Genomic DNA, 57671 nt, shown 5'->3' with positions numbered 1-57671 from the left:
GATGTATGATTATTGCTAATTTTGTGGACTAAGATTTTCGGAGCAATATGGCTGATAACAATAAGAAAGCGCCCCGAGGGGCGAATAAATCCACAACAAGTAAGAAAAAAAATAGCGGGGGCTCACTCTTCAAGCGTCTACATCGTGGTACGGGAACAATATCCAAGAAAATCATGGATAATATGCGCAATGGCCGCCTGACCATAGTATTCGGCTTCTTGATTGGCTTCTTGACAATCAGTTCTCTGCTAGCGATGACCTCCTTCCTCTGGACTGGTGGTCAAGATCAGAACCTCATCAACGCAGCCATGGACGCAGAGGGGCTGGAGGTGAGTGGGCAGAAAGCCCGCAACGCACTAGGCATCATCGGGGCACGCTGGGCAGACACGCTCTTCAATGACCTATTCGGGTGGGGGACCTTCCTCCTAATGGGCTTCTTGCTATACTTAACTTACTTCCTACTATGGCATCATCGCAAGGGGGGGCTTCATCTGCTCAAGGTCTTCGTGCAGATGGGGTTCTGGACGGTATGGACCTCTATCTTCGCCGCTTCGCTACAGAAACTCTTCTCGTCCGACAGCTATCTACTATGGGGTGGCGAGCAGGGAGATATGCTTGTGCGTAGTATCCAGCGCAACTTCGACACCCTTGGTCTAGTTGTCGTACTCATCGTGAGCCTACTCGTAGGGCTGATACTGATGAGCGACCGAGTATTCGCCGCCGTCAAGGAGCCACGCCTACCAGATGTAGATGCTATACCAAGGCCGAAAAAAGAGTGGCTAGAGCGCTTAGCTTTCTGGAAAAGGCTTGACGAAGAGAGTAACCATGAAGAGGCGGACGAAGCTCTAGAAGAGATCACTGAGCACCCAGCACAGCAGCCTTCGTATACCGAACCCAATCACTTGGCCGAGGAAGTCGAGGAAAAACCTGTGGCCACTCCTATAAATAGGTCAGTGCCCCCTACCCCAACCCGTAGCGTCGAGAGCCCAAGCGGTCTAATCATCGAGGAGGCTCCCAAGGACGACCTCATCGAGGTGGCGCACCGGCCAGAGCATCTGGCTCCCGGGCTACAATACGAGCATTACCACCGCCCCAGCATCGAGATGCTCCGTGAACACGAGCAGGGTGCCAAGGCGCAGAGTGTGGACGAGATTGAGTACAACAAGCAGCGCATCATCGACACGCTAGCTAGCTTCAAGATGCGTGTGACGCCCTACAAGGCGACGATCGGCCCTACCGTAACCCTCTATGAAGTCATTCCCGATCAGGGCATCAAGGTATCTCGCATCAAAACGATGGAGGACGACATCGCTATGGGGCTCAAGAGCGAGGGCGTACGCATCATCGCCCCAATGCCGGGCAAGGGGACCGTCGGGATCGAGGTCCCCAACTCTACACCACAGACCGTGTCGATGCGCACGATCTTGGCCTCACGCAGATACAACGATCTGCTCGATGAAATGGCTCTACCCATCGGCATCGGTAAGACCATTACCAATGAGCCATTCGTCTTTGACCTCGCCAAGATGCCACACATGCTCATCGCTGGAGCCACAGGGCAGGGTAAGAGCGTCGGGCTAAATGCTATGATTACCTCACTGCTCTACAGCAGACGTCCCGAAGAGCTGAAGTTCGTACTCGTAGACCCCAAGATGCTCGAGTTTAGTGTGTACGCCCCTCTAGAGCGTCACTTTATGGCCAAGCTGCCCGATGCCCAAGATGCCATTATCACCGACATGAGCAAAGTGGTGCCTACACTCAACTCGCTCTGCGTAGAGATGGACAACCGCTACCGCTTGCTTACCCAAGCCAAGGTGCGCAACATCAAGGAGTACAATGCTCAAGTCAAGGCAAACATCAACGTCGCCCTACATCAAGGAGAGCTGATGCCCTACATTGTCTTGATCGTCGATGAGTTTGCCGACCTGATCATGACCTCGGGCAAGGAAGTCGAGCAGCCGATCGCTCGCCTAGCACAGAAAGCACGTGCGGCAGGTATCCACATGGTTATCGCCACACAGCGTCCGTCTACGGACGTCATCACGGGCTTGATTAAGGCAAACTTCCCTGCACGTATTGCTTTCAAGGTATTCTCCATGGTAGACTCACGTACCATTCTCGACTCACCGGGAGCCAATCAGCTCGTCGGTCGTGGGGATATGCTCTTCTATCAGGGCAAGGAGATGGTACGTATTCAGTGTGCTTTCCTCGACACGCCCGAGACAGAGCAGATTGTAGGCCACATATGCGCTCAGGAGGGGCCTGCCGCAGCCTATCAGCTACCCGAGTACGTACCCGAGGGTGAAGAGGGAGGCAAGAGCTTCGACCCGAACCAGAAGGACAGCCTATTCGACGAAGTTGCCAGACTGGTGGTCAATAGCCAAGTCGGCTCAACGAGCAATATCCAACGCAAGTTCAACATCGGCTACAATCGTGCGGGTCGCCTAATGGATCAGCTCGAGGGAGCGGGTATCGTTAGCCCACCCGATGGCAGCAAGCCTCGCGAGGTTTACATCAAGGATATCGCTTCTCTGGAGCATCTGCTCGAGCAACTTAGATAGGAAAGGCTCAAGACCAAGAGGAAATATCGAAGCACCCGAAAGCGTTAGATAGCTGGAAATATATCAAAACAGACGAACATGAATAAGATAAACAAGGGGCTACGCCGTGGCCTCGGCAGATATATAGCCCTAGGCGTGCTCCTATTGGCTACGGCCCTTGGGGCTTCGGCGCAGATAAAGCCTAGCGAACTGATGCAGCGTGCCGAGCGTGCGCTCTATGGTGTAGGCAGCAGCATGGCGGACTTCACCTCGGTCTACTACGACCACAAAGGACAGGAACAATCGTCGGTCAAGGGTCGTATAACCCTACAAGGGGAGAGCTTCCGCCTAGAGTATGGGGCCATCACGGCCGTCTATGCGAATGGCACACTCACATATTACAATGCCGAGGAGGCAACGCTTACCCTTAGCCAGCCAACTCAGGAGGAGCTGCTGCAAATTAATCCGCTCCACTTCCTACGTTCACGAGGCAAGGGCTACAAAGTGGAGACACTCCCTGCCAGCAAATCAACCGAGATCCTAGGCTTCACGCCCAAGACAAAGAGCGAGATGCAACGACTGGAGGTAAGCTTCCTGCGCAGTAGTTCCGTGCCTCACGAGGCTGTAGTGATCGGCAAAGATGGATCACGTCTAGTGGTACGCATCGCTGATCTGAAACACCAGAGCGCACAGCCTGCGGGCTACTTTGCTCTAACGGCAAAACAGTTCCCCGGCTGCGAAGTCGTGGACATGCGCTAGAGAGCACCTCTCGCTCCTTGGCCCTAGGGTAGGCTAACCAAGGAGCCTAAGACAACAACAATAGATGAATACAAGAATACAAGAAGTACTGAAGAAGTTTTGGTATCGACATGGTGTCGAAGGGGGGGCGTTTCGTGCGGCGTTTTTCGACATGGATGGTGTACTCTTCGACTCGATGCCTGCACACTGCCGTTCATGGCTCGAGACTGCTCACTCTGCTGGGCTAGAGATGAACGAGCGAGATGTCTATATGTTTGAAGGGCAAACTGGCGGATTTACGATCAATCTGCTCTTTCGCCGCACACATGGCAGAGAGGCGACAGAGGAGGAGCGCAAAACGATTTATCAAACGAAAAGCAATCTATTCGGCCGCTACAATAGTGGTGCCTCTATCCCCAATGCAGATGCCGTGGTTGCGGCCATGGGAGGCCTAGCACGTGTGCTGGTAACGGGCTCATCTCAGCCCTCTCTACTGGGCAAAGTACAGCAGGCCTTCCCAGATGCTTTCGCTCCCGAACGCATGGTCACGGGGTTAGATGTGCGCCTAGGCAAACCAAACCCAGAACCTTATCTGATGGCTCTTGCGAAGGCCGAGGTACAACCATGGGAGGCTCTTGTGATTGAGAACGCACCCATGGGCGTTCGTTCGGCACATGCCGCAGGCTGCTTCACCATAGCTGTGAACACGGGACCTCTACCCGATGACGAACTATGGGAGCAGGGAGCCGATCTCGTCCTACCCAATATGCAAGCATTGCTCGACTTACTACCAGAGCTTGGCATCAAGCAACCATAATCCCCCCAAAGAGCGGCCACAATCGCTCTGCAATAAAACATAAAAGGCGCATCGAGATTGTTCGATGCGCCTTTTATGTTTGGTCGATTACCGAAGTGCTTACTTCACTTGTACCTTATATACGGCTGATTTTACCTTAACGAGGTAAGCACCAGAGGCTACAGCGACCTTGTGCGATGCTCCTTGAGTAGTCACACTTGCCACTAGTTTACCTGCGAGGGTGTACACCTCAACCTGAGTACCTGCTTCAACACCTGCTACGATGACAGCACCTTCGCCAGCCAATACCTTAGCCTTAGCTACGTCTACGCCATCAACTGCGGTATTCTTGACGAATACAGCCTCAATCACATAGTCAGTATCTACGGGAACATTAAAAGATGTATGCTCAGGATCACCTGCAATTGCCAAGAAGTTAACCCCATTCATCAGCAGCTCTGACAGCTTGTATCCCTTTGCAGGTACACACTTGACAACGATAGTTTCATTGGCTTGCACCTTGCCACCTGACTTAACCTCAGAGCCGTCTGACTTATTCGTAATGCTGAGTGTACCTCCCTCATTGTTCTTGACACTATAGGTTACAGTATATGCCTTAGCAGCGGCTTCCTGAGCCTCTACTACGACAGTCGTATTCTCCGTAACAGTGACTGCGATCAAGTGATTTTCATCTAGATCCTTTAGGCGTTCTTTGTTGTTGACCTTGAGGCTTGTCAGCTCGAAACCCTCCTTGGCATTCACGAATAGATAAACCCTAGTACCACCTTCTACTCGGTTGCCCACGGGACTGTCATCATCTAGAGCAGTAACAACCTCTACTTTCGTATTATCGAACTGAATCTTGAATTCATAAGTCTTAGGAGCGAAGACCACCTTGATCTTTGTATCCTCCATAATATCGACTGAGATGAAATCCGTGTCCTCCATTTCGCCGATCTTCTCAACGTCATTAACGAGGATGGAGATTGGTTCATAGTTTTCTTTTGCCCTCACAATTACCCAAAGATCGGTGTCCTTAGCTATGGGCTTAGAAATATCAACCTTCTCGCCAGTTTCAACATCCTCAAACTCTACCTCTCCCTTGTTTGTGTCATACTCAACAGTTACCATAAACTCATCTGCTGGTACAGGAGGCGTTTCCTTGCTGTGAATGTTAATCATGAAGTCGCAGATAGTACCACGGTTAGCAGAAAGGCTGTTTGATCCATCAGCCGCTCCGGGATTACCGCAAGGATTGATGTTATCCCAGTCAGCTTTGAAGCGGACGTAAGTCAAACCAGTATTTGCACTCTCTGGAATTGTGAATACTGGTAGCTTACCACCATTAAATACATCTCCCTTAGGAATGGTTTCGCCTAAGCTATTCTTAAAATCTCCTGTACCATTCTTACGATAGTGTGTGTAAGACACAAGCTCTGTTTGTTCATCAAACACCCCGTCTTGGTTGTAGTCGATATAGAGATAGAAGTGCGTCCAGTGCAAGTTGTAGAAGGTTGGCGCAACATTCAGCTGATCCCCCTTGGTAGCCTGCAGGACAGAGGCAGTCTTATCGAAGTTGATTTTTGTCTGTGCAGTAGCATTTGCCCCCGCTACTTCCACGGTGAAAGTCTGAGCTTCGCCGCCCTTAGTAGCACCAGTTATTGGCAACGTACGTACAACGCGGTCTGTACCTCCACGCTTCTTCGCAACCTCATCCCACTTACAAAATGCTGAGTAGTCTGCCTGTGCGTTGGCTGGCAATGACATTGTACTAGCTCCCAAAAGAGCCATAGCCGCTAATAAGTAACGCTTCATAATCATTGATAATCGTTAAATAATTTATTAAATTAAGTTTATTCTGGGTCAAAGATATGAAAAATATCAGCCAAACATCATCTATATCCCCGAAAATTAAATTCAACCACCCCATCCATCAAGATATATTAAGGTTTAAGCACCCCTGATATCCACAAACATCTACTAAATACGAAAGCCAAGTCCGAGCTTATATTCGGACTTGGCCTTCGTAGAGCATTGTAGATCGCAATTCATTTCACCCACAATGCTCTTTAGGGAATATCGAAGAGCTTTATGCTCTACGGATTCTCGAGATGCGCTCGCTACCCTTTGAGGTCCTCAAGCAGGATATGTACGGCAGCTTCTAGCTGAGTGTCCGTACCCTCTAGTGCCTTTTTCGGATCGAGCGGAATGCGTACATCGGGTTCGAGCTGCTTATTCTCGAGATAATCTCCCTCGGCAGTACGATAGCCTACGGCAGGGATACCGAAGTAGAGGCTTGGGTCTTGCAGGGTCACCCAGTTCACACTCGTCATCGTGCCGGGTACTGGCATACCTACGACCTTACCAATCTTCAGCTTCTGATAGACCCAAGGTGTGCCGTGGGCATTGCTGTAGTCATCCTCGCAGACCAGCATAATGGAGGCATGGTTCCAGCGTCGGCTAGGCATCTCGCAGTAATCCTTGCCTCGGATCTCCTGCTGGAGGTATTTCTTACCCGTGAAGAACACCTCTATATCCTCGTGCAGACGCCCACCACCGTTGTGTCGAATGTCGATGACAATCCCCTTACGTCCGTAATAACGTCCGAGCACGTCGGCATAGGCAGTTCGGAAGCTAGGGTCGCCCATCGAGGGGATATGCACATAACCTAGCTGACCACCAGAGAGTCGCTCTACGATCTCGGCGCGCTGCTTGACCCAACGTTTGTAGAGCAGCCTCTGCAAGGCTCCCGAGCTGATGGGCTTGACGATCAGATCAAGTGTCTTGCCTGCCTCGGCAGAGCGATAGGTGATGAGCATACGTTTGCCCGCCTTGCCGTTGAGCAGGGGGAAGTAGTCCATACCAGCCTTAATCTCCACGCCGTCGATCGAGAGCAGGGTATCTCCCTTTTTCATACGGGACTCGGAGATGTCTAGCGGGCCACCTGCTACCACCTCGTCCACCACTAGACCGTCCTGACCTCTAAAGGGGGCGAAGAATAGGCCTAGCTCTGCCGTTGGCTTAGCGGCAGAAGAGCCTCGGTAACCCGATCCAGTGTGCGACACGTTAAGCTCGCCGAGCAGTTCGCTAAGCATCTCGGCGAAGTCGTGATTGTTGTTGATGTGTGGCAGATAGCGGCGGTAGTACTTGGTGAGTGCAGGCCAGTCCACACCGTGCATATCACTGCGGTAGAAGCGAAGCCCCTGCTCACGCTCCACTTCGTCGAACATGGCTACTCGCTCGTTTGCCCTATCTAGGTCTAGCTCTGCCGAGAGGCTGATGGCCTTGAAGCTATCGTCCTTGGGATTGAGCTTGCCCGACTGATCGCCAAGCACGAAGACAGACTTACCCTCCTTGTCGGTGGCGAAAGCAACGCTCCCAGCGTCCATCTTCTTGAGCAGTTTGGTCGTCTTCTTACGCAAGTCATGCACCCATAGGTCATACTTCTGCTCCACACTCGAGAAGTAATAGAGTTTCTTGCCGTCTGGGCTTAGGATAGCATCGCCTAGGTCCGAGGAGTTCGGGGTCAGGCGGACGTGTCTGTCCTCAATGTTGTCCCACTCGATCTCGATATTGGGGGTGCTGACCTTGGGCTTATCTTTTCCGCCTTTCTCCCCTTCTTTAGCTTTCGCTTCTTTGGGCTTATTCAGCTCATGCTCCTCCTCGGTCATCTTGTACTGCTCGTAAGCCTTACGGTTGAGGAAGACCATCATAACGTCGGCAAGCGAACCCCAAGAGGCATGGTTGCGCATACCATACATATCGGTACGATAGATAAGGGCATTGCCATCGGCAGACCAACGGGGGCTGTGAGCGAAGTAACCGCTGTTCGTTAGGTTGCGAACAGGGCTATCGCCATTGGCCGCTACGATCCCCACGTCATAGTAAGGGGCGTGCGCACGAGCTACGTAAGATAGAGCAATCCATTTGCTATCGGGCGACCACGCATACTCGATAGCTCCCGTACCGTCGTGCATCGTACGCTCGTCCGTCAGCTCTCGGAGCTTACCCGTGGCGAAGTTGTAGACGGCCAGCACCTTTCTATTGAGGACGAAAGCGATCTCTCTGCCGTCTGGGGAAAACTTAGGATAGGCCTTCTCTCCCTTGATGCTAGGCAATAGCTTCGTTTCCCTAACCAGAGTCGCATTGGCGAAGTCTGGATCTTGCTCACGCACTATCTCGGCCTTGTAGAGATCGAATAGCCCATCACGTGCGCTGGCATAGACTAGAGAGCGGCTATCCGAGCCGAAAGTCAGTCCACGCTCTACGGCAGGAGTGGTGGTGATGCGCTTAGTTGTCTTATGATCGGCGGAGGAAACAAATACCTCGCCTCGGAAGGTGAAAGCGATGAGTTTGCCGTCTGGCGATACCTCTGTATTTCGGATCTCTCGCCCAGCCTTGAGGCTGGCTAGCTCTGTGTCCTGAACATCGTTGATGATCCTGACGGACACAAGCTGTGGAGCTTGCCCCGGCATCATCGTATAGATCTGCCCCGCATAGCCGAAGCAGAGTTTGTCCTCTCGAGAGGCTGAGAGGAAACGTACTGGCTCTCCCGTGAAGTTGGTCAATGCCGTGGGCTGGGTGGACGAGAGACCAAGGCGATAGACATTCATCGTCTTACCCCCCTGCTCACTTAGGTAGTAGATATGCTTCTTGTCTGCACTGTAGACTGGATTGCGGTCTTCGCCTGCGTTGTGGGTGAGCTGACGGAAGGTCTGCCCCTTGGGGTCATACTCCATAATATCTCTAGCGATCGAGGAGGTATGGTGCTTGCGCCATTCGTTCTCCGCCCCCTTATGGTCGTGATAGAGTATTTTTCCCTCGGCCGTTACCGTTGCATATTCGGCAGGCATACCGAGTAGAAGCTCTGGCCGTCCGCCCGTCGTGGCTACTTGGTAGAGTTCTGTTCGCCCTTTGCTAGGGAATAGCGTAGACTTGGCATCGTCTTGAATTTGTGCTTTGAAGACGATGTGCTTGCCGTCTGGGGTAAAGGAATGGGGCGTTTCTGTCCCCGAGTGGGTCGTCAGCTGACGGGCTTGGCCACCCTGTGCATGCATCAGATAGATATTCACGCCGAGCTTATTACGATCGCTAACGAAAGCGATCTGCTTGCCGTCGGGCGACCAAATAGGACAGCTATCATAGGCCTCGTGGGCAGTTAGTCGCTTAGCCTCGCCTCCAGAGGCTGGCACGGTATAGATATCCCCCTTGTAAGTGAAAGCAATCTGCGTCCCGTCGGGCGAGATACTCGGATAGCGGAGCCACAGTGGCCCCTCGGCTGCCGTCGCTGTACCCAAGGCACTTGAAGCGATGATGCAGACCATCAGTTTCTTTAGATTCATAATGCTTCGTTGTAACTTAAAAATATCTGTACACAAAACTAGGAAGACTTTTTGGCTCCCTCTGCAGCCTGCGAGGATAATTAGCTACCGAAGCTCGGCATATAGCACAGAAGAAATTGCACTGGTATGGACAAATAGTTATTTCGGTATAGACAAAAAGTTGCCAACGCACCTACAAAAACTACAAACCAAGCCTTGAGATATACATTTCCAACCTTGAAATATATAAACCAAACCTTGAAATATATATCTCAAGGCTTGGTTTATAATTTTACTAGGCAGAGAAATAAGTTTTTCTATGTAGTAGCACAACTTTATTTGCCTACGCCACCAGATTTTCCCCCTAGGCAAAGTGCAACTTACACGTAAGGATCACGACAAGAAGCTCCTCAAATCCGTTAGACTCTTGCTGGCTCTGAAAGTCAGTCGGTAGTATAAAATAGCCAAATTCTGCACTATAACTGATGTTTTCCATCATTATCTGTGCAGAATTTGGCTGTTTAGTGGCTTGATGTAGGGAGTATCGGGGCGGATTTATGGGCTAGGGAAGCCTCAATCCGTAGAAAGTGATTAAACCTTTGAGGGCAAACCTTTTCTATCTTTGAAGTATTCCTAAGTATAGGAACATCATCATTCTGCATATATGATCCTCAACTTCGACTTCAACGGCGCATCAGCTTCGTCACTCAGTTCGGCAGAGCTAGAAACCCTTCGCTCGGCGTATCTAGAGAGCTTCCCCGCAGACGAACAGCGTCCGTGGGAGCAAATCCTTAACCCTATGGCCGAGGAGTTTCGCTTCGTGCCCATTTGCGACCAAGATGAGGCACTGGGCTTCGCAACGCTCTGGGTACTGGGTAAGGTCGTCTACGTAGAACATCTCGTCACGCTCCAGCAGAGCCGAGGCAGAGGCCTAGGGACTAGGGTCATTGAGAGCATACTTGAGTATTGTGGTGAGCGCACACTAGTGCTAGAGGTCGAGCATAAGGGAGCTAGTGATATGGCGAGCCGACGGATCGGCTTCTATCGTCGCCTTGGGCTAAGCATTCAACCCATCGACTACCTCCAACCGCCCTATACAAGCGAGGGGGCGGCCGTTCCGCTACATCTAATGTGTAGCAAAGACCTCCCCCTATCCGACCTTGAGCAAATCAAGGCCGATCTATATAGGTATGTATATCGAGCAGAAATAGACTAGAGCATCAGGCTCAACGTCGAGCCTACACGCCAGAGCGGATCGGAGAGAGCTATCACCCTCTGGCCAGCCACAATCCGCCAGCTTTTGGGGGCATACTGATAGGAGCCATAGAGGCTGAGGCTCATACGCTCGGCAAACTGCCAGCGTGGCGAGAGGCTAACCCCTAGCCCAACACCTCTACGACTCTCTAAGCTATACCCAATAGGCTCATCGAGCGTCTGTGGCGCCTTAAACGCAACAAACCCACCAGCATCGACAAACAACCGACGGGGCAGCAACTCCAGAGCTCTCCCCCAGCCCAAGCGCAGGCTCAAGGCTCGTGCTCGCAAGCCAACGTCCTTGCCAGCCTCGGCATCAGCAAGTGACCAATCGTGTACGTCTGCACCCAACTCAGCCTCCGCAAAGTACCCCCTAGGCGAATAGCCCCAGCGAGCACCTAGACCAAGCTGAGTAGTACGGTGCCGAGCTGTCAGCCCCTCTTGAGAGAATCGATCTGTACTATGCCCATATCTCAGGGGTATATAGAAGCTAATATCCGCTCCCTCAATCAACCCATCGTATGGAGCGCCATAGCTCCGCCTACGACCATAAACCACATCCGAGAGCCAATAACCGAACTTCCCACTTAGATAGCCTAGAGCAGCCCCAATGACTACATCACCAATCCAGTGTCGATTGTTGAGGATACGCCCTATACCCGTAGCAGAGGCGGCAGTATAGGAGAGCACAGAGAGCCACGGATAGCGTGCGCCATACTCCTGATGCAGTAGTGTCGCTGAGGTAAAAGCCATAGCCGTATGCCCCGAGGGGAAAGAATTGTGGCTAGAGCCATCGGGCCGAAGCACCCCAGTAGTCGTTTTGGTTGCATAGACAATAGTCAGCATAGAAGCCGTGGCTATGACATCGGCTAGCGCCATCTGACCTAGACTGTGGCTACTCCCCTCACCCCCCCAGAGGCGCATACCGATTTGGGCGGCAAGAGGCGCGAACTGCATATAGTCGTCGTAACGATTGTGGAAGGCTGGCACATGCGCCATACGCAAGTGGCGCACCTCGTGGTTGTAGAGATTATAGCCGACACCTATCGCTAAGGCAGGTAGAGCACGCCCCATAGAGCGCAAGAGCGGATGTGGCGCCGAGGGACTCAACCGTAGACTATCGGCAAGCATCTGGGTTGAGAGCCCAAGCCCCTCGGAAGACCGGCCAAGAGGCTCCAACAAAGGGAGTGACCCAACCTGCGGCATCACCTCAACTGCGCCAAGAGAAATAAGGCTTAGCCAAAGGCTACCAGCGACCGATAGCAAGCGTCTGCCAGTGATATTCATCAGTTATTGTATTGGGAAGATCGTGTGTGACCATTAGTATTGTACTATCCTTGGGAGCGAGCTCGGAGAGTAGCCCTCCGAAGAGCTCCTTATAGCTTCTATCCAAGAAGCTCATGGGCTCATCTAGCACGAGGAGCTCGGGACGAGCCGCCAAAGCACGAGCCAGCAAAATGCGCTGTAGCTGCCCACCACTAAGCCGCCCAATGGGTTCACGAGCATACTCAACTAGGTCAATCGCCTCAAGCAGCTCCGAGATACGGTCATTTCGCTCACTCTGCCCAAGCGTTGTCCCCTGCAGCCCCGAGGCAACGACCTCATAGGCATCTATCGGGAAGGCTCTATCAATGCGATTGATCTGTGGCAAATAGCCGATACTTGGCCGAGCAGCAGGACGGTCGTCGGAGCCATAGTACGAGAGCTGCCCACCTCTTATGGGGAGCAGCCCCAGCAGCGTCTTGACCAGAGTTGTCTTACCTGCCCCATTTGGTCCTACGATTGCCCAATGCTCTCCCCGAGCGACCTGCCAAGAGAAAGCATCAAGAACGGGCGTTTCGGGATAGCCAATACTGGCTCTATCAAACGAGAAGAGCAAACCGCCCTTAGCTCCTTGCAATACCTCCCTATTCATTGCTTAGAGCCGATGTAATCAGACGTAGCTGCTCTCCCCAATCTGCGCCAAGCGGATTGATCTCTACCTGCTTAGCCCCCAACTCCTCGGCTACACTCTTGGCCAACTTCTCCTCAAACTCCTTCTGGATAAACACAGTCCTCACGCCAAGCTCTCTCGCCGTCTGAATCAACGTCTGTAGCTGCATGGGGGTAGGCTCCTTGCCGTCTTGCTCGATGACAAGCTGACGCAGGCCAAATTCCTCCGCAAAATCTGAGAGAGAGGGGTGAAAAATAACGAACGCCCGTGAGGGAGCCATGGAGAGCCTCTGCCGGGTTTCCTGCTCAAGCGCAACAATCTGCTCCTGCAAGGCTAGATAACCTGCCCGATATACGCTATCGCCGACAGGATCGAGGCCACGCAGAGCCTCGTAGACCTGCTCCGACATCTGCCTAATACCACGTATGCCCGTCCAGTAGTGCGGATCATGGTGATGCTCATCTGCTGCGTGTAAACAAGCTCCCCGCAGCGAAATCAAGCTAAGCTCTGGGTACAACTCCCCTATACGACTGAGCCAGCTACGTTCAAAACCAAGATCTCCTACATAGAGATAAGCAGAAGCTCTGGCCAATGCAGCCAGATCCCGTGGCGTAGGCTCATAGCTCTCGGGGGTATTACCCTGAGGCAATAAGGTGATAACCTCTACCCGATCACCTGCAATCTCCTCGACTAGACTAGCCGTAGGGGCAATGGTAACCGCCAACCTAAACTTATCGGACTGATAACTCCCCCCTCCGACACAGCCGCCAAGAAAGAGAGCACCCAGAAAAAGCACCGTAATATAACGTATCATTGATTCGTCCATACCATTATTATTATGTAATATATTGGACAAAGATACTAATCATAGAGCAGTATCCACCGACTGCGAGCCCTTTTCTAACCCTCGAAGCGACAACACAGAGCTACGTTTCACGTGGAACGCGCCTAAAGCCTCCAAGAAACACACCCCCGCCCATCAAGCCTCACAACAAAAAAAGGGAGGATCAAGCCCCAAGACTCAACTCTCCCCTCAATGACACCCCATAGGCAGACTAAAACTCTCGGTCGTGACTATCCATAATAATCGTAACAGGGCCATCGTTTACCAACCCGACCTGCATATCCGCTCCAAAGACACCATATGAAATAGCCCGAGAGAGCAAACCCTCAACCTCTCTCCCGAGCGCCTCGTATAGAGGCACTGCAACTTCTGGACGAGAAGCCTTGATGTAGCTAGGGCGATTGCCCTTCTTTGTTGAAGCCATCAAAGTAAATTGGCTAACCAGCAGAATATCTCCACCAACCTCGACGACACTCCGATTCATCACCCCCTCCTCATCATCGAAGACCCGCAGGGCAGCTATTTTCTTCGCCAAATAACAAACATCCTCGCCCGTGTCCCTATCCTCTATCCCAACCAAGACAACTAAACCAAGACCAATACTAGACCTCAACTCTCCGTCAATATGTAGCTCCGCCTTGGAGCATCTCTGTACGACAATCCTCATATATCAATCGATTATTCATTGTTCCACGTGCAACGCCTCATAGATCAGCCGAGCTTTCTTAGCCCCCACAATCAGCGCAAGCTCACTCTCCGAGGCCTCCGATAGGCGTTTGACACTCTTAAACGAAGCCAAAAGCTGGTCCTTAGTCTTAGGCCCAATCCCCCGAACGTAATCCAGCTTTGATGCCACCTGCCCCCTACTCCTCACATCTCGGTGGAAGCTGATCGCAAAGCGGTGTACCTCCGATTGAATCTGCTCCAACAAACGGAAGGTTGGGCTCTGATGCCTAACTGGCACGGAGCGCATCGACAACCCACAGAGCAACTCACTCGTTTGGTGACGTTCGTCCTTAGCCAAGCCCGCCACCGGAATATCCAACCCCAACTCTTGGAGCACCTCCTGCACGACCCCCATCTGCCCCTTACCTCCATCGACAAGGATCAAATCGGGTATCCCCCCACCCTCCTGCTGCATCTTGCCGTATCGCCTTGAGGCAACCTCACGCATGGAGGCGTAGTCGTCCGCACCCTCGACAGAGCGAATGTGATATTTACGATAGTCCTTCTTACTCGGCACAGCACGTCTGAAGACAATACAGGCTGCCACTGGGCTACTACCTTGTATATTGGAGTTGTCGAAGCACTCTATATGTAGGGGCAATCGGTCGAGCGAGAGTAACTCCTTGAGCTCACCTAGGGTCTGCATCATGCGCTGATCAGGGTTGAGCCGCTCGGCTTGCTTATACTTATCCACTCGATACTGACGCACATTACGCTCCGAGAGCTCGAGCAGCCTCTTCTTATCCCCACGCTGTGGCACCGTGATGATTACACCAGAGAGCTCCCAGTCGAGCACAAACGGCAGAATAATCTCACGTGCTCGACTATCAAACCGCCTACGCAGCTCAAGAATCATCGATGCCAGTAGCTCCTCATCTGTTTCGTCTAGCTGTGCCTTGTACTCCACTGTCTGCGCCTTATTGACCATACCCTGAGAGATGTGCAGATAATTAACATAGATACTACGGTCATCACGATCGAAGCTAAAGACATCTACATTATGTATATGATGCGGCGCCACAGTATGCTTGACCTGATACTGCTCCAAGTGCTCTAGACGCTCCTTATAGACCTGAGCTTCCTCAAAACGAAGCTCCTCGGCCAAGCGCAACATCTCCTCCCGATATAGCTCAATAACCGTGGAGAGGTCACCACGCAGCAAACTAACAATCTCTCTAATATTGGCATCATAGTCGGCACGAGCCTGCGCTCCGATACAAGGAGCCTTGCATCGCTTGATGTGATACTGCAGACACTCTTTGTATCGCCCATCAAGAATTTTCTGTGGACTGAGATCTAGGCTACACGTACGTATCGGATAGATATCCTGTATCATCGCCAGCGTGGCACGCGCCATCTGCACACTCGGATATGGCCCGAAGCGCAGAGAGCCATCTCGACTGGCACGACGCTCCACCAAAACCCTAGGGAAAGGCTCATTCTTAACGATAATCTCGGGATAAGTCTTACCATCTTTAAGAAGGATATTATAGCGAGGCTGATGCTCTTTGATGAGTGCATTTTCCAAAATCAGAGCATCGGACTCGGTTTCTACCACGACATACTCAATCTGCTTAATCTGGCGAACGAGTAGCTTCGTCTTGGCATTGGGCAGATCTTTCTGGAAGTAACTACTGACTCGCTTGCGCAAATTTTTAGCCTTACCCACATAAATCACCCTACCCTCGTCATCGAGATACTTGTAGCACCCGGGGGACTCGGGCAGCGTCGGGAGTATTTGTTTGATTTCGTCTAGTGTCATAACTCGAGCGGATCATATCCTTCTACGACAAAGTTAGCCTTTTGCCACGAACTCCCCCCGTATCTCTCCCCTAAAGCATATATAATCGTCGCAACAAACAAGCCGCAAAAAACAGCAAGCCCACCGAGAGGCAAAATTTATATTTTAGATCACCTGTGAGCATATTGATGGGAAAACAAAGCCGCAGGAGAGAACAAAAGCGCAGCCCCCATATTTACCCCCTAGCAAGCCCCATATAGCACTCAGACCCATTTGAGCATCTCACATAGCTGTACGAAAAGATCTCCCCAAGCATAAAGAGAAAGTAAAACCCTATATACCAAGTACATAAAAGAACAGAAGCAAGAAATCCCACAAAATAGCGGTCATCTTTTACTATTTCTCCCCATCAATCTTTTGAAATTGGTGGACACATCTAAGAGGATTAATCCTTCAATCTCAACGAATCAGTCCTTCAAATTCTCAAGAAGCACCAACCAAGCTCACGAAAATTCCTCCAGATCACTCCAAAACCTACGCACAGAAAATCTACATATATTAACAGAAAAGATGAAACGCTCAATTTGCCAATCAAACAGAGAAACAAATACCAGCTACCGAGTGCTATCCCTCAATACAAAGGTCCGAAAACGCCCTTAGACAGCCGGCCAAATCCAACACACTTCGCTCAAGGCCCTTTCTAGGCGTTTTACGGGGCTTTATCAACCGCCTAATACTTCACTCCACAAGACCCGAGATAATCGATTCTAGAGCATATTTATATCTCGCTGATTTATAGGCACTAATAAAAATCCAAACAAAAAACCTTGTAGCTACCCCCATTCCTCGTTATTGCATCTTACTAAGCCTTCCCCAGAATAGAGTCATCTAAATAATTATGTACAGCCTCAGACTCAGAAAAGATAAACAAAACAAAAAAGCGAACAATAGACAAAAGAAAGTGAATAAAAGAACAGATGCAAATACCGAAATAAGCAAAAAGATCAGACACACCCCCAAGAGGAGCGCTATTTATAAACAAAAACCTATTTATCACAAATAAATCCTATTAAAATATAGATTAGCCAAATGCTAAAATAACCCCATACTTCTAATTAATTTATTTCATATAAATCTAACAATCAAATATATAACGGAAATAAATATTTTGAAGATCTTGCTTGCTATATGGCGTAAATGTCTACCTTTGGCACGAAATCAACTTAGGAAGTAACAGCAAATCTCATCAATGACGGAGAATGGATACTAGGGAAAGGCGTAAGACTAAAATCTAGGCTATCGGAGCAAGCGCCAGATAGTGCAAACATACTGAACGAATTCTGAAGCTCCGATCTATACCACCCTACTACCCCCCAAAACATACCAGCGTAGTCAGTTAAATAAATTCAATACTATAACAGCTAATTCTGGCAAATAATAATGAAGCAGAAAGTACAGCTATTATTATCCCCAGCCCTAGCACTGTCTTTGGCACTTGCGCCTATCTCACTACACTCAAGCGAAGGCATACGGACAGAAACACAACAGCAGCAGGGCAAAGGCAAGATCTATCGTGGACAGATTGTAGATGAAACAGGGGAAACACTTATCGGAGTCAATGTACGCATCAAAGGCACCTCGCAGGGCGTAGTGACAGACCTTGATGGCAACTTCAGCATCGGCACCTCAATGCCCAACCCCACCCTACTACTATCGTACATCGGCTATGCGCCCATGGAGGTGACTGCTACCGACGGAGTGATGAAAATCGTGATGAAGTCGGACACACAGACCATCGATGAGGTAGTCGTGACGGCACTAGGCATCAAGCGAGAGAAAAAAATGCTAGGCTATGCCTTCCAAGACGTCAAGAGTAGCGAGCTCAACAAAACTGGCAACCCCTCTGTCACCGGTGCACTACAAGGCAAGGTAGCAGGGCTACAAATGAACATATCTGGTACGGGACTAAGCGGATCAACCAAGATTACCCTACGAGGCAACTCATCTCTCACAGACAATAATCAGCCTCTCTGGATCGTCGATGGCGTCCCTTTCAATGACAACAGCAGCTCGGGAGCCTCGCTATTCGGGGGTGTAGACAGAGGCGGTGTAACCGCAGATATCAACCCCGAGGATATTGAGTCGATCTCTGTACTCAAAGGTCCTAACGCAGCAGCGCTGTATGGTTCGAGAGCTGGTAATGGTGTAATCCTCATCACAACGAAAAAGGGGAATAAGGGCGAGGGATTCGGCGTTACCTACAACGGCAACTTCACTTGGAGCCAAGTCGGAGCCTCTCTGGAGCAACAACGCACCTACGGGCAGGGCTCCAATGGCCAGTTTAACCCTAGTGTATCCGAGAGCTTCGGCCCCAAGCTAGACGGACACGAGTATGAGGCTTGGAATGGACAGAAACGCTCCTACGGGCTCAACGGCAATAAGCTCAGAGATTACTTCCAAACGGGGTTTGCCCAAACCCACAACATCTCCATAGGAGGCGTGACGGACAAGTCGGACTACCGTATCTCCTTCGGCGATACGCGTAGCACAGGTCTATTCGCTCGGGAAGAGATCAACAAGAACAATCTAGACCTCAAGGCTGGCATGACGATGAACAAGTACCTAAGCCTTGACACCAAGATTTCACTTTCTCGTTCTCAGGCAATGAATAGACCTACCTTCGGAATTGGGGGTGAGATCTACCCACTCATCTATATGCCGCACAACATCAATCTAGATGACCTCAAGACCTACAAGAACGATACACACAGGCATATCAACTATGTAGGGCCCTTCCCACAAGATCTCAACCCTTACTACATCAACAATCAGCGCGACAACGAAGACCAACGCTGGCGTGGCTTCGGCTACGCCTCAGCCAAGATCAACTTCACCGACTGGCTCTTCCTACAAACCAAGTATGCTTTCGACTACTACCACACCGATATAGAGGAAAAAGACCGTACAGACGGGATTGTAGAGCAGACCAATGAACAGTACCTCAGCAGAGAAGAGAACTTCTTCGAACAGAACGCAGAGGCAATACTCTTCGGGAACAACAACATCGGCGATCGCATCCGCATCAACTATACCGCTGGGGTGAGCGAGATGTCTCAGAAGACTCACTACCTGATGGGGGTATCGAAGAATATGCTCAACAACAACTACTGGAGCCATAACTCCGCACAAGGCTTCAACGCTGCAGGCAATGGCCTATCCCGACGGAAGACTCGCTCGGCTTTCGGCTCATTCCAGTTCGCTTGGGACGAGTACCTCTCTCTCGATCTCACGGCTCGCAATGACTGGTCCTCTACCCTACCGCTCAACAACAACTCATACTTCTATCCCTCGGCCAACCTCAGCTTCGTATTCTCGGAGCTGATGAAGCAAAAGAACGCTCGCCCTTCGTGGCTCTCCTTCGGCAAGGCTCGCCTCTCATGGGCGCAGGTCGGCAAGGACACGGAGCCATTCCGCCTTGTGAATACTGGATCTTGGAGGCAGGAGCCATCAGGCCCAGTCTTCACGCCACCTAGCGAGAAATACAACGAAGACCTCAAACCCGAGATCTCATCATCTATCGAGGCTGGTCTTGATATGAAGTTTTTTGACAATCGTCTTGGCTTTGACTTCACATACTATCATAGCACTACGACCAACCAGATCACACGTATCCCACAGCCTCGCTCCTCTGGATATAGCTGGAAGCTGGTAAATGCTGGCGAGATCGTCAATTCAGGCTTCGAGCTAATGCTCTACGGCACACCCGTCCGCACCAAGGACTTCGAGTGGACGATGACCCTTAACCTCTCGCACAACAATACGATCGTACGCAAGCTCGACCCAGAGAGCAAGTATATGAGCTTCAACTTCAGAGGGGACAACCTACTAGTCGATGTGGGAGCCTTCGAGGGCGGACGCCTCGGCGACATTCTCGGCACCAAGTCCTACAAGCGCAATGAAGCTGGTCAGGTTATTACACGCAATGGTATTCCCCTATTCGACACCGACAAGCCGAAAGTCATCGGCAACATACAGCCAGACTTTTTGGCTTCAATCAGCCCTACGCTTTCCTATAAGGGGCTATCACTCTCGGCTCTATTCGATGCTCGCTTCGGCGGACAAGTGGTATCTGTGTCCGAGTCTATCGCAGCAGCCAAGGGTATGGCCAAGCGCACAGAGCAGCGTGGCGAATTCGTTTTCGGTGGTATAGACGAAACAACTGGTCAGCCCAACACAACCGCTATCTCTGCCGAGAGTTTCTACCGAGCCGTAGGTGGTCTAAACGGAGTAGCCGAGGAGTTTATCTATAGTGCTTCGTTTATTCGCTTCAAAGAGCTCTCGCTCTCTTACTCATTGCCCAAGAAGTGGCTCAGATCCACTCCTCTCAGAGATATTAGACTATCGGTAGTAGGGCGCAATCTAGGCTACCTCCTCAGCCATACACCGGGTACTAGCCCAGAGGGAGGATTTGACATCAGCATGTTCTCACAGGCTATCGACTTCACGTCTGTACCTTACACCCGTACGCTTGGGTTCTCTCTCAATGTGCAATTCTAAAGCAAACAGCCAATCTCATGAATCAGATCAGTAAATACATCACGTCTAGCCTTGTCGCCTCGCTTCTGCTTGGCCTCATATCTTGCACCGATGGTTTTAGGGAACTGAATACCGACCCTACAACCCCTCCTTACATACACAAGCCAGAAGAGCCCAAACCGCAGCCAGAGCCAGAAGAGCCTAGCGAGGGCGACTACCAGAGTATTGCCCTTGCCAAGCAAATATCGGAGGAGGCTATGCAAGCACTCAAAGAGAGCGAGGGTACAATCGGGGCTAGCTTCCGCTCGCTCACATATCAGGGGCTAGTAGATGACTATCAGCGTACGACCAACCTCACGCACGACATCTACGCAGGCTACTTTGCACACAACAATCCAAACTTCAGTGCCAATTCACCCGTATATGTCTATACAGCCGACTGGTCCGATCGCCGCTGGAATCACTTCTACCAAGAGCGGACTTCGGAGTACCAGACTGTAGCCAAGGTAGCGTACTATATAGACAAGGAGAAGTATCACAATGCTTTCTATATGGCTCGTGTCTACTATGCCTTCCTCCTCTCTACGATGACAGATACTTACGGTGATATCCCCGTGACACCCATGATTAAGTGCCAGCCAGCACCAACTCATGCGACCTATCAGCCTCAGTCGGAGGTCTACGATAAAATCTTTCTACTCCTCGAGGAGGCAAGCAAACAGCTCGATCCTGCTCGCACTGGGTTCGTCTTCGACAAGCGTGATGACAGATGTTTCGAGGGCGATGTAGCCAAGTGGCAACGCTTTACCAATACACTTCGTCTACGCCTAGCCCTACGCATCAGCAACGTAGACCCAGTGAGAGCAAAAAAGGAGGGAGAAGCTGCTCTGGCTCATCCAGCAGGCTTGATGAAAAGCCAAGAAGATCGTATGCGTACCGTCCCCAAATATGCTCCAGTAGAGCTTGGAGGAGATGACGATAGTGGGAGCGAAAACGAAGTCGCCAACTGTAGCTATCGCTATCTAGACGCTGTGATGAGCAAAGACCTAGAGCTTGCCTACTACAATCTAAGTGCGGACATTGATCCACGTTGCCCTATCAGCTGGTTTAGACCAACGCCCAAGCGCTTCCTAGACCAAGGGGTAGACAACCCTAACATGAAGTTTACAGGCAGTGAGATTGGCAATATGAATGTGGACAGAACGCCCGACAAATACTCCGTGCTACGTGTGATGCATAAGGAAGGGAAGAAGCTCTCCGACACACATTGGTTCAGCTACAGCCGCGAATTTATTTGGTTTGGCTATGCCGAGTGTAAGTTCCTTCAAGCCGAGGCTGCCCTACGTGGCTGGGCTAATGCTGGCGGAAGCGCCGAGCAACTCTACCTAGAGGGTATCCGTGAGTCTATGCGCTACTACCACCTACCCGAGGACAAAACAGAGGCATACATCGCAGGCCTCAAGAACAATCCCTTCGATGGAGGCGATAGAGAGGCTCAGCTCGAGGCGATCATTACACAGAAGTGGCTAGCAGTCTTCCCCAATGGCAATGAGGCGTGGGCCGAGTATCGCCGTACGGATTACCCCAGACTGCGCAACCCTCTCAACAATCTATCGGCCGATGTCCCCGTAGGGAAATTCATCAAACGAGTGAGTTATCCTATCTCCGATATAGTAAATAATGAGAATGCTCCCAAAGATGCCAAGCAAGGAGACCGAGTTTGGTGGGATGTCGCCGACACCAATGGTGCACCCAATGAGCGAGCCATACCCAACAACTTCCGTTAAATCACCAATCAATTATACCTTAATTTAATTCAAAAAATTATGCGATTAAGAAAAATTGTGCCTGTACTTATGGCGTCTTGCACGCTTGGGCTGAGTGCAGTAGCCCAGCAACCTTTTGGAGGATGCTGGCATCCCGACGGGATCAAGAACTGGTCGATTGACAAGTATCCCGAGGCCAAGTTCAACAGAAGTACTATTCCTTTACAAAAACGCATCAAAGACGACGGGATCAAAGCCAATGCCGACCAGAAGTATCAAGGTAAGGTAGCAGCTTGCCTAACGATGAACCCCAACTGTAGCACTACACCTGCTCAGGGAGCCAACAACTTCATCGGCTACAACCCTAACCACTGGCAATATATGGACGTCGTAGTCTGGTGGGGTGGTTCGGCTGGCGAAGGGCTTATCACGGCTCCCTCTGCCCCAGCGATCGATATCGCACACCTACATGGCGTTCGCATCCTTGGCACACTCTTCTTCCCCGAGCTAGAGCATGGAGGCAATCCCAAGGAAGCAGACAAAATGTTTACTATGGAGAACGGCACATATCCCTACGCCATCAAGCTCTACGAGATCGCTCGTGACCTTGGTTTCGACGGATGGCTGCTCAACGACGAAGGTAGCTCTCGCCATATTAGCAATGAGCAATGGACTGGCTTCATGAAAGCTTTCCTAGACAAAGCCAAAAGCGAAGGTAAAGATATGGAGCTACAGTACTATGATGCTAACATCTACATTGGCAATGATCTCAAAAACTGGCTCAAATGGGAAGGAAATCCCGGAGTATCCTACTTCGTCAACTATGGCGGAGACGGAAGAGCATCGGCCAATAAAGCATCTTTGGTCAAAGAGCTTGGCGCAGATCGATACTTCGACAAGGTCTACTACGGGATCAATAATGCAACGTATGGTATCTATGGCGGTGGCTCCATCTTCAACAATCTTTTTCCAGCCAAACAAAACGAACACGTCGGCTCTATCCAACTCTTTAACCCAGAAGAGCAGATTTGGAAAAAGAAAGTAGAACGCCTACTTGGTACCCCAGAGGCTTCGGGACCTCAAGCTTACACGGCCATGAGCGAGGTCTTCAAAAATGCAAGCAAATTTTGGGTAAACAACTCTGTTGATCCATCTAAAACAAGGAGTAGTAATGGTTATTCTTGGCCCGGACTATCTGCTGGAATCCAAGAGCGCAGCGCCATTACATCCCTTCCATTCGTTACAAGCTTCGGTACAGGTCTCGGTAAATACAGATTCGTACAGGGTGAGAAGCGTGGCACAGGAGACTGGTACCACGTTGGGATGCAGGACGTACTGCCCACTTGGAGATGGTGGATTGAACCTAAAAACGGAGGTGTAAAAAGCAACATACACCTTGATTTCAACTGGGATGATGCCTACAACTCTGGTAGTAGCCTTGTTGTCTCTGGATCAATCAGAGCTAAGGCCGAATATCTAGTTCACTTGTACAAAACAAAGATTAACCTCAAGGGCAATGAAGTTGTAGAGCTAGTCTACAAGGGCGACACTGACAAAATCTTTGAGCTCGTTGTATCGACAGATATCAATGGAAAGGAAACTCAAGCAATTGAGTTCACAACTACAGAGCCTACACAAAACGGCTGGTCTATTGCCAAAGCATCGCTGAAGGCTCTCGCAGGTAAAGACCTCCGCATGCTATCCCTCAACTTCAAACCTCACAAGAGCATCAATAACTACAACCTCAAGCTCGGTCAGCTCTCAATTAAGGCAGAGGATTATACCCCTAAGAGTGGAGTCGTAACCAACCTCAAGAGCCAAAATCAACTGCAAGAGGCCGTCTCGGATATTCGTTTAATTTGGGATGCTGCCAAGAGCGATGATATTCACCACTACAACGTTTACTTCGAACGCTCAGGAGAGTCTAAAAAGCTTGTGGGACAGACACGTAATGAGGGCTTCTATATTGATAAGTTTACTCGTAAAGACGAATCAGAAAAGGAGGCTAAAGTGTATGTGAGAGCGGTAACCAAAGATATGAAGGAGTCTGCCACGGAGGCTACTCTAGTCCTAAAATATCCAGATCTTACTGCCCCAGAGGTACGCATCTCTGCAAGCAAAACACTCGCCACTGTAGGCTCCCAAATCGTCTTTACAGCTCATGCCAACAAGTTCCCTAAAAAGTATGAATGGGTAACACCCAAGGGAGCAAAGCTCGTCAGAGCGACAGAAAACAAGGCAACATTTAAGTTTGACCAAGCTGGTCTATACGCCATCACTGTCAAAGTAAGCAACGAAGCAGGTACTACGACTAAGACCGTAGAGGGCTTGGTTGAGATCAGCGATGAGAAGAATCTCCAAAACGTGGCAAGAAGCGGACAAATCAGCAATGTGAGTGGCTACACAAACGAAAAGGAACACCCACGCAACCTGCTCGATGGCATCACGGCTCCATCGGATATTAGCAAAAAATGGTGTGCTGGCGGTAGCTTCTCACACTGGGTAGTTATTGACCTGAAGAAGCCCTACAACCTGTATCGCTTCAAGTTCTACGACTGCCGTCCAATCGAAGGGTTCGAAAATGTCTCCAACTACAAGATTGAGCTTAGCAACAACAATGCGGATTGGATAGAAGTGCTTAATGAGCAAGATCTCCCACAGTCTATGAACCAGAAGGACGCTTGGATTAAGCCCACCACAGCACGCTATGTACGCTTCACGCCGTATGACAAAGAGCAGCCCATTACCATTCGTATTTGGGAATTTGAAGCCTATGGTCTCGAAAGCAAACAAAAAATTGAGCAAATTGCCAATCAATCTCTGAAATTCTCAGAGAAGCGTACTCTATCAATACCCTACTCTTTGGGAGGAGAACAACGTGCCTCGGACTTTGCAGTCTCAGCGACCGTTGACAACGATCTAGTAAAAGTAGTAGGAGCAGTGACGGCAGATGACAATAACATCAATCTAACTCTAGAGGCAAGTCGGAAAGTAGGAAACTCCAAAGTGAAGGTTAAGCTTACCAATGGCGGACAGACCATCTACTCTGAGTTTGAGGTCAAAGTAATCGACCCAGATCGCTTCAACATCTTGGTAGGGAAATCCGTTACAATGGAAGCCAGTCAGGCATTACTTGATCTAGGCATCGATACAGATCTCAAACTAACCAAAGATCCTAAGGTGCTTGCAGATGGCGATAAGAGCAACGTATGGTTTACACCCGGCATCAGCTTCTCCGACTTTAATCTAACGTTCAAGTATGACCTAGGCTCTCTGCATTTCCTGTCTTCTTTCCAAATGTTCGCTCTCAAGGATGGTGATATTTTCGCCAAATATCCCCAAAACTGCGAAGTATTGATATCCGAAACTACTCAAGAGGACAGTGCCTATAAGCGTGTGCTAAAGCTTAATGAAGGAGATGGCATCAGTAGCGCCGTATCCTTCAAGGATGGACTCAAGGCTAGATATATTAAGGTTGTCATCACGACATCTGCTCAAGCAAATACTATCATATCTGAGCTCGAGATACTGGGTGCTCCTATCAAAACTCCAACCCATGCTATCACTAGCAATGTGACTGGGCAAGGTAAGATTGAGTTCGTTGGTATCCAAGACCCCACGCAAGTAGTAGAGGGCACAGAGGTAACAGTCAAGGTAACACCAGATGCAGACTGGAAGCTCTCTAGCCTCAAAGCTAATGGCGAGGATATCACTAAGACCCTCAAGTTCACTGTTGGTGGACCAGTAACCGTAGAAGCTGTCTTCATTAAGAAGACTAGCCTAGAGGGCGTTGTAGACTCTAGCCTTCGTCTCTACCCCACCCTACTCAACCAAGGCGAACAGGCAACTCTGGAACTAGACCATGCAGGTAGCATCAGAGTACTGAGCCTCTCCGGCGTTACCCTCTGGCAGAGCGAAACCCTAGGCGGCAAGATCAATATCCCAACTGCCAGCCTATCATCAGGCACCTACATTATCGCCTTTACTTCGGCCAATGGTGTACAGAGCCTAAGGTTTATAGTGCGCTAATAAACTAATTTCAAACATCTTAAATAACTAGGGGCTGTGGCAAATCGAATTTTGCCACAGCCCCTAGTTATTTGGATCTGGATATAATACTCTAGAAACGGTAACCGATCGAGAGAGCCATTCGGAAGAAACCAAATGGCAAGCCTGTCGAAACCTTGGCGCCACGACCATTGATATCCACGAGTTTATCTTTGAGCTCGGGCAGATTCTCAGCCAAATCGTGCAAGTCTTCCCTAAACTTGCCCATCTCCTTCTGCGTCAGATCTGCAATTTCCCTAGGCAGCTTGCCCTCGAGGGTTAGCTTGGCCATACTTGCATGTATACCAAGGATAGACCAGTCTAGGACGATATTCTTTTTGGAGCCAAACTTCCCCTGAACACCCATAAGTAGACCTGCACCGAGGGCGCTGAGGTTACCGCTTAGTCTGAGCTTGGCAAGTCTAGCATACTCATCTTGCTCAGATCCTGTGGATAGATTTGGACTGACATTGAAGCCTGCAACAGTATGGCTCTCGTAGCGCATATAGGGGGCAATGTAGAAACCACTACCATAGCCCTTACCTAGATACAAACGTAGCTCTGGTGTAATAGACTTGGAGCCAATGGTCAGGTCTGCAACCTCGGGAAATCTAGAGGATAGCAGGCCGACGAAAGGCAGTGCCCCAGTAGGCATCACATTGACCCCTAGCTGGAAGCTAAGAGGCTTAGCGAGGATACGCTCGGCATAGAAGCCGAAGTTGCGTGTAGCAAGGCCGGTTAGATTCATCTTAACGATCGTCTTACCATCTAGCAGTGCTCCATCTTTGGGATCGAAAGCTCTAGTCTGAGCCGTAGCACTTAGACTTGCAGCAATGAGGCAAAGAACAGATAAAAATTTCTTCACGAGTTTTTTGTTTGAAATGAATGATACTATGATTTATAAATTGGCTGCTAAGATAGATAATTAATGAATACAATTACCTGTTTCATAATACTATATAAATCTTAACATACTTACGCAATTAAACCTATCCCATAGGTTCGCCCAAACGTGAGCCGAAGGCAGATGAGGAGCTCGGAAGAGATCAAATATCTGCCTGAGCATTTGCATCAAATAGCAATGAAAATTTTTTACATCTCTAGCGACGTTTGAGCATATATCTAGGCGAGTGACTAGAGAACCAAGCGAAAAGGCTACACCTCATATTTGGCCTCTAGAAGGCTCTATATCGTGCGCTTGCTCGTTTGGACACTTCGCCCCAGCCGAACGAAAACAACCGCCTAAAACGAGTCTTTCGTAAACAGCTAATAATCAGATGTATAAAATTCATCTCTCGCTAATTTTATGCTTTCGTGTCGCCTTTTTGAGGATTTCTTCCCATCAATCTTTTGGGATCAGTGGGCACAGCTCAGGGGATTAGCCCATAAATCGCCCAAAATCAGTCCTTCCATTTTGGGCAAAGCTCCATCAACCTTTATCAATATCCTTGTTATTCTCTCAAATTCTTCAGTAATACGTTTACACTCCTTAACCAAAAAGATGAAGATCGAGCGATAAAATACCTAGCCATACGAGCCTCTCCTCTCGTTTGGATAAGCATTTCATCATTTGATCAAAAAGCCTTTTCTTTGAGTATCACAATAAATAAGGACACCTATCTCGATGAAACCCTTCCTAGAGCAAGTAGCAGCTCACTACTGCGAGCGGCTAATACAGAACAGTCAGAGTCTAGCTCAGACGGACGCTCTACAATACCGCTTCGTCTTCCCCTCTCGCCGATCTCTACTATTCTTCCGGCACTATCTAGGGCGCATAGCCCCCTCGCCTATGTTTGCCCCCAAATGCCAGACCGTGGGGGAGTTTGTCCAAGGCCTTTTACCCGAGATACGTGTCCTAGACCGCACGGCTCTGCTATTCGAGCTCTATCGCTGCCGCCAAGAGGAGGCAAATGCGGAGGAGGTAGAGCCCTTCGAGGATTTCTTGTACTGGGGCAATATCATCATCAAAGACTTTGACCTGCTAGACCAGCACCTCATCTCTGCCAAGGAGCTATATGCCAACCTAGCCGACTACCGAGAGATACAAGAGGACTTCAGCTATATGGAGCCCGACACGCTCGAGCTCATCGAGAGCTTCTGGAATGGATTTAGGAACCTCTCGGCTATGGACGAAGGCGAGCGTGTAGACTATCGCCGTAGCTTCGTAGACTTCTGGCAGAGCCTATGGCCCCTCTACCAGCGCTTCAACGAGCGCCTAGAAGCCACAGACTGTGGCTACGAGGGACGGATATATAGACAAGTAGCAGAGCGTGCCGTAGATTTGGTAGACGGCCTAGGAGAGCAGACACGTATCGTCTTCGTCGGCCTATTCGACATTACTCCTGCCGAGTTTAAGCTCTTTCGAGCACTCCGCCGCCGAGGTTACGCCGAGTTTTGCTGGGACGAGCAGGTACATATCCTCAGCGATAGCAAGCACCTCGCCAGTAAGGTCCTTCTCAAGAACAAAGAGCTACTGGGGCAGGTACAGGGTAGTTGGCTGGCAGAGCAGGGGGCTCGGTATCTGCCACAGCAAGTCGAGGTCATCAGCTGTGCCAGTACGATCTCGCAGGTCAAAGCTCTGCCCCATATCTTGGGTGAGCTCGGTGTACTAAGCGACGACCCCAGCGAGCTCACGACGGCTATGATACTGCCTAGCGAACAGCTACTGCTACCCACGGTGAGCTCTATCCCTACCGCATACCAGCATCTGAACATCACGCTGGGCTACCCACTCAACCGAACTCCCGTAGCGGTGCTGATGAGCCGCTGGATCCGCCTGCTACTCTCCTCCCATGATCATCGTAGCTACCGAGCCGATCAGCTCATCGCCCTGCTCAGCATACATCTACTAGGCGAGAGATACCCCCAGCTCATTGAGCTCTCGGACGCCATACGCAGGCAAAAGAACTACCACATATCGACCAGCTGGATCATGGAGCAAGCCGAGCTCTGCGCCCAAGACGAGGGCACAGAGCAGCAGGGCCAATTCATGCGCCTCGTCGAGATACTGCTACGCCCGAGTGAGAGAGCAGGGCAGTTTCTTGGCGATCTACAAGAATTTCTACAGGGGCTCATGGACCGCTCTCGCCTACCAGAGAGCAGGGAGCACGCAGAGGATATAGCGGTCACTCAGGACGATGGGCGAGTAGAGATCAGCATTTTCGATGCCGAGTTTATACACCACTACATTCGCCTCGTCAATCGTCTGAGAGGCTTGTCCGAGCAATATGCTCTAGACAGCATGCCTCTGTCCTCTGTCATCAGGCTATTGGAGGGTTTGGTCAGAGGGATAACCATTCCTTTTGAGGGGGATCCGTTGCGAGGATTGCAGGTCATGGGGCTTAGAGAGAGCAGTGCGCTACACTTCCCTAGGTTGATCTACCTCTCGGCACAAGAGGGACAAATGCCTCGCAGTGGGCACGAAGCCACACTTATCCCTCAGACCCTGAGGCGTGGATATCGCCTGCCTACGAGTCAGTGGCAAGACGCTACCGAGGCGTATCGCTTCTACCAGTCCATCGCCAAGGCCAAGGAGCTAATCCTCATCTACGGCCAAGATGATGCCATGGGAGGCAAGGGCGAGGAGAGTCGCTACATTCATCAGCTCGAGCTACTCTATGGCGTGCCCATAAACAGACGTGTGGCTCAGTCCACACCACGCAGGACCCCAGCGGAGCCTATCGTAATCTCCAAGCAGTCGCCCGAGGTAGCCCGTAGGCTATCCCTCTTCTCTCGCGACACAGCCTCGGGCGGACGTGCCCTCTCGGCCAGTCGTCTGGCTACCTACATCAGCTGTCCTCTACGCTTCTACTACGAGGCGATCCTCGAGATCTATGAGGAGGAAGAGCCACAAGAGCTAATGGCGTCCAATGAGTTTGGGAGTATCCTGCACGCCACAATGGAGGAGGTCTACAAGCCCTACACAGGCGGCAAGCCAATACCTGTGGATCATCTGGAGCGTCTACTCGAGAAGGGTAATACAGAGATAGACCGCATCGTCACCGAGCTCTACATGGATAAGTACGGGAAGCAGGAAGCATCTGCCCTAGACAAGCTATACTGCGATATGATCGCTACCTATACACGCAGCATCATCGCCTACGACGCCACACACGAGCCAATCACATATCTAGAGAGCGAAGCCCATCTAGTGGCTCGAATAGACCTAGGCAATGGCGTGCAAATCAACTTCAAGGGAGATATAGACCGACTGGACATCGTGCAGGGCGAGGATGATCCTATCCCTCGTGTGCGGGTCTTGGACTACAAAACGGGCCAAGACAAAGAACCGAAATTCACCTCTTGGGAGGAGCTCACGACCAAGACGGAGATGAAAGCCGTACTACAAACACTACTCTACTGCGAGCTACTCTGGCAGAATAAGGCCAACATACTGCCTAAGATGCCCAGCTACGCCATACAGCCGGGGGTTATGCGCCTAAAAGAGATGGGAACACAGAGCAAAAACTATAGTCCGTACGTCACTTTCGGCTCACGAAAAGGTGCAGTCATCATAGCCGACTATGCCGACTATCGGCAAGAGTATCTAGATACCTTGACAGATCTGCTGCGTGGTGTCTTCGATCTAGAGCAGCCCTTCGTTCAGTGCCAAGACCTTGAGCATTGCAGGTACTGCCCCTTCCAGCTAAGTTGCGGACGATAGAGCATACATGCGGATAGACCGATTCCCCAACCGTGTAGAGCCTTGGGCTCCGCTTGATTGGGGGATCGGTCTATGTGGCAGAGATAGTGAAAGCCTTGGCTCTACCCCACTGCACTCTATGTAGGTCTGCTAACCAGAGTTGCGCACGCCCGCTGCGATGCCCGAGATCGTCACCATAAGCGCCTGCTCGATGTCCTGCGAATAGTCCTCGGTAGAGCGAGAACGCTTGAGCAGCTCGGCTTGTAGCAGGTTGAGCGGTAGGACGAAGCTATTGCGCACAGCAACATTCTCCGCTGCACCGCCCTGCACATCTTCCATAAGTGTGCGGTCGTGCGAGATAGAGAGGATCGTAGCGGTGTCACGCACTAGGCGCTCACGCAGGTCCTGTCCTAGGTACTTGTATTCCTCGGCTACGAGCAGCTGATCGTAATAGGCCGCCACAGCGATATCCGACTTGGCATACACCATCTCAAGCATACTAATGCGGGTATTGAAGAATGGCCACTCACGGTACATACGCTCTAGCAGATCTCGTCTGCCAGCCTCAAGCGCCTGCTGGAGTGCTTCCCCAGCTCCGAGCCAAGCGGGGAGCATTAGTCTATTCTGCGACCAGCTGAAGATCCACGGAATAGCTCGGAGGTTGTCGATCGTGGGCGCTGCTCGGCGCTTAGCAGGGCGAGAGCCCATAGGGAGCTTGGAGAGCTCGGAGATCGGAGTGGCTTGGTCGAAGTAGTGAATGAAGTCTTCGTTGCCACGAACGACGCCTTGATAAATAGCACACGATGCATCACGCAGCTCGTCCATGACCTCACGCCACTCCTCTTGTGGCACAGGTGGTGGGAGCAAGTTAGCCTCGAGGATAGCCTCTAGATAGAGCCCAAGAGTGCGGATAGCCAATGCAGGCTGACCAAACTTGAAGCGAATCATCTCGCCCTGTACCGTCACACGCAGACCGCCACGCAGCGAACCGGGAGGCTGAGAGAATAGAGCCGTTTTGGCAGGGCCTCCACCTCGACCGATCGTACCACCACGACCGTGGAAGAGCGTCAAGCGTACTCCTGCCTCGTCGCAAACCTTGATCAGAGCCTCCTGTGCGCAGTACTGAGCCCAGCCTGCTGCCAGAGCCCCTGCGTCCTTGGCCGAGTCGGAGTAGCCGATCATAACCATCTGCTTGTTACCGATGATGCCACGATACCAGCCGATAGAGAAGAGCTGACGCATAACATCTGCCGCATTCTCCAAGTCCTCGAGGGTCTCGAAGAGTGGACCTACTCCTAGGCGATAGGGGCAGTTCGTCTCTTTGAGTAGCAGGTGTACGGCTAGGATATCCGATGGTGTCTGCGACATCGAGATCAGATATACGGGGATAACCCCCTCGGGTGTCTCGGCGATCACACGACACGTGTCGATGACCTCGGCTGTTTCGGGGCTAGGCTGCCAACCTGCGGGGATCAGCGGACGGCGAGAGGCCAACTCTCGTATCAAGAACGCCTGCTTCTCCTCCTCACTCCAGCTGGCATAGTCCCCTAGACCTAGGTAGCGCAGTAGCTCGGAGATAGCCTCGGTGTGTCGGCTACTCTCTTGGCGCACGTCGGTCTTGACCAGAGTAACGCCGAAGGCACGCACACGGCGAAGCGTGTCGGTGAGCTTATCCCCTGCGATGCTCTCCATATCGCACGACACGAGAGAGCGGTAGCACTGCATCAGTGGCTCCCAGAGTTGGCTATCGTCCCAGATCACATCGGTAGGGATAGGCTGCGTGCTACCCTCGAGTCGCTCATCAATGTAGGCGATAGTATTGCGTAGCTGAGTGCGTAGTCGCTTCATCAGCTCACGATAGGGCTCCTGCACCTCGTCGTCTTGGATATAGGCACGGAACTCATCGGTGCAGTAGCTCATGGATAGCTCCTTGACTAGCACCTCAATGTCTACGAGGAAGAGCTTAGCTGCACGACGTCTATTCTGTAGGAGCACCTCTCGCGTCACACTGGCTGTGACGTTGGGGTTGCCATCTCTATCGCCACCCATCCATGCGGTGAACTGGATAGGACATGCATCTATGGGCAGGGTGTAGCCCTCGAGCATTGCCTCTAGCTGCACATTGAGCTCACGGATAAACTCAGGCACGGCATACCAGAGGCTCGTTTCGATCACATCGTTGCCCCACTTGGCTTCCTCTACGGGCGTGGGGCGGCGCTTGCGGATCTCGTCGGTGTACCAGTACTGCACAATGAGCTGACGCAGGCGACGCATGAGCTGAGCTCGCTTGTAGTCTGGGAGATCTGCACGATCTAGTCGGTCTAGGCAGTCGCTCGTTTCGTTGAGGTTGTTGATGAGCGAGCGGCGGTTAATCTCTGTGGGGTGTGCCGTGAGTACGAGGTCTATCGAGAGCTGCTCGAGTGCCTTGATGATCTCCTCTCGGCTTGCGCCTTTGGCTTTGAGATCTTCACAGAGGCGAATGAACTGTATGGGATTATCTCGCCCTAGAGCCTGCTCGGAGATCAGGTTGAGCTGCTCGGCTGTATTGATTAGGTTGAGTGATTGGTTGAAGGCCTGTGCCACATAGAGCAGCTCTCTATCGGAGAGAGAGGCAATCGCCTCTAGTAGCTGGGGCGATGGTACGGTGCCATCGGTAGCGTCCTGATCTGCAAGGCGACGGATAGAGTCTATCTTGTCGCTTACTTCCTGACCAAGATCTTGACGCACGATGTCGGAGAGTAGACCCTTCAGAAGGACCAAATTGTCACTCATCTGCATTGTTTTCTTCGCACGACTCATAGTTTTCTTGTTTTAGTTACTCAAAAAGTTTCTTTTCTGCCTCAAAGATAAATAATACTTTTCATTTAATAGCTATTTATTTCCTTATTTAATTCGTGGTCGACGTTCAAAGCCTCACCACCACACGGATAGAGCAAACTTAAACATTTGTATTTAGGTATGTTAAAGCCTATCTAATGTAGAGGTTTGGAGCCTTTTACAGATTCATACAGACGGGGGAGTTAGATTTATATTTTAGCTCAATTATCGGAGTATTGGTGGGAAGCTGCTGCTCATGTGGAGGGAGAAAGCATTAGACCTCGTATTTGGCCTCTAGCTGGCTCTAGACGGCGTTCGACCTCGTTTGGGCACTCTACCCCAGCCGAGTGAAAATAGCCGCCTAAAACGAGGATTTTACAAACAATTAATAGCCAGATATATAAAATACTCATCTGGCTAATTTTGTGCTTTCATGTCGCCTTTTTGAGGATTTCTTCCCATCAATCTTCTCGGATTAGTGGACACATTCCTAAGCATTAGCCCACCAATCCGAAAAAGTCTTCCCATCAATTTGCTCAAGAGTCGCCTCAGACGCGCAAAAACTCTCTGCCCTTCGCCCCGATTTAAGCCAAATTTGCATACATTTTTTAACACAAAAGAAGCAAAGTCGCATCCTAGATCTCTCGAGTTTTATAGCGACGCTATGGGCTGCGTCAACGCTCCTCGTGCGGAACGAATACGCAAGACCTATCAATTTTCAATGCAGCGGGCTACGTTGCTACTGGAGAAGATTAGCTAGTTGATAGTCAAGCAGGCAGATTGTTTTAACTTTGTGGCCCACACAGCGATGAATTAACCAAACTTATTTGCTAACGAAATGACTACAAAACATCAACTCACTGCTATCGGGGTCGCCCTAATGGCTCTAACCCCTCTGCCCTCTTTTGGACAGAGCGACACCCATAGCATCAAGCTCGACGAACTACTCGTACAAGCTCCTCCCCCCAGCCCACTGGCCGAAGCATGGAAGGCAGGGCGCATCAGCATTGACCCCAAAGAACTCTCCCTCTATCAGCCTCAGACTACGGCTGACCTGCTTGGCAGTTCGGGACGTGTCTACATACAGAAAAGTCAGCAGGGCGGCGGCAGCCCGATGATCAGAGGATTTGCCACCAATAGGCTGCTCTACTCGGTCGATGGGGTGCGTATGAATACGGCGATCTACCGCTCGGGCAATATCCACAATGTGATCTCCCTAGATCCTCTAGCCATGGAGCAGGCGCAGGTACTCTTCGGCTCTGGTTCTGTACTCTATGGTAGCGATGCCATCGGCGGTGTCATGGACTTTCGGACTCTATCGCCCAAGCTCAGCGGTCGCCACCTCATCAGCATATCGGGATCCACTTCGGCCCGATACGCCTCTGCCAATAACGAACGTACGGGGCACTTCGACTTCCAGATCAGCTTGCGCCGATGGGCTTTCCTAACGAGCATCAGCAACTTCGAGTTCGGCGATCTCAAGCAAGGGAGCTACGGCCCAGAGGATTACCTCAAGCCCTTCGTCGTGCGCCGAGCGGATCACAAAGCGGATCTCGTACTCGACAACCCCGACCCACGGGTACAGACCCCCTCAGCCTACAGCCAAAGCAACATCATGCAGAAGATTCTGTACAAGCCCTCCGATGCTTGGCAGATGGAGTACGCCTTTCATCTCTCAGAGAGCTCGCCCTATGGTCGCTACGACCGCCACAACCGTCTGCGTAAGGGATTACCTCGCTACGCAGAGTGGAGCTATGGCCCGCAGAAGTGGATGATGAATCTACTTCACTTGAGCCACACGATGCCCAGCCTCCTCTACAACCAAATCGACCTACGCCTAGCCCTGCAAAACTTCGAGGAGAGCCGCATCGACCGAGCTCTCAATAAGCCTATCCGAAGCACCCAAACCGAGCAGGTAAATGCCTATTCGCTCAATCTGGACTTGAAGAAGACGACAGCCAAAGCCGTATGGAACTACGGCGTGGAGTATGTGCTAGATCGGGTTAAGTCTATGGGAGAGGCCTACGACATCGAGAAGAAAACAAGTGAGCGCAGTGCCTCTCGCTACCCTCAAGCCTCGTGGCACTCGGCAGGGGCGTATCTGCAAGGGGCGTGGACGCTCGCCAAAGGAACTGAGGCCTATGCAGGGGCGAGATACAACCTCTATCGGATAGATGCTAACTTCACTAACCCGGGCTTTGCGCTGGCTTTCGATGCGCATCAGACCAATCAGGCGGGTTCGCTCTCGGGCAATCTCGGGCTCAACTATCAGCCCACCCAATTCCTCACATTCAATCTCAACCTATCGAGAGGCTTCCGTGCGCCTAACGTAGACGATATGGGCAAGATCTTCGACTCGGTGGATCAGTCCGTCGTGGTACCCAATCCTACGCTCAAACCAGAGTATGCCCACGGGATTGATGTGACGGCTAGAGGGCGTTTCTCTTGGGGTGAGGTCGAGCTATCGGGTTTCTACACGCATCTAACCAATGCTCTGGTGCGTCGCCCCTTTCGCCTCCCCTCTGGCGAGGAAGAAGTGATGTACAAGGGAGAGCTAAGCCGAGTGCTAGCGATACAGAATGCCGCCTTTGCGGAGGTCTATGGAGCTTATCTACTGGTGAGGACGAAGGAGTTCTCGGGGCTATCAGCCTTCGCCGAAGTGAACTATCAGCGAGGCAGAGAGGAGCTAGACGACCGAACCTCCTCGCCTCTGCGCCACGCAGCACCGCTCTTCGCCCGTGCGGGTCTGGACTTCTCGACCAAATCTCTACGCATCTGTCTAGAGAGCCGTATGCAAGCCGAGCGCAAGCACACCGATCTACCTCTCGATGAGCGTGGAAAAACCGAGATCTACGCCAAAGATGAGGCTGGACACACCTATTCGCCAGCTTGGCTCGTCCTCAACCTGCGTAGCCATTACCAAATATCTAGACGCTGGGCGGTAACGGCTGCCATAGAGAACATCACAGACCGCCGCTATCGCCCATACAGCTCTGGAATCTCGGGTGCAGGCCGTTCTCTCGTCCTCTCCACGACGCACAGATTCTAGGCATCAATCAGCCCAAAAGCAAAGATTGTGTTTCGTCTAACGCCATTTTTTGAAAGGAAAAAGCATCGTGTTGCACCTCATACTGGGTGCAAAAGCACGTATTATTGGGTGCAGATGCACCCAATAATACGTGCTTTGATAAGGTTTTTAACCTTGACCTTTCGACAAATCTAGAATTAAAACAAAGCGAAGGGGCTGTGGCAGAATCTAATCTTGCCACAGCCCCTTCGCTTTGTTTTGAGGGTGTCTACTAAGTCTAGTGGATCAGCAGGCGTCCGCTTTTCTTGATCTCTACACTCTCTGCCGTATAGATGTACGCACCAGCAGGTAGCTTAGAGGTGTCGAGGTGGCTCGTTGCTCTAGGAGATAGCTCGCTTCGCATCACTTCACGCCCCTGAATGTCGTAGATGTGTAGGACTATAGGGCGGGTCAGACCGCCGAAAGAGAGCGCAATCTGCTCGCCTTGGCGGATTAGGTGGCGGCGAAGCACGAAGTCTTTGGCCATCATCTCTACCTCCTGCGCATTGGTTGGGTCGGTATAGGGCGGTACAGTAGCCTTACCAATGATCATACCCTTCACCATCTTGGTATCGCTACCTTGAGGAGTGGTAACCGTGAGCGTGACATCGTAGGTCGTATTAGGTGCAATGCGGATCTTAGGATTGCGTGCATGCGGATCGCTCACGTGTAGCGGAGCAGGGCTAAAGCTCCAGCTCCACTGGGCATCTTCTTGATTGACGATAGAGTAGCTGTCCAGCTCGACCTCATTGGTCGTAGCAAACTCTCCTGTACCACTATTGAGAATAATAGGCTGAGCGACGGGGCGGAAGTGCGGATCTACCAGTGGACGCTCCCAAATACCATTGCTTGAGGCTAGGCGCAGTACACCCTTCTTATAGAATGGCAATAGCTTATTGATCGACAGCCCATAAGGCAAGCCATCGGAGAGGTCTACCCAGCCCTTGGTTGTGTCATCTCGGTAGGCGATGCGGCTACGTAGCTGTAGATTGATTGCATTGTAGGGGCGGATAGCTCCGACTATTGCGTAGGCAGCGTTCTTCTCGTTACCCGTGAGGAAGATGTATCTGAAGAAGAAATCATTCCTAAACAAGTCGTGGTCGAACTTAGCCTCTCGACCTATTTCCTCCCACGTCAGCCCTGCGTCCTTGGTGCGCCAAACGCTCTGATTGTTGTAGCAAGAGATCCAGAACTCCTGCTCGTTGCGTGGGTGCATGGCGACGAAACTATCGTGGATATTGCTTAGCTCCTCGGGGGCTGTGGTTACCTTGGCAAATGTTTTACCACCATCGACCGACTGGTAGAGGCCAAGACTCGTGCAGACAACCATACGATCAGGATTAACTCTAGAGATACCGATTGAGGAGATCGGAGCCTCGAAGGTGTAGAGCTGCGTATAACTCTCACCATCATCGATGGTCTTCCAGAGGTAACGTAGTTCGTTACCACCGTCCTGAACGTTGTAGAAACATTTGGCATAGCGAGGGTCGAAAGTCAGACCAATACCAAATTGAGAGCTTTCGTAAGGGTATTTGCCGATATTGCCGAAGGGGACGAAGTCTTTCTTCCAGTCGTCGGGAACAATGACATTTTCGGTATCGGAGAAGAGCGCCTTGCGTGGATTGCTCAGTAGGAGATGCCCTGTAGCCTGCTCACTGCCACCCAGACTGATGCTGATACCATCGTAGCTATCCATCTGAGCCATATTGCCATTGTGGAAGCGTCCGCCGACCATAACGTCTTCATTCCAGCCTTGGTCGAAGCCCCAAAATTCGCAGGCATAGATGCCTCGGATGCGAGGTTCGGCGTGATTTTGGAAGAAGTCGGAGGAGTAAATAATCCCCCCATCAGTCGAGAGCCAAGTATCATTGCCCACGATGTGCATATCTTGTTGGTCGGAGTGTAGCTCAAACTGACCATAGTATCCGCCCTTATTCTGCACGGTTCTCCCGCCATCGGGGGAAAAATAGGTGTGCATCAGACCGAAGAAAACCCATTCGGGGTTGTGTGGCGAGGCGAGGCAAGTCAGATCATAGTAGCCTTGTCCGCCATTCTTGTCGCCATGCTCGAGCTTATCGGCCACCTCTCTATTCATGACAAAAGATGCACCCGAGTCCGTACTCTTAAAGAGTAGTGGCCTACCGATGAAAAACTCCTCTGGGTGACTGAGGTATCGTCCCTCGGTCGCCCAGACGTAGACATAGGCTCGTCCTAGCTCGGAGTAAGAGATGCCGATGCGCCCTGCGAGGATTGGTGCACCTAAATCTTTGCGCAAGAAGGTTGCTCCGCCGTCTAGGCTCGTATAGAATGCTACTGAGCCCGGGCGACCTGCGAGGGCATAGATCCGCTCGGCGCCATACTGAAATTTGATGTCATAGCACTGCGTCTGCAAGACCTTGCGCCACGTAAGCCCAGAGTCTTCGGTTCGATACAGCCCTCTCGAGGTGCCAACGAGTATGAGTTTGTCATTATCTGGGTGGAAAACCACGTCACGAACCAGCTCATTGTGTTGCTTCTCTGGTGTGATATCCTGCCAATTTGCCCCACCGTCTGTGGTCAGCCAAACATATCCACCCGAACCAATGACCACTTTCTCTGAGGTCTGATAGGATACTTCTACGCTATTGACCTCTCCGCCGAAGTAGTGATTGGGGCTACACGGACGCCAATGCTCACCCTTGTCGTCGGTGCGGAAGATCATACCCGTCTCTGAGCCTGCATAGAGTGTATTGGGCGAGCTACGAGCTACTCCGAGGCGGTGGATATTAGCCTGCCAAGGCGTTATTTTCTTAGTGCTGTGACTGTAGGTAATCAGTGGGGCAAGGATCTGCCACTTGTTGCCATCGAGCGAGGCGGCTCTGAGGCCACTGCCCTCTCGAGCAGCGAGGCGATTGATGCGACTAACCTCAGCCTTGTAGTCATGCCCTAGGGGCAGACGAATAATCCCCTTGGCATCGGCATACGCTCGGTAATGCTCCTCCCAGCGCTGCATGAAGCGAATAAGGGGTTTGGTGTGAGGCGTCTTGCGCTGATACTGTGGGTTGGCTCGCCTAAACTCAAGCCACTGGGCTCGCACTTGATTGTAGTCCACCCCGTCTGGCGAGAGTAACTGAGCCATCCACTCGGGCGCACCATGCGGGAGCCCCTCGGGAATAAAGGTACGATAGGCCTCGCCCTCTCGATCACTCTGAGCGTAACTCCATGAGGCTAATGGGAGAGTAAGTAGGAACAGCAGGCTAGCAGCAAAATAATTCAAACGCAGCATATAAACTATTTGATGATGATACGACCATAATGCTTCTCCGATCGAGAAAGCAACGAATAGAGATAGACGCCGGGAGTAAGCCCCTCGGTCGTGAGGTGATAGGTAGACGAACCTGCGGGTAGAGCCACGTGCCGCAGCTCGTGTCCCTTGGCAGAGTGGAGAGTGAGCTTAGCATCCTCACGCAAGTTGGTCAGCTCTACCCGAATAGTCTGGCCAGAGGTCTGTACCGTAGGATACAGCTTGATGCGCTGCTCGACCTCAGCTTCTGGATTGATGCCCGTTGGGTCACTAGGCTCTGGAGGTGTATAGCCCTCATCGGGCTTGGGATGCTCCACGCCATCACGCACAACAAACATCTTCTTGACCGTCTTCGTATCGCTCCCCTGAGGCGTAGTAACTGTCAGCGTGACATCGTAGCTTGCATTGTAGCCGAAGACGACGATCGGATTGCGACTAGTGGGGTTGCTCACGCTCTTGGGCTTGGGGAAGAATGACCAACGCCAAGAGGCTTGGCTCTGATTGACGATCGAGTAGCTCTCCAGTTGTATGGGCATATCGGCCTTACCTGTGAGGTCGCCACTGCCCACATTGGTCGCCATAGGCTGAGCCACTGGTACAAAGTCGGGGCGATAGAGCGGAGCTTCCCAGATACCTTGGTCTGTTGCCATACGGAGTTTACCCTCCTTGTAGTATGGAAGTATGCGAGCGATACGAGAACCGGGGTTGATACCCTCGGAATAATCGATCCAGTCCTCTAGGCTATCGTCCTTATAGTAGACACGTGCACCTCTGCCCCCCGTAGCCACATAGATGCCGTTTCTCTCGTCACCCACGACGATGACAAACTGCAAGGGTTGGTCCCGTAGTACCGGCGAGAGGTCAGGCGTCCACGTATCGCCAGCATCGGTGCTATAGACGAGCTTATGTGGCTCGTTGGGATTGACGGCCCAGAGCTTCTTCTCATCACGTGGATGAATGGCAATCTGCGTGATGCCATTGGGGATTGTCTTCTCGGGGAAGGGGCGTGTCTTGGCCACGGACCAGTTCTTGCCTCCGTCGATCGTGCGGTAGATGTCGTAAGCCCCCGAGATATAGAAGTAGTCGGGGTTGGAACGTGCGTAGGCGAAGTTGGCGATGTTCTCGCCGTCTAGTCCGTAGAGCATCGAGAAGCTGCGCCCCTCGTCGGTAGAGAGATAAACCTTGTCGCTAGGGCCACCCCACGAGGCATTGGTATCATCGATCGGATTGATCACGAGGCGTAGTGCATATCTAGGGTCGAAAGCGATAGTGCCATTAGTCTGTAGCACTTCGTAGGGTTTCTTGGAGAAGTACGTACCATAGTTCGCCAGATCAATCTGCCCCGTCATCTCTCGGGGCATCACCATACGCCCTGCATCCGAGAAATAGACCTTGTAGGGGTCACTAACCATCACGTGGCCCGTGGCCTGCTCCACACCACCTACGTATAGCGTATTGCCCTCTCCGTAGTTTGCTGCGTGTACGGCATCACCATTGTGCCAGCGTCCGCCTACCATCACGTCTTCGTTCCAGCCTTGGTCGAAGCCATGGTATTCGCTCGCATAGATGCCTTGATGTCTGATTTGACCGGGTGTGGCAAAGAAATCTGTCGAATACTTGATCCCTCCGTCCGTACTGATGTAGGTATCGTCGCCTGCGATAGCAATATCTTGCATATCTGGGTGCAGATTGCCCTGACGCTCATAGCCACCTATCGCATTGGTGTGGACAGAGCCTGTTCCACCAGTCGTGGAGCGGTAGGCATTGCACAGCCCATAGATGACAAGCTCGGGATCCTTGTTTGAGACTCCGATCATCATATCGAAGTAGCCTTGCCCGCCGTAGTCATTGTCAATGAATGGCGAGAAGGTATTGAAGCGTAGGTTACTTCCCCTTGTGGTTTGGTCGCTCCAAGTTAGCCCCGCATCCGTACTCTTGAGAATGTGGGGCAGTCCTCTTAAGTCACCCATAGCCTGAAGGGAGTGGGAAGTCACCTGTGCATTAACCAACGCATAAACATAGTTAGTCCCTGTGGGAGCTTCACTCACAGCCAATCTACCCGAACGAACGCCCTCCACAGGGAGTTGTCTCTGCTGAAAGGTCTGTCCGCCGTCCGTCGAAACGTAAAAGAAGAAAGGCTCTCTAGGGGCACGCTGTGCCAAGAGGTAGACCGTATTGGGGTCATCGGGCTTTAGCTCATGGTCGTGACAGAGCAAGTCCAGTGTCTTGAGCCACGAAGCCCCTGCATCATCGGATCGCCAAAAGCCACCAAAGCCCTGCTCTGCAGCGTGGGTAGCGATCGTGATCTGTCTGGGATTTTGGGGAGAGAAGCGAATGCTATTCACCCGAGCATTGATTTGGGTGAGCCTCGTCCAGCTCTTGCCTCCATCGGTACTCTTCCACAGAAAGGTCCCTGCCCCAACTAAAACGAGATTCTCATCTCTGGGGGATACAGCGATGGCGTAGATAGAACCTCCAAAGTTGTGCGCTGCATCGCAAGCCTGCCACTCCAGTCCCTTGTTGTCAGAGCGGAAGACAACCCCAGTTTCCGTCCCAGAGTACACGACATTGTGGTTGGACGGTGCTACTGCAAGGCGAAAGACACAAACCTGAGAATCCTTTTCGCTGAGCTTACCTCTATTATTCTCGGCCGTCCTATTAGGCCCTATGTTGCGCCAAAGGGGCTGTTGGCGTTCTTCGGTAGCGATCGCTCTAAGGTGCTGACGAACTTGCCTATTCTGTAGCTCCACCTTCTGGGCATAATCCTCTTGTTGGGGCAAAACGATACGACCCTCGGCATTAACAAAATCTCTGTATGCCTTAGCCCACCGTCTGTAGAAATTGACGGCAGGCTTACGCTCGAGAGTCTTGACACGTGCATCAATGTCCTTGGCGCACCAATCTCTGAAGAGGGAATCCATCTTGAAGTAATTGACCCCAGACGGATTGAGCTCGATCTCTCGCAGCCACTCGGGGGAGCCTGATGGGAGTGGTTCGGGGACGTACGGATCGAAATAGAGCTGTGTTTCTTGCCCCGAGAGCAAACTTGCAGAGTGGAGCAATAGGCTAAAGAAAAAAACTTTTCTAAACGTAAAAATATTCCTCAAATACATAGTTATCAAATATCTAGCCCCAAAGGTACGGAAAATCTGCCGAATGAATCCCAAAGCGATCAGGACCTTGCACCGGCAGCTCCTCCCAATAGCAACTCTACGAGGTATGTTGAAATAATAGGTCTTGCGTATTCGTTCCGTCCAAGGGGTGGTGACGTAGCCCGTAGCGTCACTACAAAACTCGAGAGATTTGGGATGCGACTTTGCTTCTTTTGTGTTAAAAAATGTATGCAAATTTGGCTTAAATCGGGGCGAAGGGCAGAGAGTTTTTCGGCGTCTGAGGCGACTTTTGAGCAAATTAATGGGAAGACTTTTTCGGATTGGTGGGCTAATACTTAGCAATGTGTCCACTAATCCAAAGAAATTGATGGGAAGAAATCCTCAAAAAGGCGACATGAAAGTACAAAATTAGCCAGATGAGTGTTTTATATATCTGGTTATTAATTATTTGCAAAACCCTCGTTTTAGGCGGTTATTTTCACTCGGCTGGAGGTGGAGTGCCCAAACGAGGTCGAACGCCGTCTAGAGCCAGCTAGGGGCCAAATACGAGGCCTAATGCTTTCTCGGCTACGGCTACTGCTTTGCTCCACCAACATGCTGAAATGTGACCCAAAATCTAAACGAATAGTTAAATAGTGTAATCTCAACTTCGTACGAGTCCTCGACAATGCGCTAGATGGTGCATCATCTAGCCCAATCAATCTACGGTATAAGCTACGTAGCATAACCTATTTTTGGCCTCGGGATCGGCCGCGACACGCCCAATAGTCGAGAAATTGGTGGGCAGCTATGCCAATCAGTAAGGGCATTGGCGAAATCCGTAGGGAGCAAATGGCACACGCAACACGGCCTTTTGTACATGATGACACGCCCTACCCTTTGGTTTGCTTATCTTTGTTCCTAATAACTTTAAGACAATTAGACTATATGGAGGCTAAACTAACCTTGATTCCCGAATGGGAACCACAGGATTTGGTTCTGATCACTTGGCCGCACGCCGAGAGCGATTGGGCAGATATGCTCGACGAGGTAGAGGCGTGCTATAGAGAGATGGCACGTGCTATCCTGCGCTTCGAGGATTTGCTGATCCTTGCTCATGACGAAAACTACGTCAAGCAGATATTCGAGGGCGAGCACTTCGAGCATCGCCTGCGTATCCTAGAGATGCCAAGCAACGATACTTGGTGCCGCGACTATGCACCACTGGCCTTTAGGGTCAGCTCGGACGAAGGAACATTCAAAGCCATTGCAGACTTTACTTTCAACGGCTGGGGTATGAAGTTTGCCGCCAACAAGGACAACTTGATCAGCCGCTGCTTGTACCTCTCTCGTGTCTTCGCCGACGACGTCTCGATGATGAATCGTCTGATGTGCGTATTAGAGGGAGGCGGTGTAGAGAGCGATGGGCAGGGGACAATCCTCTCTACCTATGGCTGTATCTACGAGCCTAACCGCAATGCAGGCTTCGACGAGGAGGAGCTCTCTGGCTTGCTAGCCGAGGTGCTGGGAGCCGAGCGACTCATCATGCTGCGCAACGGCGAGCTAGAGGGCGACGACACCGACGGACATATTGACACACTGGCACGCTTCGTTACCCCCGATACGATTGCCTACGTCAAGTGCCTCGACCCTCGGGACGGCCACTATCATGCACTCGAGCGTATGGAGCAGGAGCTACTGGCTCTACGCACGACATCGGGAGAGCCATACAAACTCATTCCCCTACCCTTACCTAAAGCGATCTACGACGAAGACGGACATCGCCTGCCCGCAACGTATGCCAACTTCCTCTTCGTCAATGGCGGATTGCTTGTGCCTACCTACGGCCAAGACTACGATAACGAGGCACTCAAAGCTCTAGGCGAGGCGCTACCAGACCGCCAAATCGTCGGGGTAGACTGCCAAGCGCTTATTCGCCAGCACGGTAGCCTGCACTGCGCTACGATGCAGATACCAGAGGGTTTCATCAATCAAAATAAATGGGAACTATGAAAGTCGGACTAATTCAACAGGCCAATACGGCCGACCACGTACACAATAAGAAGCGACTCGGCGAACGAATCCGAGAGGTTGCCGCCCAAGGGGCAGAGCTCATCGTCCTACAAGAACTACACAACGGTCTATACTTCTGCCAAACGGAAGATGTACAGATCTTCGACCAAGCGGAGCCAATCCCCGGACCTAGCACGGAGGAATTCGGTCAGCTAGCCCGTGAGCTAGGCGTAGTCATCGTGCTGTCGCTCTTTGAGCGCAGAGCCGCAGGGCTGTACCACAATACAGCGGTGGTGCTCGAGCGGGACGGATCTATCGCAGGCAAATACCGCAAGATGCATATCCCCGATGACCCTGCATACTACGAGAAGTTCTACTTCACACCGGGGGACTTAGGCTTCGAGCCTATCCAAACCTCTGTGGGGCGTCTAGGCGTTTTGGTCTGCTGGGATCAGTGGTACCCCGAGGCAGCACGCCTGATGGCTATGCGTGGGGCAGAGCTACTCATCTACCCTACCGCTATTGGCTGGGAGAGTAGCGATGTACCCGAGGAGCAAAGCCGACAGAGCGATGCATGGCAACTCGTACAGCGTGGGCACGCTGTGGCTAATGGCTTACCAGTCGTAACGGTCAATCGTGTCGGGGTGGAGGAAGACCCCTCTGGGCAGACCAATGGTATTCGCTTCTGGGGGCGTAGCTTCGTCGCTGGGCCTCAAGGCGAATTGATGGCCGAATTGGGGCGCGAAGAGGAAGTTCGTGTGGTGGACATTGACCTAGAGCGATGCGAGCGAGTAAGAAGATGGTGGCCGTTCTTTAGAGATCGTAGAATTGATGAATTTGACGGATTGACCAAGCGCTTCTTGGTTTAAGTATCAAATTGTAGCTTTTCTAAATTCAAATCAAAACTATTTACGCTTTTCTATTTATAATAAAACCCGACAAAAAATTCGGGTTTTATTATATCACGCAAAAAACAAGGCAGTTAATTAGGATATTCCGATTTAAGTGCTACCTTTGCTGTGCAATCAATCGTAAAATAGTTGTAATAGCTAGTATTATTCGATTATCAACATGGAACAAACTTTCCGTATCGAGAGCGATTTGCTCGGCGAACGCCAAATATCTAACGCACATCTCTATGGAGTGCAAACCCTTAGAGGCATCGAAAACTTCCAGATCAGTAAGTTTCTTTTATCCGACTACCCACTTTTTATTCAAGGCTTAGCGCAGACTAAGGCAGCAGCAGCAGAGGCGAACCATCGTCTAGGCCGTCTGACCGATGCACAGTACCAAGGCATTGTGCAGGCTTGCCGTGAGATCCTAGACGGTCAGTGGCATAGCGACTTCCCAGTAGATATGATACAAGGGGGGGCTGGTACGACAACTAATATGAACGCCAACGAGGTGATCTGCAACAGAGCATTGCAGATCATGGGACACAAGGCAGGGGAGTTTCAGTACCTCTCGCCCAACGACCACGTCAATGGTTCTCAGTCTACCAACGACGCCTACCCAACAGCCATACACCTAGGGCTCTACGCCACACATCAGCTCCTCAAGAAACACCTGCAGCAGCTCATCGACTCCCTCAGAGTCAAGAGCGAGCAGATGAAGCACGTCCTCAAGATGGGACGCACACAGCTCCAAGACGCAGTGCCCATGACGCTAGGGCAGACCTTCGGCGGTTTCGCCTCTATCCTAGAGCACGAGTTACATCATCTCGACTATGCAGCCGAGCAGTTCCTAACCGTTAATATGGGTGCTACAGCTATCGGTACAGGTATCTGTGCCGAGCCAGAATATGCGGGCTACTGCATCGAGGCGATGCGCTCAATAACTGGTTGGGACATTAAGCTAGCCGATGACCTAGTAGGCGCAACGAGCGACACCAGCGAAATGATTGGATACAGCTCTGCAATGAAACGCCTAGCCGTTAAGGTGAATAAAATCTGTAACGATATACGTCTAATCTCGAGCGGCCCTCGCTGTGGTCTGGGAGAAATAAGTATCCCCGCCAAGCAACCGGGGTCATCTATTATGCCGGGTAAGGTCAATCCCGTAATCCCCGAAGTGATGAGCCAAGTGTGCTACAAGGTAATGGGCAACGACCTATGTGTAACCATGGCTGGTGATGCCGCCCAAATGGAGCTCAATGCTATGGAGCCGGTGATGGCACAGTGTTGCTTCGAATCGGCCGAGCTACTGATGAACGGCTTCGACACACTACGCATCCATTGTATCGACGGCATAGAGCCCAATGAAGAGATTTGCACAAACTACATCAAGAATAGTGTGGGCATCGTCACTGCACTCAACCCAATCATCGGGTACAAGCACTCTACTAAGATTGCCAAAGAAGCAATGGAAACAGGTCGAGGAGTCTATGACCTTGTGCTCGAACATGGCATCTTGACCAAGGAGGAGCTGGATACAATCCTCTCACCAGAGAATATGATCCGCCCCGTACGTCTAGACATTCAGCCCAAGGGCTAGCGACAACCTCCCCGTGCCTGTGGGAGGCCTCTTAAGTTTTTTTTCATATCATTGTGTTATGTGTGAGCCCTTCGTAGTGATACGAGGGGCTTTCTTCGTCTGTTACAGCCATTATCATCGGAGCAAGTGGTGCTATTCACTTGGTTTCTTATTACCTTTGCAAGGTTTTAATTAAGAGTAAATAACAATCATAATATATTGCAATGGCAAAAGAACTCAAAGAATTAACCCCTCGCAGTGTAGACTACTCGCAGTGGTATCAGGATCTTGTGCTCAAGGCAGACCTAGCCGAGAGCTCAGCTGTGCGTGGCTGTATGGTTATCAAGCCCTATGGCTATGCGATTTGGGAGAAGATGCAACGTGTTCTGGACGATATGTTTAAGGAAACTGGTCACGTCAATGCCTACTTCCCGCTCTTCATTCCTAAGAGCTTCCTGAGCCGTGAGGCCGACCACGTAGAGGGCTTTGCCAAAGAATGTGCTGTCGTAACGCACTACCGCCTCAAGACTAACCCAGAGGGTGGCGTAGTCGTAGACCCAGAGGCTCGTCTAGAGGAGGAGCTAATCGTTCGCCCTACGAGCGAAACGATTATCTGGAATACCTATAAGAACTGGATCCAGAGCTACCGAGATCTACCCATTCTCTGCAACCAGTGGGCCAACGTCGTACGCTGGGAGATGCGTACACGCCTATTCTTGCGTACGGCCGAGTTCCTCTGGCAGGAGGGGCACACCGCTCACGCCACTCGAGAAGAAGCCGAAGAAGAGGCTGTACGTATGCTACACGTCTACGAGAGATTTGCTCGTGACTATATGGCTATGCCCGTAGTTACTGGGGTTAAGAGCGCTAACGAACGCTTCGCTGGTGCGGTAGATACCTACACCATCGAGGCATTGATGCAGGACGGCAAGGCACTACAAAGCGGTACCTCGCACTTCCTTGGGCAAAACTTCGCCAAGGCATTCGATGTAACATTTGCAAGCAAGGAAGGTAATCAGGAGTATGTGTGGGCGACTTCGTGGGGCGTATCTACTCGTCTTATGGGAGCACTCATCATGTCACACTCAGACGACAACGGCCTTGTGCTACCTCCTAAGCTCGCTCCATATCAAGTCGTCATCGTACCTATCTACAAGGGTGAGGAGCAGCTTGCGGCAGTTTCGGCACGTGTAGAGGAGATTGTCGCAGGGCTCAAGGCTCGTGGCATCAGTGTCAAGTACGACGATAGTGACAATAAGAAGCCCGGTTGGAAGTTTGCCGAATATGAACTCAAAGGAGTGCCCGTTCGTCTAGCCCTCGGTGCTAGAGATCTAGAGCAAGGCACTATTGAGGTTGCCAGACGTGATACACTTACCAAAGAAACAATCGCTCTAGATGGCGTAGTAGATCACGTGGCGGATCTGCTGGATAAAATTCAGTCCAATATCTATCAGAAGGCACTCGACTACCGCACGACACATACGATCACGGTAGATAGCTACGAAGAGTTTAAGGAAAAAATTGAGCTCGGTGGCTTTATCTTGGCACATTGGGACGGAACACCCGAAACAGAAGAGCGTATCAAGGCCGAAACTAAGGCTACAATCCGCTGTATTCCTCTAGAGGGTGACAAGACTCCGGGGGTATGTATGGTAACGGGCAAGCCTAGCGCACAGAGAGTTGTTTTCGCTAGAGCCTACTAGTCCAACAAAAAAATAAAAGTTATCCCCTAGATCTCTCTACTTGTAGGATCTAGGGGATAACTTTTTACTTGTGCTCGTAGATATTTTGGATCAAATGTACCACAGCAAGTCCATCGTCTAGAGTGGTAATCTCTGCTGGCTCACCGAGCAAATCAGCCACTACGTTGGCGATGACGTGGTGGTGATTCTGCGCCGAACCGCTATACCCTCCGTATTGATTGCCCGCTGCGCTCTTCTCAAGTTGCGGCGTCTCAATACCACGAATAGCACAATGCTCCAAGCGATTGAGGTAAGGACCAGAGATCTTGATCGTACCATGCTCGGCAAGAATGGTCATCGACACCTCCAGATTGCGGTCATAAACGGCAGTCGAATAGAAGAGCGTTCCCCGAGCTCCTCCCTCTGTGCGGAAGAGTACGGTACCCGTATCCTCAAAGGCTATTAGCCCTTCGTGGCTGTGATTGGCGAAGTGTGCCGACTCTACCTCGATTCGCCCCATCGTCCACGTCAGCAGATCCAAGAAATGCGAATACTGGGTGTAGAGCGTACCACCATCGAGCTCGGCATCTCCGTGCCAGCTATCAGGCGTATAGTAGCGCTCATCTCTATTCCACAGGCACTGCATCTGTACATTGTAGATCTGCCCGAGTACGCCTGAGGTCACAGTCTCCTTGAGCCAACGAAAGACGGGCGTATATCTATTCTGTAGCACACCATAGATGCGACAGTCATTCTGCTTGGCAAGCAGTCTAAGACGCTCGCCATCTTCTAGATTTAACACGATAGGCTTCTCGATCAAGACGTGATGCCTCGAGCGGAGTACCACCTCGGCAATCTCGGCGTGTAGCCCATTGGGCACACAGACGCAGGCAATATCAAACTCAATCCCCGAAGTAATCAGTTCGTCAACCGAACGAAAATAAGGTACCGAAGCATAAGCCTCTTCGGCAAGAACCTGTCCCCTAGCCTTAACGTCGCACTGCGCCACCAGCTCGGCTCTAGAGTCAGCTGTAATCTTCTCACTATGTCTACGCCCGATGTGCCCACAGCCAATGACGGCAAAGCGGATAGGGCTGGTCAATTCTTTCATATCTATCCGACCTGTATCATCGTAGCAGGTCTTTGAGGTTGTCAATGATGTAGTTTATTTCTTCGTCCGTCATCAGAGGGAAGATTGGGAGCGAGAGCATACGACGGCTAATATCTTCGCTTCGAGAGAGCGAACTGCGCACGAGGCTTCGCTTGCTATAGACCTCATACCAGTGCAAGGGCTTGGGATAATAGAGTCCACTAGCGACACCTCGCTCAATCAGACCAAGGCGAATGCGCTCTCGGTCTAAGCCTTCATCCAGCAATAGCGTATATTGATGATAGGTGGGGCTGGCTCCTGCTTCGCACATCGGCAGAGTTAGGCGTGCATCCCCTCGAAGAGCTTCTGTGTAAGTCTTAGCGGTCTGCTGCTGCATCTGCACAAACTCGGGCAGATGTTTGAGTTTAATCCTCAAAATTTCTACTTGAATGGCATCTAGACGGCTATTCCTCCCAACCATGCGATAGTCGTACTTCTCGGCTTGTCCGTGCCGAGCAAGGCAACGTGCTCGCTCTGCCCAGAGCAGATTGGTCGTTACGATCGCACCACCATCGCCAGCACAGCCTAGAGGCTTAGTGGGGAAAAAGCTCGTGGTGCTGATGTCGCTTAGTAGTCCCATAGGCACAGATTGCCCAGAAACATCGGCAAAACCACCGAGCCCTTGAGCATTATCCTCGATCAGAAAGAGATGATGCTCGTGACAGAATGCCTTGAGTCGCAGGGCATCAATCGGCAGGCCATAGAGATTGACAGCCACCAGTGCTTTGGTCTTTGGGCTAATTAAGCCCTCTAGTGCGTTAGGGTCGATATTATAGCACTGCGCTCCGCCTTCCCCAGTAGCATCCGCCCATACAGGGATTAGCCCAAGGCGTACGGCAACCTCGGCAGCTGCGACATAGTTGTGCGCAGGGATGATGACCTCATCGCCCGCCTCAAGCCCGATCGCCTCGTAGGCTAGCTCCAGAGCATCCGTTCCATTGGCACACGAGATTACCGATTCGGCCGAGAGACCAAGGTATTCGGCGAGCTCTCGCTCAAAAGCCGATACAGATGCTCCTCCAATATATTGCCCCGAGCCTAATACGTGCTGCACGGCAACATCTAGCTCCCCTTGAAGGAACTGATACTGCCGTGCAGGGTCTGCCATTGGGATCTTCATCACACTTTGAGTATTGAATGTATAAGCTAAATAAATCTAATCTGAAGATTTAGCTTGAAGCGATTGTCTGACGTAATAGTACCAAAGCCATGTCGGCTAGAACTGGGAGTATCAAGCTTAGTATTCCGAAGCAGATAGTCTTCCAAGAGATTGCGATCGTAGAAGTGATAACAAATCAAATCTCCCGTTTCTTTGACTACGATATAGCCTCCAGTAGCATCATAAACTCCATCCCAGACTTTATTGGGTTGCAGTCCAAGTGCGATCTCTACAAGTAGCTTTTTTATTTTGTACTCGTAAAAATGATGAGTAGACAAATCAAGATCAAGAGGATTTGTTTGATTGATGATTGCTAGTAGATCTACTAGACGACTACCTTTACCTGAGTAATAAAGTTTCAAAACCTCAGACATCACTAGAGGCATCATGGTATCAATCATCATCAAATTGCTCTGAAAACATGAGTGCTCACAACGCTCAAAAACTAGATTTCCACCCAGCTTCTCGATTTCGAAGATCCGTTCTTGTATTTTACTCTTTACTTCTATTGAGTTGATCTGGATTTGCTGATCTTGGGTTAATTGAAGACCTGTGGTAAAAACGAAATTGGTAGCACCTGAGGCGTTCAATAGCGTTGCACTATTGCCCAAGCGAGACTTGATACTGAAACCCAGAGTAGGCTGTACACCAATACGAGGATCGTGAATTTGGATGTGTATATCTGCTTTGGATGATGACTTAGCCTTGAGTTGCAAACAATGAATCTTGCTTAGAAAATCCTCTAGCTCTGGCATCGATGATGAGCCCTTGAGTCTCTGGATGTACTCAAAAAGCTGCGAAGCGGATCTTGTAAATTGGGCAACGGATATGATAACTTCTTCCCCTCCACAGTCTCTAGAAATATGAATATCTGGATGGTCTGGAATATAATGTACCCAGCCATTGCTATACTCACGAAGCACTGTGACTATGGGATATACGATATCTTCGATTGGCTTCAAATCAGCATCTCCAAGATGCAAACAGCCGTCAGATAAGAGTTTGAGCAATACATAAACTTCGCTCCACTCTCCTTTATTGCCAGATAAAGTCATATTACAAAATAATGTCTAACCACTGTCTAGCTACAGCTTGTACGACAGGCACAGCCACAGAATTGCCAAATTGCTTGTAGGCTGTGGCATCTGCAACAACGATATTGAACCGATCTGGGAAGCCCTGCAAACGAGCCCACTCTCGTGGTGTCATCTTACGAATACCCTCTCTATTGACTTCGCCTTTGATTTTGGTAACGGGAGTAAAGTCCGTAAGTCTCGGATCATACACGAGATTTCTTTCTCGACCCATACCTCCACACACGACAGCATTGGCGATACCATCGTCCGAGATAATCTCATACCCAAAGCCATTACCTTTACTCAGATGTCTTGCTTTGTGTGCTCTGAGCGTACTCAAATAAGCTGTAGATAGATAGTACTTGACCGAGACGACTTCTGCTTCCTTGACCTCTGCAAATCTAACTTCAGGCAGCCTCCATTGGGGGTATTCAAAATCGTACCGATTATCTATATCGGTACGAATGCCCACTATAAAGACACGCTCTCTATGCTGAGGGACTCCAAAATCTTTGGCATTGAGTAGCTGAGGATCTGGTACATAGTAGCCAAGGTCCTCCCTCAATAGTCTCAACATCAACTGTATAGTATGTCCTCTGTCATGACTGAGCAATCCCTTGACATTCTCCAGAAAAACGATCTTAGGTCGCTTGCGTTGTATGATCTCTGCTACATCAAAGAAGAGTGTACCTCGTGCCTCATCAAATCCTTTTCTCAGGCCTGCTATAGAGAATGCTTGACAAGGGAATCCTGCACAAAGTACATCGAAATCATCGGGGATCTGGGCTTTCGTTTCCTCTAGAGTAATATCTCCGTGTGGAACTTCTCCAAAATTGGCTTCGTAAGTCTTTTGTGCATATTTATCCCATTCGCTAGAGAACACACATCTACCACCTAGGGATTGTAGGGCTAATCTAAACCCGCCAATTCCAGCAAAGAGATCTATAAAAGTGAACCTAGGCTGTTCTGGAGCAGGGAAAGGAATACTTTGTGCTCTATTCTGTTGCCTAAACAGTTCACTGATAGGGTCTATAGTGATGTCTCTCCTACGACGAAGTGCCATTTGATTACTTGACTTGGCTACCGGGGGCAACGGCCTCGGCTGGTTGGATCACACGCAGACGACCATCGGCATCTTCAGCCGAGAGAATCATACCTTGACTCTCAATACCCTTGAGCTTACGAGGAGGTAAGTTGGCAATGAAACAAACCTGCTTACCTACTAGCTCCTCTGGTGCATAGTGCTGTGCAATGCCCGAAACAATCGTTCGTCCGCCCAAACCATCGTCAATGCGGAACTGCAGGAGCTTATCAGCCTTAGGTACCTTGGTGCACTCTAGCACCGTTCCTACACGAATATCCAGCTTGAGGAAATCCTCGAAAGCAATATCTTCTGCCACAGGTACAGCCTTACGATTAGCCGCTTCATTGGCAGCCTTGCTGTCTTGTAGCTTCTTGATTTGATACTCGATGGCTTCGTCCTCGATCTTGTCGAAGAGGAGCTCGGGCTGAGCGAGCTGATGCCCGACGGGTAGTAGATCAATTGAGCCGATCTGCTCCCAGCCGAAGGCCTCACTCTGGAGAATACCAAGTAGCTTAGCCGAACTCATGGGCAAGAATGGCTCGAAGACAATCGCCAAATTGGCCGTGATCTGTAGGGATAAATTAAGTATTGTAGCCACACGGTCCATATCCGTCTTGGCCAGCTTCCAAGGCTCTGTATCGGCTAGGTACTTATTACCAATACGCGCAAGGTTCATGGCCTCCTTGAGTGCCTCGCGAAAGTGATAATGCTCCAACTCTCGCTCTACGCGTGTCTTGATGTCTACAAACTCTGCAATAGTCGCATGGTCATAGTCTATCAGTTCGCCACGAGCTGGCACCCGGCCGTCGAAATACTTATGCGTAAGCACGAGGGCACGATTGACGAAGTTGCCATACACGGCCACAAGCTCATTATTGTTACGGGCTTGGAAATCCTTCCAAGTAAAGTCATTGTCTTTAGTCTCTGGAGCATTAGCCGTGAGGACATAGCGGAGTACGTCTTGCTTGCCGGGAAACTCCTCTAAGTACTCGTGCAACCAAACAGCCCAGTTGCGGCTTGTGGAGATCTTATCCCCCTCAAGGTTGAGAAACTCATTGGCAGGTACATTCTCGGGCAGGATATACGAACCCTCAGCACGTAGCATAGCAGGAAAGACAATGCAGTGGAAGACGATATTGTCCTTACCTATGAAGTGTACGAGCTTAGTTGAGTCGTCCTTCCACCACGTTTCCCATGTGTCGGGGAGTAGCTCCTTGGTATTGGAGATATAGCCGATCGGTGCATCGAACCATACATAGAGCACTTTGCCCTCTGCACCCTCTATGGGTACAGGAATACCCCAGTCGAGGTCACGGCTCACAGCACGAGGCTGCAATCCCATATCAAGCCAACTCTTGCACTGACCATAGACATTGCTCTTCCACTCTTTATGACCCTCTAGAATCCACTCACGCAGAGCCGCCTCGTGCTTGTCGAGTGGCAGATACCAGTGCTTCGTTTCTTTGAGTACAGGAGCCGAGCCGCTAATAGCACTCTTCGGATTCTTGAGATCTGTAGCCGAAAGCGAAGTACCGCAAGCCTCACACTGGTCGCCGTATGCTCCCTCACTAGAGCAATGTGGACAAGTCCCCGTGATGTAGCGGTCGGCGAGGAACTGCCTAGCCTCCTCATCGTAGTATTGCATTGAGGTCTGCTCAATGAACTCTCCCCTGTCGTAGAGCTTGCGGAAGAAATCCGAAGCCAGCTCTCGATGCGTCTGGCTCGTCGTACGGCTATATATATCGAAGGTAATACCGAGATCCTCAAACGACTTCTTAATAATGTTGTGGTAGCGATCTACGACGTCCTGTGGCGTTACGCCCTCTTTCTGCGCCTTGATGGCAATGGGTACACCATGCTCGTCGCTACCCCCGATCATCAGCACCTCCTCGCCCTTGAGGCGTAGGTAACGGGCATAGATATCGGCAGGAATATACACACCAGCCAGATGCCCGATATGGACGGGTCCGTTAGCGTAGGGCAAAGCGGTTGTAATTAGTGTTCGCTTGAATGTCTTACTCATATCTTATTGAAGTTTTATTCTTTTGCTCGCAAAGGTACTAAAAAGCGACCTCTCCTTAGGCAATGAATGCTTTGCAACAATGTATAGGTGGATTTGGCGTGTATAAATCTCAGAATATATGCACCGCTATACACAATCTTACACAAGAAAGATAGTCATAATCACTCCCCTAGCCTACCCCTGTGCATAGCGATCAAATCCGTAAACCAATTCTACACGTTGTCGAATATGTGCAGAGCTTTTCAGTCTCTTTTGGTGTATAGCTTAGACTAAAAATCATCTATCCAATTATTATACTATTACTTACTGCTGTGGGTAGATTGGCGATAATTCTGCGGATAAAACGATGATCTTCTGTTGGCTATTCTGATGCACTTGGTTTACCCACATCATCAACAGACCCTATTACTATACTTTCTTTTTATATAAATCCTAATTAAATCTAGAATAGATATAGGTGATGTGGGTGGATGAACGAAGTGAATCCTGCTGTGGTGCTGTGTTCTAGATTGATTTTTACGAAGAATTGCTTAACTTTGTCCCTTGAATTTGGGCGATACCTATCGGGTTAATCCACTTTCGGTCCTATAGCTCAGTCGGTTAGAGCACCTGACTCATAATCAGGGAGTCCTTGGTTCAAGCCCAAGTGGGACCACTAGTCATAATTTATTGTTTTAATAAAGAACCTCATTGGCCATATTTAGAGCCGATGAGGTTCTCTTTTTTAGCTCTAAGGCTAGTGAAATTGAGCAAATGGATTGTACAAAGAAAAAGGCTCAAGAGTTCAAAACTCTCAAGCCTTATCGTGACCCCGACAGGATTCAAACCTGTAACCTTCTGATCCGTAGTCAGATGCTCTATTCAGTTGAGCTACGGAGCCGTGATTTCGTTTCCGAATTCGATTGCAAAGGTAAGGATAATTTTTATATGAGCAATAGGGTAGTGCATTTTTTTTGCCTGCTGGAAGCGAAATCCCCTTCTCCGTTTTCCCTAGAGATAGATTAAGGTTTCCATTTGAGTAGCCCGAAGTAGGGGGATATATTGAGGTACACCTCGATGTGTGAGCTGATCGGGTGAGCCGAATGTGTGTGATACCATAGAGCTGCCGAGGCGCCTAGGCTGTATTGCTTGCGCTCTAGGATACTGTAGCTACCTAGCAGCTGTAGGTAGCGAGTAGTATGGCTATGAATCTTCTCTCTCCCTGCTCTGCCGATAGACTGGACGAAGGGAGTCCCCAGCACACTGATGAAGTTATAACCCTGCCATAGTGCTAGACGTGTGTGCCAGCGATGCCACCTAAACCCAGCCTCTATATATCCACCCCACCCCTTGTCTACGGGGTAGTGGCCGCCTCTTTGGGCATATCCGAGCGCATATAGAGAGGCATACCAGTGGGCTGTATGTCTGCCTAGCTTGAGTGGGTGCATATAGACAAGTCCTAGGGTAGCATTGCTCCACGAGTGTACTGTATCTGGTCGTTGGTTGAGTACACCACCTCTGTGGTGTGCTAGAGCCTGCAGTCTAAGCTCTAGGGAGGGTTTGTCTAGGGGGGCGAAGCGATGCTGTGCGTGAAGCCCAAACACGAAAGCCTCAGGGTGGGTATCGTGCTTATAGATGAAGCTACGCCAGTCCACCCAAATATCGAACTTGCTTCTTGGGTTGATATACTTGATTTGTAGCCCCGCCTCTCTATCAGCCGTGAGGTTGAGCTCGGGGTTGTAGAGCGGCTCGATTAGCTCGTGCTTGGCACCGCCTTCTAGATTACCTAGAATAACGGCCAAGCCCTCGGCAGGAGTGATAGCTGCTTGGAAGAATGGTTTGAGGCGAAACCTCGTGTAGCGACCTCCTTCGCCAGACCAATAGGGTAGG

30 protein-coding genes and 2 tRNA genes (1 of these 32 running past the window's edge) are annotated in these 57671 nt (G+C 50.7%); 14 read left to right on the top strand and 18 right to left on the bottom strand.

All coding sequences use genetic code 11. The annotated features are described in order from the left end of the window. The first annotated feature begins 47 nt into the window (after window positions 1-47). The 3 genes from HQ48_RS00925 (at window position 48) to HQ48_RS00915 (ending at window position 4095) form a co-directional block, all read left to right on the top strand. The gene (locus HQ48_RS00925) at window positions 48-2561 is read left to right on the top strand and encodes a DNA translocase FtsK (protein WP_052408904.1); all 2514 of its coding nucleotides are present in this window, start codon (window positions 48-50) and stop codon (window positions 2559-2561) included. Between the two features lie 78 nt (window positions 2562-2639). Continuing rightward, a complete protein-coding gene (locus tag HQ48_RS00920; protein WP_052408903.1) occupies window positions 2640-3299 on the top strand; it encodes an outer membrane lipoprotein carrier protein LolA in 660 nt (219 codons plus the stop codon). A 64-nt stretch (window positions 3300-3363) separates the two neighbouring features. Continuing rightward, window positions 3364-4095: an HAD family phosphatase gene (locus HQ48_RS00915; protein ID WP_044231260.1), complete on the top strand. Its 732-nt coding sequence runs from the start codon at window positions 3364-3366 to the stop codon at window positions 4093-4095. Between the two features lie 99 nt (window positions 4096-4194). Here the strand turns inward: HQ48_RS00915 and HQ48_RS00910 are convergent, their stop codons facing one another. Both HQ48_RS00910 and HQ48_RS00905 read right to left on the bottom strand, forming a co-directional pair. Continuing rightward, window positions 4195-5889, bottom strand: coding sequence for a GEVED domain-containing protein (locus HQ48_RS00910; RefSeq protein WP_044231259.1), 1695 nt, complete (start codon window positions 5887-5889; stop codon window positions 4195-4197). A gap of 305 nt (window positions 5890-6194) precedes the next feature. After that, on the bottom strand, window positions 6195-9416 hold the full coding sequence (locus HQ48_RS00905) for a S41 family peptidase (RefSeq protein WP_152568278.1): 3222 nt from the start codon (window positions 9414-9416) through the stop codon (window positions 6195-6197). A 643-nt stretch (window positions 9417-10059) separates the two neighbouring features. On the opposite strand from HQ48_RS00905, the gene HQ48_RS00900 reads away from it, so the two are divergent. Beyond that, window positions 10060-10611, top strand: coding sequence for a GNAT family N-acetyltransferase (locus tag HQ48_RS00900; RefSeq protein WP_052408902.1), 552 nt, complete (start codon window positions 10060-10062; stop codon window positions 10609-10611). Here the strand turns inward: HQ48_RS00900 and HQ48_RS08935 are convergent. The 5 genes from HQ48_RS08935 to uvrC form a co-directional block, all read right to left on the bottom strand. Further along, the gene (locus HQ48_RS08935) at window positions 10608-11936 is read right to left on the bottom strand and encodes a phosphatase PAP2 family protein (RefSeq protein WP_081969676.1); all 1329 of its coding nucleotides are present in this window, start codon (window positions 11934-11936) and stop codon (window positions 10608-10610) included. The two genes, HQ48_RS00900 and HQ48_RS08935, sit on opposite strands and share 4 nt — an antisense overlap. Continuing rightward, window positions 11896-12564 carry a metal ABC transporter ATP-binding protein gene (locus HQ48_RS00890; protein WP_081969675.1) on the bottom strand — a complete coding sequence of 223 codons (669 nt, stop codon included), beginning with the start codon at window positions 12562-12564 and terminating at the stop codon, window positions 11896-11898. The genes HQ48_RS08935 and HQ48_RS00890 overlap by 41 nt, the downstream gene beginning before the upstream one ends. Further along, on the bottom strand, window positions 12557-13396 hold the full coding sequence (locus HQ48_RS00885; protein WP_044231258.1) for a metal ABC transporter solute-binding protein, Zn/Mn family: 840 nt from the start codon (window positions 13394-13396) through the stop codon (window positions 12557-12559). Before HQ48_RS00885 ends, HQ48_RS00890 begins: the two co-directional genes overlap by 8 nt. 241 nt (window positions 13397-13637) lie before the next feature. Continuing rightward, window positions 13638-14093, bottom strand: a complete 456-nt coding sequence (gene dtd / locus HQ48_RS00880) for a D-aminoacyl-tRNA deacylase (RefSeq protein WP_044231257.1) — start codon at window positions 14091-14093, stop codon at window positions 13638-13640. Window positions 14094-14108: 15 nt separating this feature from the next. Beyond that, window positions 14109-15914, bottom strand: coding sequence for an excinuclease ABC subunit UvrC (uvrC, locus tag HQ48_RS00875; RefSeq protein WP_044231256.1), 1806 nt, complete (start codon window positions 15912-15914; stop codon window positions 14109-14111). Window positions 15915-17333: 1419 nt separating this feature from the next. On the opposite strand from uvrC, the gene HQ48_RS00870 reads away from it, so the two are divergent. The 3 genes from HQ48_RS00870 to HQ48_RS00860 are packed head-to-tail and all read left to right on the top strand — an operon-like array spanning window position 17334 to window position 26224. Beyond that, window positions 17334-20450, top strand: a complete 3117-nt coding sequence (locus HQ48_RS00870) for a SusC/RagA family TonB-linked outer membrane protein (protein WP_052408900.1) — start codon at window positions 17334-17336, stop codon at window positions 20448-20450. 17 nt (window positions 20451-20467) lie between these two features. Next, window positions 20468-22216, top strand: a complete 1749-nt coding sequence (locus HQ48_RS00865; RefSeq protein WP_044231255.1) for a SusD/RagB family nutrient-binding outer membrane lipoprotein — start codon at window positions 20468-20470, stop codon at window positions 22214-22216. 39 nt (window positions 22217-22255) lie between these two features. Next, the gene (locus HQ48_RS00860) at window positions 22256-26224 is read left to right on the top strand and encodes a discoidin domain-containing protein (RefSeq protein WP_081969673.1); all 3969 of its coding nucleotides are present in this window, start codon (window positions 22256-22258) and stop codon (window positions 26222-26224) included. A gap of 91 nt (window positions 26225-26315) precedes the next feature. Here HQ48_RS00860 and HQ48_RS00855 read toward each other — a convergent pair whose 3' ends face one another. Next, complete coding sequence (locus HQ48_RS00855; protein ID WP_052408898.1) at window positions 26316-27107, bottom strand: DUF3575 domain-containing protein; 792 nt, start codon at window positions 27105-27107, stop codon at window positions 26316-26318. 759 nt (window positions 27108-27866) lie between these two features. On the opposite strand from HQ48_RS00855, the gene HQ48_RS00850 reads away from it, so the two are divergent. Then, the gene (locus HQ48_RS00850) at window positions 27867-30905 is read left to right on the top strand and encodes a PD-(D/E)XK nuclease family protein (RefSeq protein ID WP_044231254.1); all 3039 of its coding nucleotides are present in this window, start codon (window positions 27867-27869) and stop codon (window positions 30903-30905) included. A gap of 129 nt (window positions 30906-31034) precedes the next feature. Here HQ48_RS00850 and ppc read toward each other — a convergent pair whose 3' ends face one another. Further along, on the bottom strand, window positions 31035-33683 hold the full coding sequence (ppc, locus tag HQ48_RS00845) for a phosphoenolpyruvate carboxylase (protein ID WP_081969672.1): 2649 nt from the start codon (window positions 33681-33683) through the stop codon (window positions 31035-31037). An 856-nt stretch (window positions 33684-34539) separates the two neighbouring features. Here ppc and HQ48_RS00840 point away from each other — a divergent pair. Continuing rightward, the gene (locus HQ48_RS00840) at window positions 34540-36750 is read left to right on the top strand and encodes a TonB-dependent siderophore receptor (protein ID WP_081969671.1); all 2211 of its coding nucleotides are present in this window, start codon (window positions 34540-34542) and stop codon (window positions 36748-36750) included. 256 nt (window positions 36751-37006) lie between these two features. On the opposite strand, the gene HQ48_RS00835 is transcribed toward HQ48_RS00840, so the two are convergent. Together HQ48_RS00835 and HQ48_RS00830 are read right to left on the bottom strand one after the other, a co-directional pair. Continuing rightward, the gene (locus HQ48_RS00835) at window positions 37007-40033 is read right to left on the bottom strand and encodes a YCF48-related protein (protein ID WP_044231252.1); all 3027 of its coding nucleotides are present in this window, start codon (window positions 40031-40033) and stop codon (window positions 37007-37009) included. 5 nt (window positions 40034-40038) lie between these two features. Then, on the bottom strand, window positions 40039-43164 hold the full coding sequence (locus tag HQ48_RS00830) for a hypothetical protein (protein ID WP_081969670.1): 3126 nt from the start codon (window positions 43162-43164) through the stop codon (window positions 40039-40041). 927 nt (window positions 43165-44091) lie between these two features. Between HQ48_RS00830 and HQ48_RS00825 the strand changes: the two genes are divergently transcribed. From HQ48_RS00825 to proS, 4 genes are all read left to right on the top strand, one after another. Beyond that, complete coding sequence (locus tag HQ48_RS00825) at window positions 44092-45156, top strand: agmatine deiminase family protein (protein ID WP_044231250.1); 1065 nt, start codon at window positions 44092-44094, stop codon at window positions 45154-45156. Further along, a complete protein-coding gene (locus HQ48_RS00820) occupies window positions 45153-46025 on the top strand; it encodes a carbon-nitrogen hydrolase (RefSeq protein ID WP_044187937.1) in 873 nt (290 codons plus the stop codon). Before HQ48_RS00825 ends, HQ48_RS00820 begins: the two co-directional genes overlap by 4 nt. A gap of 202 nt (window positions 46026-46227) precedes the next feature. Continuing rightward, entirely contained in the window at window positions 46228-47649 is a 1422-nt protein-coding gene (locus tag HQ48_RS00815; protein ID WP_044231249.1) for an aspartate ammonia-lyase, read from the top strand. A gap of 203 nt (window positions 47650-47852) precedes the next feature. Continuing rightward, window positions 47853-49331: a proline--tRNA ligase gene (proS, locus tag HQ48_RS00810; protein WP_044231248.1), complete on the top strand. Its 1479-nt coding sequence runs from the start codon at window positions 47853-47855 to the stop codon at window positions 49329-49331. Between the two features lie 64 nt (window positions 49332-49395). Here proS and HQ48_RS00805 read toward each other — a convergent pair whose 3' ends face one another. From HQ48_RS00805 to metG, 5 genes are read right to left on the bottom strand one after another with little or no spacing between them, the layout of a single operon-like run. After that, window positions 49396-50421, bottom strand: coding sequence for a Gfo/Idh/MocA family protein (locus HQ48_RS00805; RefSeq protein ID WP_044231247.1), 1026 nt, complete (start codon window positions 50419-50421; stop codon window positions 49396-49398). 16 nt (window positions 50422-50437) lie between these two features. Then, window positions 50438-51580, bottom strand: a complete 1143-nt coding sequence (locus HQ48_RS00800; protein WP_044231246.1) for a DegT/DnrJ/EryC1/StrS aminotransferase family protein — start codon at window positions 51578-51580, stop codon at window positions 50438-50440. Window positions 51581-51606: 26 nt separating this feature from the next. Then, the gene (locus tag HQ48_RS00795; protein ID WP_044231245.1) at window positions 51607-52674 is read right to left on the bottom strand and encodes an HpaII family restriction endonuclease; all 1068 of its coding nucleotides are present in this window, start codon (window positions 52672-52674) and stop codon (window positions 51607-51609) included. A 1-nt stretch (window position 52675) separates the two neighbouring features. Beyond that, entirely contained in the window at window positions 52676-53758 is a 1083-nt protein-coding gene (locus tag HQ48_RS00790; RefSeq protein WP_081969669.1) for a DNA cytosine methyltransferase, read from the bottom strand. Window positions 53759-53762: 4 nt separating this feature from the next. Next, entirely contained in the window at window positions 53763-55802 is a 2040-nt protein-coding gene (metG, locus tag HQ48_RS00785; RefSeq protein WP_044231244.1) for a methionine--tRNA ligase, read from the bottom strand. A 581-nt stretch (window positions 55803-56383) separates the two neighbouring features. Between metG and HQ48_RS00780 the strand changes: the two genes are divergently transcribed. Then, window positions 56384-56457, top strand: a tRNA-Ile gene (locus tag HQ48_RS00780). A 151-nt stretch (window positions 56458-56608) separates the two neighbouring features. Here HQ48_RS00780 and HQ48_RS00775 read toward each other — a convergent pair. Both HQ48_RS00775 and HQ48_RS00770 read right to left on the bottom strand, forming a co-directional pair. Then, window positions 56609-56682: transfer RNA gene (locus tag HQ48_RS00775), tRNA-Arg, on the bottom strand. Window positions 56683-56803: 121 nt separating this feature from the next. Next, window positions 56804-57671, bottom strand: partial view of a hypothetical protein gene (locus HQ48_RS00770; RefSeq protein ID WP_044231243.1) — the 3' portion only. Its footprint extends 332 nt past the window's final position; only the last 868 of its 1200 coding nucleotides appear in the window; the start codon falls outside the window, past its right edge — the gene reads right to left on this strand; its stop codon occupies window positions 56804-56806.

Origin of the sequence: Porphyromonas sp. COT-290 OH3588, assembly GCF_000769075.1 — a bacterium.
Lineage (GTDB): Bacteria > Bacteroidota > Bacteroidia > Bacteroidales > Porphyromonadaceae > Porphyromonas.
The sequence above is the reverse complement of the archived record's forward strand: the minus strand, read 5'-3'. Positions and strand labels throughout refer to the sequence as shown.

Bases quoted from the DNA above. Each gene is read 5' to 3' on its own strand.
- HQ48_RS00925 (WP_052408904.1), top strand. From the start codon at position 48: ATGGCTGATAACAATAAGAAAGCGCCCCGAGGGGCGAATAAATCCACA.
- HQ48_RS00920 (WP_052408903.1), top strand. From the start codon at position 2,640: ATGAATAAGATAAACAAGGGGCTACGCCGTGGCCTCGGCAGATATATA.
- HQ48_RS00915 (WP_044231260.1), top strand. From the start codon at position 3,364: ATGAATACAAGAATACAAGAAGTACTGAAGAAGTTTTGGTATCGACAT.
- HQ48_RS00910 (WP_044231259.1), bottom strand. From the start codon at position 5,889: ATGAAGCGTTACTTATTAGCGGCTATGGCTCTTTTGGGAGCTAGTACA.
- HQ48_RS00905 (WP_152568278.1), bottom strand. From the start codon at position 9,416: ATGAATCTAAAGAAACTGATGGTCTGCATCATCGCTTCAAGTGCCTTG.
- HQ48_RS00900 (WP_052408902.1), top strand. From the start codon at position 10,060: ATGATCCTCAACTTCGACTTCAACGGCGCATCAGCTTCGTCACTCAGT.
- HQ48_RS08935 (WP_081969676.1), bottom strand. From the start codon at position 11,936: ATGAATATCACTGGCAGACGCTTGCTATCGGTCGCTGGTAGCCTTTGG.
- HQ48_RS00890 (WP_081969675.1), bottom strand. From the start codon at position 12,564: ATGAATAGGGAGGTATTGCAAGGAGCTAAGGGCGGTTTGCTCTTCTCG.
- HQ48_RS00885 (WP_044231258.1), bottom strand. From the start codon at position 13,396: ATGATACGTTATATTACGGTGCTTTTTCTGGGTGCTCTCTTTCTTGGC.
- dtd (WP_044231257.1), bottom strand. From the start codon at position 14,093: ATGAGGATTGTCGTACAGAGATGCTCCAAGGCGGAGCTACATATTGAC.
- uvrC (WP_044231256.1), bottom strand. From the start codon at position 15,914: ATGACACTAGACGAAATCAAACAAATACTCCCGACGCTGCCCGAGTCC.
- HQ48_RS00870 (WP_052408900.1), top strand. From the start codon at position 17,334: ATGAAGCAGAAAGTACAGCTATTATTATCCCCAGCCCTAGCACTGTCT.
- HQ48_RS00865 (WP_044231255.1), top strand. From the start codon at position 20,468: ATGAATCAGATCAGTAAATACATCACGTCTAGCCTTGTCGCCTCGCTT.
- HQ48_RS00860 (WP_081969673.1), top strand. From the start codon at position 22,256: ATGCGATTAAGAAAAATTGTGCCTGTACTTATGGCGTCTTGCACGCTT.
- HQ48_RS00850 (WP_044231254.1), top strand. From the start codon at position 27,867: ATGAAACCCTTCCTAGAGCAAGTAGCAGCTCACTACTGCGAGCGGCTA.
- ppc (WP_081969672.1), bottom strand. From the start codon at position 33,683: ATGAGTCGTGCGAAGAAAACAATGCAGATGAGTGACAATTTGGTCCTT.
- HQ48_RS00840 (WP_081969671.1), top strand. From the start codon at position 34,540: ATGACTACAAAACATCAACTCACTGCTATCGGGGTCGCCCTAATGGCT.
- HQ48_RS00835 (WP_044231252.1), bottom strand. From the start codon at position 40,033: ATGCTGCGTTTGAATTATTTTGCTGCTAGCCTGCTGTTCCTACTTACT.
- HQ48_RS00830 (WP_081969670.1), bottom strand. From the start codon at position 43,164: ATGTATTTGAGGAATATTTTTACGTTTAGAAAAGTTTTTTTCTTTAGC.
- HQ48_RS00825 (WP_044231250.1), top strand. From the start codon at position 44,092: ATGGAGGCTAAACTAACCTTGATTCCCGAATGGGAACCACAGGATTTG.
- HQ48_RS00820 (WP_044187937.1), top strand. From the start codon at position 45,153: ATGAAAGTCGGACTAATTCAACAGGCCAATACGGCCGACCACGTACAC.
- HQ48_RS00815 (WP_044231249.1), top strand. From the start codon at position 46,228: ATGGAACAAACTTTCCGTATCGAGAGCGATTTGCTCGGCGAACGCCAA.
- proS (WP_044231248.1), top strand. From the start codon at position 47,853: ATGGCAAAAGAACTCAAAGAATTAACCCCTCGCAGTGTAGACTACTCG.
- HQ48_RS00805 (WP_044231247.1), bottom strand. From the start codon at position 50,421: ATGAAAGAATTGACCAGCCCTATCCGCTTTGCCGTCATTGGCTGTGGG.
- HQ48_RS00800 (WP_044231246.1), bottom strand. From the start codon at position 51,580: ATGAAGATCCCAATGGCAGACCCTGCACGGCAGTATCAGTTCCTTCAA.
- HQ48_RS00795 (WP_044231245.1), bottom strand. From the start codon at position 52,674: ATGACTTTATCTGGCAATAAAGGAGAGTGGAGCGAAGTTTATGTATTG.
- HQ48_RS00790 (WP_081969669.1), bottom strand. From the start codon at position 53,758: ATGGCACTTCGTCGTAGGAGAGACATCACTATAGACCCTATCAGTGAA.
- metG (WP_044231244.1), bottom strand. From the start codon at position 55,802: ATGAGTAAGACATTCAAGCGAACACTAATTACAACCGCTTTGCCCTAC.